At 48.1% G+C, this 57671-nt stretch carries 47 protein-coding genes (2 of these 47 cut by a window edge); 32 read left to right on the top strand and 15 right to left on the bottom strand.

Translation table 11 applies throughout. From position 1 onward, the window contains the following. Together leuA and GVI43_RS03230 are read right to left on the bottom strand one after the other, a co-directional pair. Positions 1-719, bottom strand: partial view of a 2-isopropylmalate synthase gene (leuA, locus tag GVI43_RS03235; RefSeq protein ID WP_159565311.1) — the 5' end (the start) only. Its footprint begins 832 nt before the window's first position; only the first 719 of its 1551 coding nucleotides appear in the window; the start codon lies at positions 717-719; its stop codon lies beyond the left edge, outside the window. Between the two features lie 629 nt (positions 720-1348). After that, positions 1349-5134 carry an alpha-L-fucosidase gene (locus tag GVI43_RS03230; protein WP_159565310.1) on the bottom strand — a complete coding sequence of 1262 codons (3786 nt, stop codon included), beginning with the start codon at positions 5132-5134 and terminating at the stop codon, positions 1349-1351. A gap of 572 nt (positions 5135-5706) precedes the next feature. Between GVI43_RS03230 and cybC the strand changes: the two genes are divergently transcribed. The 22 genes from cybC (at position 5707) to lpxC (ending at position 30903) form a co-directional block, all read left to right on the top strand. Further along, positions 5707-6093, top strand: a complete 387-nt coding sequence (cybC, locus tag GVI43_RS03225) for a cytochrome b562 (protein ID WP_159565309.1) — start codon at positions 5707-5709, stop codon at positions 6091-6093. Beyond that, positions 6094-6600, top strand: a complete 507-nt coding sequence (locus GVI43_RS03220) for a cytochrome b/b6 domain-containing protein (RefSeq protein ID WP_159565308.1) — start codon at positions 6094-6096, stop codon at positions 6598-6600. Positions 6601-6728: 128 nt separating this feature from the next. Next, complete coding sequence (locus GVI43_RS03215; RefSeq protein ID WP_159565307.1) at positions 6729-8528, top strand: AMP-dependent synthetase/ligase; 1800 nt, start codon at positions 6729-6731, stop codon at positions 8526-8528. A gap of 489 nt (positions 8529-9017) precedes the next feature. Next, entirely contained in the window at positions 9018-10736 is a 1719-nt protein-coding gene (gene ilvI, locus GVI43_RS03210) for an acetolactate synthase 3 large subunit (RefSeq protein ID WP_159565306.1), read from the top strand. Positions 10737-10738: 2 nt separating this feature from the next. Beyond that, entirely contained in the window at positions 10739-11230 is a 492-nt protein-coding gene (gene ilvN, locus GVI43_RS03205) for an acetolactate synthase small subunit (RefSeq protein ID WP_170324309.1), read from the top strand. A gap of 226 nt (positions 11231-11456) precedes the next feature. Beyond that, complete coding sequence (gene cra, locus GVI43_RS03200; protein WP_159565305.1) at positions 11457-12461, top strand: catabolite repressor/activator; 1005 nt, start codon at positions 11457-11459, stop codon at positions 12459-12461. A 541-nt stretch (positions 12462-13002) separates the two neighbouring features. Further along, positions 13003-13461, top strand: a complete 459-nt coding sequence (gene mraZ, locus GVI43_RS03195; protein WP_159565304.1) for a division/cell wall cluster transcriptional repressor MraZ — start codon at positions 13003-13005, stop codon at positions 13459-13461. 3 nt (positions 13462-13464) lie between these two features. Continuing rightward, positions 13465-14406 (top strand): 16S rRNA (cytosine(1402)-N(4))-methyltransferase RsmH, encoded by a 942-nt coding sequence (gene rsmH / locus GVI43_RS03190; RefSeq protein ID WP_159565303.1) that lies wholly within the window; start codon positions 13465-13467, stop codon positions 14404-14406. Then, positions 14403-14723, top strand: coding sequence for a cell division protein FtsL (gene ftsL, locus GVI43_RS03185; protein ID WP_159565302.1), 321 nt, complete (start codon positions 14403-14405; stop codon positions 14721-14723). The genes rsmH and ftsL overlap by 4 nt, the downstream gene beginning before the upstream one ends. An 80-nt stretch (positions 14724-14803) precedes the next feature. Continuing rightward, entirely contained in the window at positions 14804-16573 is a 1770-nt protein-coding gene (gene ftsI, locus GVI43_RS03180) for a peptidoglycan glycosyltransferase FtsI (protein ID WP_159565301.1), read from the top strand. After that, positions 16560-18059 (top strand): UDP-N-acetylmuramoyl-L-alanyl-D-glutamate--2,6-diaminopimelate ligase, encoded by a 1500-nt coding sequence (murE, locus tag GVI43_RS03175; RefSeq protein ID WP_159565300.1) that lies wholly within the window; start codon positions 16560-16562, stop codon positions 18057-18059. The genes ftsI and murE overlap by 14 nt, the downstream gene beginning before the upstream one ends. Continuing rightward, a complete protein-coding gene (murF, locus tag GVI43_RS03170) occupies positions 18056-19432 on the top strand; it encodes a UDP-N-acetylmuramoyl-tripeptide--D-alanyl-D-alanine ligase (RefSeq protein ID WP_159565299.1) in 1377 nt (458 codons plus the stop codon). Before murE ends, murF begins: the two co-directional genes overlap by 4 nt. Next, on the top strand, positions 19426-20508 hold the full coding sequence (gene mraY, locus GVI43_RS03165) for a phospho-N-acetylmuramoyl-pentapeptide-transferase (RefSeq protein ID WP_159565298.1): 1083 nt from the start codon (positions 19426-19428) through the stop codon (positions 20506-20508). The genes murF and mraY overlap by 7 nt, the downstream gene beginning before the upstream one ends. Positions 20509-20510: 2 nt before the next feature. Further along, positions 20511-21827 (top strand): UDP-N-acetylmuramoyl-L-alanine--D-glutamate ligase, encoded by a 1317-nt coding sequence (gene murD, locus GVI43_RS03160; protein ID WP_159565297.1) that lies wholly within the window; start codon positions 20511-20513, stop codon positions 21825-21827. Next, on the top strand, positions 21827-23038 hold the full coding sequence (ftsW, locus tag GVI43_RS03155) for a cell division protein FtsW (RefSeq protein ID WP_159565296.1): 1212 nt from the start codon (positions 21827-21829) through the stop codon (positions 23036-23038). The genes murD and ftsW overlap by 1 nt, the downstream gene beginning before the upstream one ends. Further along, positions 23035-24093 carry an undecaprenyldiphospho-muramoylpentapeptide beta-N-acetylglucosaminyltransferase gene (murG, locus tag GVI43_RS03150; protein WP_159565295.1) on the top strand — a complete coding sequence of 353 codons (1059 nt, stop codon included), beginning with the start codon at positions 23035-23037 and terminating at the stop codon, positions 24091-24093. The genes ftsW and murG overlap by 4 nt, the downstream gene beginning before the upstream one ends. Before the next feature lie 104 nt (positions 24094-24197). Further along, complete coding sequence (murC, locus tag GVI43_RS03145) at positions 24198-25643, top strand: UDP-N-acetylmuramate--L-alanine ligase (RefSeq protein WP_246201485.1); 1446 nt, start codon at positions 24198-24200, stop codon at positions 25641-25643. Further along, positions 25636-26547, top strand: coding sequence for a D-alanine--D-alanine ligase (locus tag GVI43_RS03140; protein ID WP_159565293.1), 912 nt, complete (start codon positions 25636-25638; stop codon positions 26545-26547). The genes murC and GVI43_RS03140 overlap by 8 nt, the downstream gene beginning before the upstream one ends. Position 26548: 1 nt before the next feature. Continuing rightward, entirely contained in the window at positions 26549-27394 is an 846-nt protein-coding gene (gene ftsQ, locus GVI43_RS03135) for a cell division protein FtsQ (RefSeq protein ID WP_159565292.1), read from the top strand. A 2-nt stretch (positions 27395-27396) separates the two neighbouring features. Next, positions 27397-28653, top strand: a complete 1257-nt coding sequence (ftsA, locus tag GVI43_RS03130; protein ID WP_159565291.1) for a cell division protein FtsA — start codon at positions 27397-27399, stop codon at positions 28651-28653. A 69-nt stretch (positions 28654-28722) separates the two neighbouring features. Further along, positions 28723-29880 carry a cell division protein FtsZ gene (gene ftsZ, locus GVI43_RS03125; protein WP_159565290.1) on the top strand — a complete coding sequence of 386 codons (1158 nt, stop codon included), beginning with the start codon at positions 28723-28725 and terminating at the stop codon, positions 29878-29880. A gap of 105 nt (positions 29881-29985) precedes the next feature. Further along, positions 29986-30903 carry a UDP-3-O-acyl-N-acetylglucosamine deacetylase gene (gene lpxC, locus GVI43_RS03120; RefSeq protein ID WP_159565461.1) on the top strand — a complete coding sequence of 306 codons (918 nt, stop codon included), beginning with the start codon at positions 29986-29988 and terminating at the stop codon, positions 30901-30903. A 12-nt stretch (positions 30904-30915) separates the two neighbouring features. On the opposite strand, the gene GVI43_RS03115 is transcribed toward lpxC, so the two are convergent. Continuing rightward, the gene (locus tag GVI43_RS03115; RefSeq protein ID WP_159565289.1) at positions 30916-31437 is read right to left on the bottom strand and encodes a DUF721 domain-containing protein; all 522 of its coding nucleotides are present in this window, start codon (positions 31435-31437) and stop codon (positions 30916-30918) included. A gap of 32 nt (positions 31438-31469) precedes the next feature. Here GVI43_RS03115 and secM point away from each other — a divergent pair, with 32 nt between their 5' ends. The 3 genes from secM to mutT all read left to right on the top strand — a co-directional run bounded on the left by secM (position 31470) and on the right by mutT (position 35350). Continuing rightward, entirely contained in the window at positions 31470-31994 is a 525-nt protein-coding gene (gene secM, locus GVI43_RS03110; RefSeq protein WP_425482116.1) for a secA translation cis-regulator SecM, read from the top strand. Positions 31995-32105: 111 nt separating this feature from the next. Further along, entirely contained in the window at positions 32106-34823 is a 2718-nt protein-coding gene (gene secA, locus GVI43_RS03105) for a preprotein translocase subunit SecA (RefSeq protein WP_159565287.1), read from the top strand. Between the two features lie 116 nt (positions 34824-34939). Beyond that, positions 34940-35350 (top strand): 8-oxo-dGTP diphosphatase MutT, encoded by a 411-nt coding sequence (mutT, locus tag GVI43_RS03100; RefSeq protein WP_159565460.1) that lies wholly within the window; start codon positions 34940-34942, stop codon positions 35348-35350. Positions 35351-35387: 37 nt separating this feature from the next. Here the strand turns inward: mutT and yacG are convergent, their stop codons facing one another. From yacG to GVI43_RS03080, 4 genes are all read right to left on the bottom strand, one after another. Beyond that, entirely contained in the window at positions 35388-35588 is a 201-nt protein-coding gene (gene yacG / locus GVI43_RS03095; protein WP_159565286.1) for a DNA gyrase inhibitor YacG, read from the bottom strand. Positions 35589-35658: 70 nt separating this feature from the next. After that, the gene (gene zapD, locus GVI43_RS03090) at positions 35659-36411 is read right to left on the bottom strand and encodes a cell division protein ZapD (RefSeq protein ID WP_159565285.1); all 753 of its coding nucleotides are present in this window, start codon (positions 36409-36411) and stop codon (positions 35659-35661) included. After that, entirely contained in the window at positions 36408-37031 is a 624-nt protein-coding gene (gene coaE, locus GVI43_RS03085; protein WP_159565284.1) for a dephospho-CoA kinase, read from the bottom strand. Before coaE ends, zapD begins: the two co-directional genes overlap by 4 nt. 20 nt (positions 37032-37051) lie before the next feature. After that, positions 37052-37897: a prepilin peptidase gene (locus GVI43_RS03080; RefSeq protein ID WP_159565283.1), complete on the bottom strand. Its 846-nt coding sequence runs from the start codon at positions 37895-37897 to the stop codon at positions 37052-37054. 178 nt (positions 37898-38075) lie between these two features. Here GVI43_RS03080 and GVI43_RS03075 point away from each other — a divergent pair, with 178 nt between their 5' ends. Then, the gene (locus tag GVI43_RS03075) at positions 38076-39119 is read left to right on the top strand and encodes a GMP reductase (protein WP_159565282.1); all 1044 of its coding nucleotides are present in this window, start codon (positions 38076-38078) and stop codon (positions 39117-39119) included. Between the two features lie 62 nt (positions 39120-39181). Here GVI43_RS03075 and yjfF read toward each other — a convergent pair whose 3' ends face one another. From yjfF to ppdD, 7 genes are all read right to left on the bottom strand, one after another. After that, positions 39182-40201 carry a galactofuranose ABC transporter, permease protein YjfF gene (gene yjfF, locus GVI43_RS03070; RefSeq protein ID WP_159565281.1) on the bottom strand — a complete coding sequence of 340 codons (1020 nt, stop codon included), beginning with the start codon at positions 40199-40201 and terminating at the stop codon, positions 39182-39184. 4 nt (positions 40202-40205) lie between these two features. Continuing rightward, complete coding sequence (gene ytfT / locus GVI43_RS03065; RefSeq protein ID WP_159565280.1) at positions 40206-41216, bottom strand: galactofuranose ABC transporter, ATP-binding protein YtfT; 1011 nt, start codon at positions 41214-41216, stop codon at positions 40206-40208. A 12-nt stretch (positions 41217-41228) separates the two neighbouring features. Beyond that, entirely contained in the window at positions 41229-42737 is a 1509-nt protein-coding gene (locus tag GVI43_RS03060; RefSeq protein ID WP_159565279.1) for a sugar ABC transporter ATP-binding protein, read from the bottom strand. A gap of 121 nt (positions 42738-42858) precedes the next feature. Then, positions 42859-43815 (bottom strand): galactofuranose ABC transporter, galactofuranose-binding protein YtfQ, encoded by a 957-nt coding sequence (ytfQ, locus tag GVI43_RS03055; protein WP_159565278.1) that lies wholly within the window; start codon positions 43813-43815, stop codon positions 42859-42861. A gap of 212 nt (positions 43816-44027) precedes the next feature. Beyond that, positions 44028-45215: a protein transport protein HofC gene (gene hofC / locus GVI43_RS03050; protein ID WP_159565277.1), complete on the bottom strand. Its 1188-nt coding sequence runs from the start codon at positions 45213-45215 to the stop codon at positions 44028-44030. Further along, positions 45212-46684 carry a type II secretion system protein GspE gene (gene gspE / locus GVI43_RS03045; protein WP_159565276.1) on the bottom strand — a complete coding sequence of 491 codons (1473 nt, stop codon included), beginning with the start codon at positions 46682-46684 and terminating at the stop codon, positions 45212-45214. Before gspE ends, hofC begins: the two co-directional genes overlap by 4 nt. After that, a complete protein-coding gene (gene ppdD, locus GVI43_RS03040; RefSeq protein ID WP_159565275.1) occupies positions 46681-47130 on the bottom strand; it encodes a prepilin peptidase-dependent pilin in 450 nt (149 codons plus the stop codon). Before ppdD ends, gspE begins: the two co-directional genes overlap by 4 nt. A gap of 252 nt (positions 47131-47382) precedes the next feature. On the opposite strand from ppdD, the gene ampD reads away from it, so the two are divergent. Next, a complete protein-coding gene (gene ampD, locus GVI43_RS03035; protein WP_159565274.1) occupies positions 47383-47925 on the top strand; it encodes a 1,6-anhydro-N-acetylmuramyl-L-alanine amidase AmpD in 543 nt (180 codons plus the stop codon). Positions 47926-48003: 78 nt separating this feature from the next. On the opposite strand, the gene GVI43_RS03030 is transcribed toward ampD, so the two are convergent. Next, a complete protein-coding gene (locus GVI43_RS03030; protein ID WP_159565273.1) occupies positions 48004-49347 on the bottom strand; it encodes an amino acid permease in 1344 nt (447 codons plus the stop codon). Between the two features lie 652 nt (positions 49348-49999). Between GVI43_RS03030 and pdhR the strand changes: the two genes are divergently transcribed. The 5 genes from pdhR to chiP all read left to right on the top strand — a co-directional run. After that, complete coding sequence (gene pdhR, locus GVI43_RS03025; protein WP_159565272.1) at positions 50000-50764, top strand: pyruvate dehydrogenase complex transcriptional repressor PdhR; 765 nt, start codon at positions 50000-50002, stop codon at positions 50762-50764. A 134-nt stretch (positions 50765-50898) separates the two neighbouring features. Beyond that, a complete protein-coding gene (gene aceE / locus GVI43_RS03020) occupies positions 50899-53565 on the top strand; it encodes a pyruvate dehydrogenase (acetyl-transferring), homodimeric type (RefSeq protein ID WP_159565271.1) in 2667 nt (888 codons plus the stop codon). 14 nt (positions 53566-53579) lie between these two features. Beyond that, positions 53580-55202 (top strand): pyruvate dehydrogenase complex dihydrolipoyllysine-residue acetyltransferase, encoded by a 1623-nt coding sequence (aceF, locus tag GVI43_RS03015; protein WP_159565270.1) that lies wholly within the window; start codon positions 53580-53582, stop codon positions 55200-55202. A 190-nt stretch (positions 55203-55392) separates the two neighbouring features. Next, positions 55393-56817, top strand: coding sequence for a dihydrolipoyl dehydrogenase (gene lpdA / locus GVI43_RS03010; RefSeq protein ID WP_159565269.1), 1425 nt, complete (start codon positions 55393-55395; stop codon positions 56815-56817). A 510-nt stretch (positions 56818-57327) separates the two neighbouring features. After that, a protein-coding gene (chiP, locus tag GVI43_RS03005) for a chitoporin ChiP (protein ID WP_159565459.1) crosses the window boundary here: on the top strand, positions 57328-57671 show its start. 1045 nt of this gene lie beyond the right edge of the window; 344 of the gene's 1389 nt are visible here — the first part of the coding sequence; it begins with the start codon at positions 57328-57330; its stop codon lies beyond the right edge, outside the window.

Raw genomic sequence — 57671 nt, 5'->3', positions numbered from 1 at the left:
GAACAGTTACCGGCGCGCTCACCCAAACCGTTAATCGTTCCTTCAACCTGACGGGCTCCGGCCTGAACGGCGGTAATTGAGTTGGCAACCGACATGCCTAAGTCATCGTGGCAGTGAACCGATACAATGGCCTTATCGATGTTAGGTACGCGCTGGTATAAGGTTTCGATGATATTGCCAAACTGGCGCGGTACCGTGTAGCCGACGGTATCAGGAATATTAATGGTGGTTGCACCGGCGTTAATGGCCGATTCAACAATACGGCATAAGTTATCGATGGGGGTACGGCCAGCATCTTCACAGGAGAATTCGACGTCGTCAGTGTAGTTGCGGGCTCTTTTTACCGAGCGAATGGCCATTTCCATCACGTCTTCAAATGAGCGCTTTAGCTTCGATTCGATATGTAAGGTGGAAGTGGCTAAGAATACGTGAATACGGAAGGCCTCAGCGACGCGTAATGCTTCTGCGGCAACGTCGATATCTTTATCAACGCAGCGAGCCAGTGCGCAAACTCGGCTATTTTTAATCTGGCGGGCGATGGTTTGTACCGAATCGAAATCGCCCGGAGAGGAGACCGGAAAGCCAACTTCCATTACGTCTACGCCCATGCGCTCTAACGCTAAAGCAATCTGCAATTTTTCTTTAACGCTCAGGCTGGCTTGCAATGCCTGTTCGCCATCACGCAGGGTGGTATCAAAGATTATGACTTGCTGGCTCATGCTGTGTTCCTTGATTAATGAAGTTCTGGCCTGCCCGCGGAGCGAAAAAAAAACCCGCGCAGGTAGCGCGGGTTTCTTGTGTTTTGACTGAATCAGGTCAGTTCGTTTTCCACAAGCCAGCCGCGCAACGGGATGCGAGGAGGAGGAGGCTGAGGAGACGAATTGATAAAATCATGCGATCCAGTTCTCTAATAAATTATTTTCACAATGGTATAAATTGATACTGGATTCCCGAGAGCTTGTCAACGATTGTTTTAAAATGCGCCTAAAAACTTATCGTTGTTCTGCGCAATGTTTTAGTAAGATGATGCCCAACGGCCTATAAGCCCAACTATCGGAGTAGCCAAATGCCAACGATAAAAACCTTCATCAAATTTGCGTTTATTGCTGCGGGCGTAGTGATACTGATTGCCTATCTGCTCGGTGGAATTGATGGGGTGAAGGGTTTGATGGGGGGATGAATACGGAAAGGCCCTATCATTCATTGCGCATATTTTCGCGGCTTGTTCTATAGCGGTAACGTTAACACCCTGTTGGATATGACTTGAAAAATATTATCGTATCGCCTGCCGGATATTACCCCAACAAACCCCCGGAAAACTATTTGGGGGTTTGTTGCACTCAATGATTTATTTCTTTGGTAAATCAAAAATAGCTGCTAATCCCTTCTTAATTACGGGGTGCTGCATATAAATATTCCAGATTAAGCCACTGCGATAGTTTTCTATCATTAACAGCGTAATCCCTTTAATCAAACCTGAGATTGATGAGCTGTACCACGGCATAGGCATGGATAAGTTATAAGACTCCAGGAACCCATAGCCTGTCCATAGCCGTGGATGATCTTGATACCAGTGTTGCATAGCAGAGAAGACAACGTTTGGATCGGGCATGAATGGCAATGAACCAATAGGGCCGCTTGGCGTAATAGTACCATCAGTACGATGCATATTATTGACACTGCTCCCGTTGGCATTTAAATTTCCCGAAGGCGGTGAACCATAAACACCATATCCAGACGGTGCATCTGACGCGGTTAAACCCCAGTCATTGTTTCCCATTGATGGAAAAATATCGCTGTTATCGATGCAGAACTGTAGATTAGATAGGCTGGCATTCACTGAGTTTTGCCACCAGTCATCTCCCTTACGATCGATAACTTTTCGAAAATCAATCCATGCAGGAGAGAATTGATAGGTAAACAACTCTCCTCCCCACACGTATATCAATTCACCACAATTACCATAGCGCCCGTGTTTACGTTCTAATGAATAGAACATATCTGCTCCGTTGGCCGGTTCCAGCGTGGTCGAACCGGCAGCCATGGGATACATGCAAAATTGCTCTGCATAACCGCCCCAGGTTGCAGAGCTCATAACCCCCGTATTGTCCCACGCCATAGTAAAATGACCATTGGGCGCAATGGCGCTATACCAATCAACGCGATCGAAAATTTGTTGGGCCAATATTGCGCTTTTACCACCGAAATATTGCCCGGCAGTTAAAATGCCATTCAGCGCCAACATCGTATCCACAGTGGAATATTCCGTCGTATTTGTCGGATCGGTAGGATTATCCATATTAATAAAATGCTGAAAGAAACCGTTATGTGTCAGCAAATTATTTTTCAGAGTATAGAGCGATTTTTCACACCGCTCCTGAGCGGCGCTCTGGCTAATCCAGCCTCGTTCTACCGCAATAACCAGGCCGCTTAATGCAAAGCCAGAATGTGCAATACTGCTTGTTCGACTTCCCATGCTGCTTGATATTAATCCATACCCCAGAGCGCCTTCCGTGGTATTAGCCTCGCGCCAGAAGTATTCAAAACTTAGGCGGGCTTCTGCTTCTAAAAGATCGTCATGACCCAGTTTTATCAAAGGCAGACGCACCGTTTGCCAAACGTTTAGCTCGTAAATACTTGGCCCCTGTGTGCCGTGTAATTGCGATATTACCAGACGTAGCGCTGTACTTTGAGTGCGCCGAGGTAAAGTGATAGTCAGGCTGGTATCAGTACCCTGATAAATATCCACCCAGGTGACTTCATCTGATGCGAGGATTTGTAAAGTAAAACGACTAATTCGTCCCGCGTTGGTAGCGGTGTCGATATATTCGGCAATACTCACGGTATCGAACGTTTCTGGTTTGATAAAATTTAACGTAAAGAGGATTGGTAGCACGGGATTATCATTTGCCGCCCAACGCGTTGAAAGAGAACCGTCTATTGCCATACTTGGCTGATATTGTGCTTTGTTATACCAGACATTATTGGCCTGTGCGGAGCTCCCTCGAGCAATATTAACGGGCAGGGTAATCGGTTCATATAAATCAGCGGTATTGTACAGTGAAAACGAATATAAACTGGGGTTCATATGCTCGTTCACGCTATTAATAACTAAACGTACTTTTGTTGCTGTCACTACCTGAGACAGATAATTAATATAATCGGTCGAAGGTGATGCACCGGATATGATGGTTTTCCACTTGCCGGAAACATTTGCTTCAATGATAAAATCGTTAATTCTTGCCTCATGCTGTGAGAATGCAACGCGGTTAAATGATTTTTCTTTATCAAACGCCACTTCAAACGTAATGGGGAAACTAGCCCCTTGATCGGTGGCCCAGCGCGTGTTCCTGTTTCCATCCACCGCACATTGTGGTCCATTATTGACGGTATTCCTGTACCAGGTGTTGCTGGCTGTAGCGTGACTAAACAGTGCCAGATCGGGATATATTTTAGGTTCGGGATAGCCATTCAGCTCCATGACCAGAACTACGCCTAGTGAGTCTGTTGATTGTTCTGGAAGATCAACGCAAACCAAGCCGTCTACAATTTGCCAGGTAACATCATCGTTGGGCCTGTCGAGCCAATACGCTCGATTAATCGTATTTACCGGTCGATCAATACGTACTTTTTTGTCTTCCGGCCACTCGGTCAGCGTAATATAGACTGTACCCGGTAACTTCATTGTACAGTAAGCGCCAGATTGGGCGCTGACATCCAATGTCCCGGCCCGCGTGCCATAGACTGCGGTTCCCCATTTATTCAGCCACATTCCTATTTTACTTAACCTATCAATACAGGGCTGAGGAATTAGACCATCCCCCGTCGGGCCGGTATTGAGTAAATAATTTCCCCCTTTGCTGGCGCAATCTAACAGGTGCTGAAGTAACTCAAGCGTGGATTTCCAGTTTAAGTCAGAACGGTTATAACCCCAGCTGTTATTCATCGTCATACAGCTTTCCCAAGGGCCAGATAGTGTGCCGGGAGGAATACTCTGTTCAGGCGTGGTGTAATCGGCAACGTTAGGATTACCGCTTAACCGGTTATTGATAATGATTTCAGGCGAGAGTTGACGGAGATACCGGTTAATATTATTGGCAACATCATCATTAAGAAAATGTGCCCAACCGCCATCGAACCAAATTAACACTGGATCGAAAATCTCAATTAATTCTTTGAGGTGCTCTTTTAATTCGGATATATACCATTCAGCATTGAGAGGTGCCGGGTTGGGATTCCGGGGATCGGCTGCTGCTGCATCTTCTACGGCCACTTCGTGCACATTCCCCCAGTCGAGTAGCGAATAGTAGGTCGCAAATTTTATTCCACGCCTGCGGCACGCGGCAGCAAGGTCAGTCAGAACAGGATGATGAATATTCGCGGTATTCTCAACATCATAAGGGGCGAAATCGTCCACATTGGTTTCAAACATCGCAAAACCATCATGATGCTTGGTCGTTATGGTTAGATAACGCTGTCCGGCATTATAAATTGTATCGGCCCACGCTTCAGGATCGTATTGCGTGGGATTAAAAGGGATGCAGGCTTCCTGTATATACTGTTCTTTGGGGATGTTATCAGTATCCATAATCCATTCCCCCTTCCCTAATACGGAGTAGGCCCCCCAGTGCATCATATGGCCAAAGCGGCTTTCATTAAACCACTGCATTCGACGTATTGCTGCTTCATCCGTTTCTTGCTGGAAGCTTTGGCAAAAACAAAACCAATTGAGTGCCCCAGAAAAACCATTAGGGAAACAAAAGTAGATATCCTGTTCCCTGTCATAATCGCTGGCTATTTGGCCACTCGTACTATCAGTAAAAATGCCCGGCTTAGAGGTTGTTTTGCTGGTGAACGTCCAGAGTATTTCTCCATCAGGATGACCAAGCCGTATTTGTATTCTTTGATTAGATTTTTGGGTGGAAGAAAATATCATATTGGAGGTAAATTCTCCCGGAGGGATGCTGGTTTTAAAATGTAACCAACTATTGGGTGCAACAGTGGTAACAGAAAGCCCCGGTCGAGTGCGAGGTGAACCGTCGTAGTTTGTCACGCTGTAGTTGTCTACTGAATCAATAGAGAAACCACCGGAGCAATCTAGGTATTGGTGGAAATAGAAGATACGGTTAGTCATATCAATCACCTTTTGTTGGAAAAATAAAGATCAACCCGTTAACCAAATAATGAGCATCCTGATATAAAAATATCGGACGTATTCGGTCATTATTTATGGACCAACTTTTGGAGTCTGGTTGAGTCATTATGAAAGCGTGGTTGAGCGAAAATGTGACTAAGATATCGGTCTGATTGTTTCTCATATTTACTGATCTGGCCGTTGATTTTATTTAATAGGATTTAAATCCGAACGATTGGTATTCGGGCAGAAATGGAAGGTATACGGATTAATCTTTGCGCTTCAGGTTGCTATTATTCAACCAAATATCGGGATTTCTGGGTTTATTTGCGCAAATCAGTCGGTCAATAAACCAAAGCCAAGCATTACCTTTCCTATTACAGCTTTGTTTTTATTCCTACTACACTTACTAAGGGTTAACTTCATTATATCCGCCATACTTCAAGCCGCAGGTGCGTTGGCCACGTTTGATTACCCGAATCGCTTAGCTTATTAAGCTTATAGGGGGTAGCTCACCGGCTGTCGTCCTACCACTTGAATTATTTTGGGTATTAGGAACATTAGGAGCAGATATGAATAAATGGCTCATTGCTTTGATTGGTATGGCCGCAATGGCCACTAGCGTTATCGGTCGGGCTAATGCGGTAGAAGATCAGATGAAGCTGATTTCCCGTAATTACTCTACGGTGTTGAAAACGGATTCTCCGGAAGAATTCAAGCAAGGGTTGATGGCAATGAAGCAGGCGGCAACGCTGGCAGAGCAAGGGGTTCCGGACAAGCTGAAAGGGCAGGACAAAGACAGCGCCAGTATGAAAGATTTTCGTCACGGGCTAACGACGCTGATTGGTGAAATTGATGACGCTAAAGCATTAGCCGATGCGGGTCAGTTTGAGCGGGCAAAGCAGGCTGCCGAGCAGTTTAAGCAGACCCGCGATGAATACCATAAAAAGTATAAATAGATGATCCAACGTTGGGATCCCATTGTCAGGGTGACGCACTGGTGCGTTGCCCTTGGCTTTTTGATTAACCGGCTGCATATTTCCGAGCCCGGCAGTATTGTACATCGGACGATAGGCCTGACAGTGGCGGCAATGGTGGTTATTCGCTTGGTTTGGGGGATGAGCGGTGCAAAAGGCCCATCTCGGCTGTCGGCGCTGATCCCAACTAAACGCGCCATTTGCTTACATATTGAAGAAGTTCGTACCCGTACCCCGCATAAAGCATTGGGCCATAATCCGGTTGGTGCCATGGGCATCTGGCTATTCTGGTGTTGCCTTCCTCTGGTGGCTTTTACCGGCTGGGCACAGAGGTTTTCATTGATGGACAGCTATCCGGTAGATCAATGGCACTATTGGTTGGTCAATTTCGTGACGCTGTTAGTCTGTTTGCATATTCTCGCCGTTGTTGGGCTTTCCTTGTGGTTAAAGCATAATTTGATTCGGGCCATGCTGCCCGGTAAAAAATAAGACGTTTGTTTCTTTAAGTTTGCCACCTCTCCCGCATATCCAATGAATTTCCGTTGACCTATCGATGATAAACGGTAGACTGCGCGCAAAATAGTGGACAGCTGTAAGCTGAATTGAGAAGTCATTCTATGAGTCAAACGTTAGCGCAATTTCATCCGGTAGGGCGCGTACAAGATAGAATTCAACAACACCCGGATAAAATTGTTTTCAAGGAATGGCACAATCATCAAGTACAGCAGCTTAGCTGGCAGCAGGTGGGCGAAAGGATTGCCCTGACGGCTAAAGCCCTGCTCAGCACCGGCGTCGACGTTCAGGATCGCGTTGCTATCTTTGCAACCAATAGCATGAATTGGGCGATTACCGATCTGTCTATTTTACATTTACGCGCCATCGCTGTACCTATCTATGCCACCAATACCCCGGCTCAGTCCGCCTTTGTGATTAACGACGCTCAGGTGCGCACGCTGTTCGTTGGCGATCGGGCCCAAATGGACGCTGCTTTAACTATCAAAGCGCTGTGTCCTGATCTTGAGCGGATTATTGTCTTCGAGCGCGGCGTTGATTTACACGGTTGCGATATTGCCATTCATCTCGATGACTTTTGTCAATTAGCCGACCACCGTTACGATCGGCTGCTTCAGGCCCGGATTAACGAGCGGGAAATGAGCGATCTCTTTACGCTGATTTATACTTCGGGCACCACCGGCGAGCCGAAAGGGGTGATGCTGGATTACGCTAATCTGGCAACTCAGTTTCATTTACACGATGAGCGCCTGGCGGTAAATAGCGACGATGTGTCGCTCAGCTTCTTACCGCTGTCGCACGTATTTGAACGGGCATGGAGCCTGTACGTGATGCACGCCGGTGCGCAGAATGTCTATTTACGCGATACCGCGGCGGTGCGTGAAGCGATGTTTGACGTTAAACCGACCGTCATGTGCGCCGTTCCTCGTTTCTATGAAAAAGTATTTTCGGCTATTCATGACAAAGTGGCTCTGGCTCCGTGGCATCGACGGGCGCTTTTTCGCTCAGCGGTGTGGTGCGGCGAGCGTAAGTTCTGGGCCGAGCAACAGGGCAAAAAGCTTGGGCCCGTGATGTCAATGTGTTATCGCTTGGCCGATAAGTTGGTACTGCATAGGCTGCGTGGCGTGTTGGGCGGCAAGATCCGTTTTTTACCGGCCGCTGGCGCTAAGCTGGATGACAACATTATTCTGTTTTTCCGCTCCGTCGGGCTGAATATTACCTACGGTTACGGTATGACTGAGACCTGTGCCACCGTCTCTTGTTGGGAAGCGCGCAACTTTCGATTTGGCTCAATCGGTCGGCCGTTACCGGGAATTGAGGTACGAATCGGTGACGATAATGAAATTCAGGTACGCGGCCCAATCGTGATGCGCGGCTATTATAATCGCCCGCAGGATACCGCCATGGCTTTTACTCACGATGGCTGGCTGAAAACCGGGGATGCCGGTGCCTTGGATGAGTCGGGTCATCTGTTTATTACCGAACGCATTAAAGATTTGATGAAAACCTCGTGCGGAAAATATATTGCGCCGCAGGCGATTGAAGGGGCGTTAGGGCAGGATCGATTTATTGACCAGATTGCCGTGGTTGCCGATGCCCGAAAATTTGTTTCCGCGCTGATTGTGCCGTGCTTTGTCAGCCTTGAAGAGTATGCCCATTCTATTAATCTGAAGTATCACGATCGCATAGAGCTACTGCGCCACAGCCAGATTGTGGAAATGTTTGAGCACCGGCTGGTGGAATTGCAAAAGGAGCTGTCGCGCTTTGAGCAGGTAAAACGTTTTACCCTGCTGCCCGATGCTTTTTCAATGGAACAGGGGGAACTGACTCCTACGTTGAAGCTGCGGCGTAAAGTGATTCTAAACCGCTACCAAACCGAAATTGAGTTGATGTATTTGGAATAATTATTTTTTACCGGCGTCAGTCCTTGGGCAAAATGGCCTGTTGCAACGCAATTACAACGCAATGAAATAATAAGCTTTAGCCCATTTCTTGCTTATTTTAATAAGGTATACCTAGGTGTACCTTTTTATTTACCTGATTTTTTCACCATAAAACAGTATATAACCAAATTATTTGCTGTTTGAGTGAAGGTTTATTTCAATAAATAATAGCTTAACGGATTGAAAAACTTTCTTTCCCATAAGCTAAAAATTGCCTTTGCCACGGTTTAAAAGCGACGGTATGGTAATAAGTCACCTGTTGTTTATCGCTTATTCTAGCGTTCGCCCTTTTTGAACAGATGAATTTGGTTGATATCAGAAACGGGTTGTACAGAACTTGCAGGCAAAATAGCGTTATCAAATCAATCATGGGTAAGACCCTATAAATAGCCGCTTGGCAATAGCCCGCGCGCACGAGAGATAATAACAAGATAAGTCTGGAGGAGACCCATGGAGACGTTGTCAGGAGCTGAAATTGTTGTTCGATCGTTGATCGATCAAGGCGTTAAACAGGTATTCGGTTATCCGGGAGGAGCCGTACTCGATATTTATGATGCCCTGCACACCGTAGGCGGCATTGACCACGTATTGGTGCGCCATGAGCAAGCGGCCGTACATATGGCCGACGGCTTTGCCCGCGCTACCGGTGAAGTTGGCGTGGTGTTAGTGACTTCCGGCCCCGGCGCGACCAACGCGATTACGGGTATCGCCACCGCGTATATGGACTCTATTCCGTTAGTGGTGCTATCAGGTCAGGTTCCTACTTCTTTGATCGGCAATGACGCCTTTCAGGAATGTGACATGATCGGTATTTCCCGCCCGATCGTTAAGCACAGCTTTTTGGTTAAGCATGCGGAAGATATTCCCATGGTGCTGAAAAAGGCATTCTACGTTGCCAGCACTGGCCGCCCCGGCCCAGTAGTCGTTGATTTACCGAAAGATATTTTGAATCCGGCCGTTAAGATCCCATATTCATACCCCGATCAAGTCTCAATGCGCTCTTATAATCCAACCATGCAGGGCCACCGCGGGCAGATTAAACGTGCGCTTCAGGTGCTATTAGAGGCTAAAAAGCCGGTGGTTTACGTCGGCGGTGGCGCTATCACCTCGGGTTGCGACGTTGAGTTGAAAACGCTGGTTGAGAAATTAGACTTGCCGGTTGCTAGCTCGCTGATGGGGCTAGGCGCTTTCCCGTCTACTAACGATCGCTTTGTGGGTATGCTGGGCATGCACGGTACCTATGAAGCCAATATGACCATGCATAACGCAGACTTGATTTTTGCCGTTGGCGTGCGTTTTGACGACCGGACTACCAACAATTTAGCTAAGTACTGCCCTCAGGCCACGGTGTTACATATTGATATCGACCCAACGTCTATCTCGAAAACGGTTAATGCTGATATTCCGATTGTGGGCGATGCTAAGCAGGTTCTAAGCCAGATGCTTGAGCTGTTAAAGCAAAAAGAGGTCGACCATGCGCCAGAATCGTTAAACGGTTGGTGGGAAAACATCCGGGAGTGGCGTACTAAAGATTCTTTGGCTTTCGACCGCAGCGGCGATCGAATCAAACCGCAGGCGGTTATTGAAACGCTATACCGTTTGACCAACGGTGAGGCTTACATTGCTTCTGACGTGGGTCAGCATCAGATGTTTGCTGCACTTTATTATCCATTCGATAAACCTCGCCGTTGGATCAATTCCGGCGGCCTTGGCACTATGGGCTTCGGTTTTCCGGCGGCTTTAGGCGTGAAGCTAGCGTTGCCGAAAGAAACGGTGGTTTGCGTTACCGGTGATGGCAGTATTCAAATGAATATTCAGGAGCTGTCTACCGCACTTCAGTATGACTTACCTATCGTTATTCTGAATTTAAATAACAAATTCTTAGGTATGGTCAAACAGTGGCAGGATCTGATTTATGCAGGCCGTCATTCTCATTCCTATATGGATTCATTACCTGACTTCGTCAAACTGGCAGAGGCTTACGGGCACGTTGGCATTGCTATTAGCAAGCCTGAAGAGCTTGAAAGTAAGCTGGCTGAAGCGTTAGCCGTGAAAACCAAGCTGGTGTTTGTTGACGTTGCGGTTGACGAAAGAGAACACGTTTATCCGATGCAAATTCGTGGCGGCGGAATGGACGAAATGTGGTTAAGCAGAACGGAGAGGAGCTGATCATGCGTCGTATATTATCAGTATTACTGGAAAATGAATCAGGCGCTCTGTCGCGCGTTATCGGCCTGTTTTCTCAGCGTGGGTATAACATTGAGAGTTTAACCGTTGCTCCGACTGACGATCCTACGCTATCGCGTATGACCATTCAGACCATGGGAGACGCCAAGGTTCTGGAGCAGATTGAAAAGCAGCTGCACAAGCTGGTTGACGTGCTTAGAGTGACCGAACTGACGGAAAGCGATCGGGTGGAGCGCGAAATTATGCTGGTTAAGCTACGGGCTACCGGTGACGGCAGAGAAGAAGTTAAGCGCTGCGCGGATATTTTCCGCGGCCAGATCGTTGACGTTACCGCATCGCTGTACACCGTGCAGATGGTCGGTACCAGTGGCAAGCTCGACGCTTTCTTATCGGCTATTCGTGAGGCCGGTGAAATTGTTGAAGTGGCGCGATCCGGTATTGTTGGGGTTGCCCGCGGTGAGCGGATTATGCGGTGATTAGCCAATACTTCCCTCTGAATACATTTTAACCTGCAATATAGGTTATTGTTCGAAAAGCTCTGCGTGCGTAGAGCTTTTTATTTTGTATTACACTTACTGAATGGATTAAGCAGTTGCTGAACCTTTTAATCTAGGGTTAGATCTACATTATTAAAAGCCATTCATAATAATATGGTTATTGTGCCACCAATGATGGGGGCGAAATAATAATTAAGGGGTTAACGTGAAACTGGATGAAATTGCGCGTCTCGCTGGTGTTTCACGCACAACGGCTAGCTATGTGATTAACGGCAAAGCTAAGCAATACCGCGTGAGTGATAAAACGGTAGAGAAGGTCATGGTGGTAGTCCGGGAACATAATTACCAACCCAATGCAGTTGCTGCAGGGCTACGGGCAGGGCGCACTCGTTCTATTGGTCTCGTGATTCCCGATCTGGAAAATACCAGCTATACCCGAATTGCTAATTATCTCGAACGTCAGGCTCGTCAGCGCGGCTATCAGCTGCTGATTGCCTGTTCTGAAGACCAGCCAGATAACGAAATGCGCTGCGTTGAACATCTGCTTCAGCGCAAAGTTGATGCGTTGATTGTTTCTACGGCCCTGCCGCCCGAACACCCTTTCTATCAGCGTTGGGCTAACAGCACATTTCCGATTATTGCTCTGGACCGGGCTTTAGATCGCGAACACTTTATCAGCGTTGTCGGTGCTGACTATGAAGATTCTGAAATGCTGGCGGCGGAACTACGTACCTTTAAGGCTGAAACCGTTGCTTACATTGGGGCGTTGCCCGAGCTGTCGGTTAGCCAGCTCCGCGAACAAGGGTTCCGACAGGCGTGGAAGGATGATAAGCGCACGGTAAATTATTTATATGCTAATAGCTATGAGCGGGCTTCTGCCGCTGAGCTATTCGATAACTGGCTGAAGTCTAACCCGATCCCTGAAGCTATCTATGCCACGTCGTTCTCATTATTACAGGGCGTGATGGACGTTATTTTACAGCGGGAAGGACACTTGCCTTCTGGCTTGGCCATTGCAACCTTTGGTGATAATGAACTGTTAGATTTTCTGGAATGTCCGGTTCTTGCCGTGGCCCAGCGCCATCGTGAAGTGGCTGAGCGGGTTTTGGAATTAGTTCTGGCCAGCATTGATGAACCTCAAAAACCAAAACCTGGCCTGACGCGAATTCGACGCAACTTATTCCGTCGGGGCTGTTTGAGCCGAGCGTAATGGGGCATGAGTGTAGAAATAGATAACTGCTGTTGATGCGATGTTGTGGCATCTGAAATAATTTAATTATAGGAGTTTGCAAAAACTCCTTTTTTTATACCTAAAATAGAATGACTTATAGTCTATTATTTTGCTTATTCATTTCGTGCCGCAATTAATCACTAATAGTGGCGACCTATTCGATACTAAAATGATGTCCGTAGTAAAAAAATGACCGAGTTTCCATTGATGCAGCGGCTGCCTGCGGGGATAATTTTCTGTGTTTACAGCCGTTTTATTTAGTGGAAGGTCGGCTTTTTTCATCAAAATTACTATTTTTTATATTAAGCTGAAAATATTCATTATTATTCATCGTATTAGCAATATTTATATATTGTTAATAAGCGCCTATTTATGCTTTTTTTTCTGAATAACCTCTCTATATTGATGAAAAGTCATGGTGCTTTGGCTTGACAAGCTTTTAATACCCTTCGTAAACTCTGTTCAAGTGGGAATTTGTGGAGTAAAGTGGTGAAACTTGTCGCTAAGGAGTGACCTGCCCATGTTTCGTGGAGCAACAACGGTAAATCTAGATGGTAAGGGGCGATTAGCTATCCCCACTCGCTATCGGGATTCTTTGCTGGATGAATGTGAAGGCCAATTGGTATGCACCATTGACCTCCATCAGCCGTGCCTGTTGCTTTATCCTTTACCCGAATGGGAAATGATTGAACAAAAATTATCCCGGTTATCTAGCATGAATCCGGCTGAACGTCGGGTACAACGCCTGTTGTTAGGCCATGCTAGTGAATGCCAGATGGATAGCGCAGGGCGTTTACTGATCGCAAATACGTTACGTCAGCATGCGTCTTTGGTAAAAGAGGTGATGCTTGTCGGCCAGCTCAATAAGTTTGAGCTATGGGATGAACAGACATGGTATCAAAAAGTTAAGGAAGATATAGACGCTGAAAAGTCCGCTCCGGACACGCTGTCTGAGCGGTTACAGGATTTGTCGCTATAAGTTATGTCTACTAATTATCAGCACACAACAGTCCTTCTGGATGAAGCCGTTAACGGTTTGAATATTCAACAGGACGGTATTTATATCGACGGTACCTTTGGCCGTGGTGGTCACTCACGTCTTATCCTCTCCCTCCTTGGTCCCAACGGCAAACTGTTTGCTATCGACAGAGACCCTCAGGCTATCGCTGCTGCGGCAGAAATTACCGACCCACGCTTCTCTATCATTCATGGTCCGTTTTCTGACATCGCTGAATATATGCGCGATCGGGAACTGGGCGGCAAAATCAACGGTGTTTTACTCGATCTTGGCGTTTCTTCACCGCAGTTAGACGACGCAGAGCGCGGTTTCTCTTTTATGCGCGACGGTCCCTTGGATATGCGAATGGACCCGACTCGCGGCCTATCCGCATCTGAATGGCTAATGAAGGCCGATGCTGAAGATATTGCCTGGGTACTAAAAACCTTTGGCGAAGAGCGTTTTGCTAAGCGCATCGCACAGGCGATCGTTGAACGCAACCGCCAGCAGCCGTTAACCCGCACCAGAGAGCTAGCGGAACTGATCGCCACGGCTAGTCCGTTTCGCGATAAGCATAAGCATCCGGCGACCCGCAGTTTTCAGGCAATTCGTATTTATATTAACAGTGAGCTGGAAGAGATTGAGCGCGCATTAGACGGCACTCTGGACATTCTGGCCACTGAAGGGCGTTTGTCGGTCATCAGCTTCCATTCGCTGGAAGACCGGATCGTTAAACGCTTTATCCGCCAGCACAGTAAAGGCCCGCAAGTGCCGGCAGGGCTTCCTTTAACGGAAGAGCAGTTAAAACAGCACGGTGGACGTAAGTTAAAAGCGCTGGGGAAAATGATGCCGTCTGAGCAAGAGGTGTCAGGCAACGCCAGAGCCAGAAGTTCAGTATTACGTTTTGCAGAAAGGACTGCAGAATGATCCCGAATGAGCGCCATAGCTTAGTTTCAACCATTGGTGACGATTTACTTCGTTTTGCCAAACTGCCAATGCTGTTGACGGTGCTAATTTTGGTGTCAGCCATTGCCGTGGTGCTGTCTAGCCATCGGACTCGATTACTGACTGCCGAGCGTGAACAACTCATTCTGGAAAGAGAAGCATTAGAGATTGAGTGGCGTAACCTAATTCTGGAAGAAAATGCGCTGGCCGATCACAGTCGGGTTGAGCGACTGGCCAGCGAAAAATTACAGATGCAGCACGTTACGCCGGATCAGGAACAGATCGTGGTCCAAAAATAGTTAACTAAAATAATCAAGTAGCGGTAACGCACCAACGGTGCGTATCAACTGAACAGAAATACGGTGGCACATAAGCACAAATGAAAGCTGCACGAGCGAATAAGGTTAAAGTTAAACGTCCCGAAAATCAGGCCGGCTATATTAGCTGGCGTTTTAGTTTGCTCTGTATCGTTATTGTTTTGGCAATGTGCGGTCTGATGGCCCGAGCCGCGTGGTTACAGGTTATTGAACCTGACAAATTAGTGAAAGAAGGCGATTCCCGTTCATTACGCGTTCAGGAAGTTCCAACTGCGCGAGGCATGATTTCAGACCGATTTGGTCGGCCACTGGCGGTTAGCGTACCGGTTAATGCTATCTGGGCCGATCCGAAAGAGCTCAACGATCGCGGTGGCATCACTCAAGATGTGCGCTGGAAAGCGCTGGCCGATATTCTGGGAACGCCACTGGATAAGCTAGCAGAAAAAATTAACGTTAACCCGAAAGGGCGGTTTGTTTACATCGCCCGGCAGGTTGATGCTGAAACCGCCGACTATATTCGTAAGCTAAAGCTTCCGGGCATCAACTTAAAGCGTGAATCTCGCCGTTTTTATCCTGCAGGTCCGGTGACTGCCCACGTTGTCGGGTTTACTAACATTGATGATAACGGGCTGGAAGGCATCGAAAAAAGCTTTGAAGATAAGCTGGTCGGTAAATCGGGTGAACGTATTGTACGAAAAGACCGATTTGGCCGGGTTATTGAAGATATCTCTTCCATTGACAGCCAGGCGGCGCATAACCTGAATCTGAGTATTGATGAGCGTTTACAGGCGTTGGTTTATCGCGAGTTGAATAATGCGGTGAATGCCAATAAGGCTGAGTCAGGTACGGCGGTGTTGGTTGATGTCAGCACCGGTGAAATTCTGGCTATGGCCAATAGCCCTTCCTACAACCCGAACAACCGTGTTGGAACGCCGGAAGACTTTTTCCGTAACCGCGCGATCACCGATATGTTTGAACCGGGATCAACCGTTAAGCCAATGGTGGTTATGACGGCATTGGATCGCGGCATCATCAAAGAAAATACGGTATTGAATACCCGCCCCTACCTCGTAAATGGTCATGAGATTAAAGACGTTGCGCTTTATCCTGAGCTGACAATTACCGGAGTGCTGCAGAAATCGAGCAACGTTGGCGTTTCTAAGCTGGCGTTAGCGATGCCTTCTGATGCGTTGGTAGATACTTACTCACGTTTTGGACTGGGAAAACCGACCAATTTAGGGTTGATCGGCGAAAGCAACGGTTTGATGGTTCAAAGAAAACAGTGGGCTCAAATAGAAAGGGCGACCTTCTCTTTCGGCTACGGGTTAATGGTAACTCCGTTACAGTTAGCGCGTGCCTATGCGACGATTGGCAGCTTTGGCATTTATCGTCCGCTGTCTATCACCAAAATAGACCCTCCGGTTCAGGGAACGAGAGTTTTTCCTGAAAGTACCGTACGTACCGTTGTTCATATGATGGAGTCGGTGGCGTTACCCGGCGGCGGCGGTACTAAAGCGGCGATTAAAGGCTATCGGATTGCCATTAAAACCGGTACGGCAAAGAAAGTGGGTCCTAACGGTGGCTATGTTAATAAGTACATTGCCTATACTGCCGGCGTTGCGCCAGCCAGTAACCCTCGTTATGCCTTAGTGGTTGTCATTAACAACCCAAGCGGCGGCCAGTATTACGGCGGCGCAATTTCAGCACCGGTGTTTGGTGCGATCATGGGTGGCGTACTACGCACCATGAACATTCAGCCGGATGCTTTACCGGTCGCTGAAGAAAACAAATTAGTCATTAATCAAAAAGGAGCCTCCGGTGACCGATCCTAACTTACGCGATCTGCTTGCTCCGTGGAATATTCAGGTTCCCGAGCTCAAATTGAAAGAGATGACGCTCGACAGTCGCGTAGCCGCTGCCGGAGATCTGTTTATTGCCATTAAAGGCCACCAGACGGATGGCCGTCGTTATATTTCTCAGGCCATTGCGCAGGGTGTTGCTGCGGTAATCGCGGAAGCTGAAGGCGAAGCGGCTAACGGCAGCGTTGTGATGTCTCACGGCGTGCCGATTATTTATATTGATCAATTGAATATTCACCTGTCAGCCATTGCCGGGCGCTTCTATGGCCAACCGTCAGAGCAAATGCGCTTAGTTGGCGTGACCGGAACCAACGGTAAAACGACAACCACTCAGCTACTTGCCCAGTGGGCCCAGCTGTTGGGCGAACGCAGTGCGGTGATGGGAACCGTAGGTAATGGTCTGTTAAATCAAATTGTTCCCGTTGAGAACACCACCGGTTCAGCGGTTGATGTACAGCATGAATTGCATGATTTAGCCAACAAAGGCGCGACCTTCACCGCCATGGAAGTTTCTTCTCACGGTCTGGTTCAGGATCGCGTTGCCGCGCTCTCTTTTACTGCCGCAGTATTTACTAACCTTAGCCGGGATCATCTTGATTATCATGGCAATATGGAAGAGTACGAAGCGGCAAAATGGCGTTTGTTTACTCGTCACCAGGTTGGCGAAGCGATTATTAACGTTGACGACGAGGTTGGATTACGCCGTATTGGTCAAATGCCGTCGGCCATCGCGTTTAGCATGGAAGGGAAGCTGCCGCAGGGCCGGGCCGGGTGCTGGCTGAATGCCGTTCAGGTTGACTATCATGACGGCGGCGCAACCATCAGGTTCGATTCAAGCTGGGGCGGCGGCGTAATAGAAAGCCGTCTGCTGGGCGCGTTTAACGTGAGTAATTTGCTCGCCGCATTAACCACCATGCTGGCGTTAGGCTTTGATTTAGTTGAACTGGTTGAATCCTCCTCTCAGCTACAGCCAGTGTGTGGCCGAATGGAAGTCTTTACTGCTCCGGGGCGCCCGACTGTAGTGGTTGACTATGCCCATACGCCGGACGCTTTAGAAAAAGCGCTGGAAGCGGCAAGATTACACTGCAAGGGGCAACTGTGGTGCGTATTTGGCTGCGGTGGCGATCGAGACCGAGGTAAGCGCCCGCTAATGGGCGGAATTGCTGAACAACTGGCCGATCGCGTTATTGTGACTGATGATAACCCTCGTAGCGAAGACCCTCAGGCGATCGTGGCCGATATCTTAACCGGATTTATTGATGCGTCACGGGCTCACCCTATTCATGGCCGTGCTGAAGCGGTGACCAATGTGGTTATGCAGGCTGGTGCCGATGATGTGGTGCTGATTGCGGGCAAAGGTCATGAAGACTACCAATTGATTGGTCAACGCCGTTTGGACTATTCAGACAGAACGACGGTCGCTAACTTATTAGGTTTGGCACCGGGAGTATTAGCATGATCCCGATTACTCTGACTCAGCTTACCGCCGCCGTAAATGGTAAATTAATCGCTTCAACGGCAGATATTACCGCTCTTCAGGTAACCGACGTTACCACTGATACCCGAAAAATTACCGCCGGTTGTCTGTTCGTTGCGTTGAAGGGCGAACGCTTTGATGCCCACGATTTTGCTGCTGAGGCGGTTAATCTTGGTGCCAGCATTTTGTTAGTGAGTAAGCACCTGCCTTTAGACGTTTCACAGATTGTTGTTGCCGATACCCGTATTGCGTTGGGTTTGATTGGCGCATGGGTGAGACAACAGGTTTCGGCGCGCGTTGTTGCTCTAACCGGCTCCTCAGGTAAGACGAGCGTGAAAGAGATGACGGCAACAATTTTGCAGCAATGCGGTGAAGTGCTGTATACCGCAGGCAATCTGAATAATGATATTGGCGTGCCTTTAACGCTATTACGCCTGACTCGCTCTCATCAGTTTGCGGTGGTGGAGCTGGGTGCTAATCACGTTGGTGAAATTGCCTATACCACTGAGCTGACCCAGCCAGAAACGGTGTTGGTTAATAATTTAGCGTCGGCCCATCTGGAAGGCTTTGGTTCGCTAGCCGGCGTGGCAAAAGCCAAGGGTGAGATTTTTCAAGGGCTACCGGCTCACGGTGTGGCAATCGTTAATGCAGACAGCAATGATTTGGCCGGGTGGCAGTCGGTGCTTGCCGACAAGCAACTATGGCGGTTCTCAGCAGAACATAACCCACAGCTTGAGTTCTATGCTTCTGACGTGTCAGTCGCGCAGCATGTCACCCGTTTTACGCTACATTCTCCCGCTGGGAAAATGGCCGTTGAGCTGCCGTTGCCCGGTAAACATAATATTTCGAACGCACTGGCTGCTGCCGCTCTGGCGATGTCCGTAGGCGCAACGCTGGAAAACGTACGAGTTGGGCTGTCTCAGCTGAAAGCCGTTGCCGGTCGTTTATATCCGGTCCAGCTAAGCGACAATAAGCTGCTGCTGGATGATACCTATAATGCCAACGTTGGCTCAATGATTGCTGCGGCTCAGGTTTTAGCCTCGATGCCGGGCTATCGGGTCATGGCCGTTGGTGATATGGCTGAGTTAGGGTCTGATGCTGAAGACTGCCACCGTCAGGTCGGTGATGCCGCCCGTCAGGCTGGCATTGATAAAGTTCTAAGCGTTGGTTGTTTGAGTGAAGTAATCAGTACTGCAAGTGGAAACGGTGAACATTTTAGTCATAAAGCGGAGCTGATCAAGCGCCTGAGTGAATTGCTATCTGAACATGCGGTAATAACAATTTTAATTAAAGGTTCACGTAGTGCCGCAATGGAGCAGGTAGTACGCGGGGTACAGGAGATGACACAATGTTAACATGGCTGGCGGAACACCTAGTCTCATTTTATTCTGGCTTTAACGTCTTTTCATATTTGACGTTTCGCGCCGTTCTTAGCCTGTTGACTGCATTAGTTCTTTCATTATGGATGGGGCCTCGTCTGATCGCTTATTTACAGCGTTTACAGATCGGGCAGGTTGTACGTAATGATGGTCCTGAATCTCACTTTAGCAAACGCGGAACGCCGACCATGGGCGGCCTGATGATTCTTGCTTCTATTACCATTACGGTATTGCTATGGGCCAATCTGGAAAACCCTTATATCTGGTGTTCTCTGTTTGTTTTAATTGGCTATGGCATCGTTGGCTTTATTGATGACTATCGTAAAGTCGTACGTAAAGATACTAAGGGCTTGATTGCCCGCTGGAAGTACTTCTGGCAGTCGGTGATTGCACTGGCGGTTGCTTTCACTATGTATGCGGTAGGTAAAGATACCCCGGCAACTCAGTTAGTGGTTCCGTTCTTTAAAGACGTGATGCCTCAACTTGGCATCCTTTATATTCTGCTGACTTACTTTGTTATTGTTGGCACCAGTAACGCGGTTAACCTCACCGATGGTCTGGATGGTTTAGCCATTATGCCTACGGTATTTGTTGCTGCCGGTTTTGCTCTGGTTGCATGGGCGACGGGTAACGTTAACTTCGCCACTTATCTGCATATTCCCTACATTCGTCATGCGGGTGAATTAGTGATTTTCTGTACGGCTATCGTCGGTGCGGGCCTCGGTTTCCTTTGGTTTAACACCTATCCGGCTCAGGTATTTATGGGCGATGTCGGCTCTTTAGCGCTGGGCGGTACTCTAGGCGTGATTGCCGTCCTGCTGCGTCAGGAGTTCTTATTGGTGATTATGGGCGGTGTGTTTGTGGTTGAAACGCTGTCGGTCATTCTACAGGTAGGTTCGTTTAAGCTTCGGGGCCAGCGCATTTTCCGCATGGCGCCGATTCACCATCACTATGAACTCAAAGGCTGGCCGGAGCCGCGCGTTATCGTGCGCTTCTGGATTATTTCATTAATGCTCGTATTGATTGGCTTAGCCACGCTGAAGGTGCGTTAATTATGATCGACTATCAGGATAAACAGGTTGTTATCATTGGATTAGGTTCCACGGGGTTATCCTGTGTCGATTACTTTATTGCCCGAAATGCGATGCCGAGGGTTATTGATACCCGCGTGTCGCCGCCCGGTTTAGATAGCTTACCCGATGGCGTAGAACATCATACCGGTAGCCTGAATAGCGACTGGATTATGTCTGCCGACCTGTTGGTTATCAGCCCCGGCGTTGCCTTGGCTACGCCGCTGCTGCAAAAAGCGGCCGATGCCGGTATTGAGATCGTTGGCGATATTGAACTTTTTTGTCGCGAAGCTCGGGCACCCATCGTGGCGATTACCGGTTCTAACGGCAAGAGTACGGTGACTACGCTGGTTGGCGAGATGGCTAAAGCCGCTGGCTGGAATGTGGCCGTTGGGGGCAATTTGGGTCAGCCCTCTCTGACGTTGCTCGATCCTGAATGCCAGCTGTACGTCATGGAACTATCTAGCTTCCAGCTTGAGACTACTTCTAGCTTAAAGGCGGCAGCTGCCACAATTCTTAACGTTAGCGAAGATCATATGGATCGCTATCCTTTGGGAATGAACCAGTACCGTGACGCCAAGCTACGCATTTATGAAAACGCTAAAGTTTGTGTTGTTAATGCGGATGATGCGCAGACCATGCCGTTATCGGGTGCCGACGGCCGCTGTATTAGCTTTGGTATTGACGTCGGTGACTATCACCTTAGCCACCAGCCGGGTGAAACCTGGCTGCGGGTTCGGGGTGAGAAAGTCCTGAATTCGGCTGAAATTAAAGTCGTCGGTCAACATAACTATTTAAACGGCTTAGCCGCGTTGGCTTTGGCCGATGCCGTAGCGCTTCCTAGAGCTTCCAGCCTGAAAGCCTTGACTGAATTTACCGGTTTAGAGCACCGGTTTCAGCTGGTTTGGGAAAATAACGGGGTTCGTTGGATCAATGATTCTAAAGCAACCAACGTAGGCAGTACTGAAGCGGCTTTAAACGGTCTTCAGGTTGAGGGCGTTTTACATTTGCTGTTGGGCGGTGACGGTAAGGCTGCCGATTTCTCTCCGCTATCCGCCTATTTGCAAGGGGATAAAATACGCCTCTACTGTTTTGGCCGGGATAAACAAGCGCTGTTTGATTTACGTCCAGACGTAGCCGAAATGATGGAAACCATGGCTCAGGCGATGGAACAGATTTCCCAACGCATTCAGCCCGGAGATATGGTTTTGCTCTCTCCGGCCTGCGCCAGTTTAGATCAGTTTAAAAATTACGAGCAGCGCGGTGATGATTTTGCCCGACTCGCTCAGGAACTTGGTTAATGAACGTTTTAACTTTAAAACCCTTCCAGTCCCTTAGCCAGTGGATTGTAGGGAACCGCACGGGTACCGAAGCTGACTGTGATGTGATGTACGACCGTACGTTGCTATGGCTCTCTCTGGGGCTGGCGCTGGTTGGTTTTATTATGGTGACATCGGCGTCAATGCCGGTTGCACAGCGTTATACTAGCGACCCGTTTTTCTTTGCTAAGCGCGATGCTATTTATATGGCTTTAGCCTTTGGAGCCTCGTTAGTCACCCTGCGTTTCTCAATGGAAATGTGGCAGCGCTATAGCCCGGTGATTCTGATTGCTGCGATTATTATGCTGTTGGTTGTTTTGGTTCCGGGGCTGGGCAGCTCCGTTAACGGTGCATCCCGTTGGATATCGTTGGGTCCTATCAATATTCAGCCAGCAGAAGCGTCTAAACTGGCGCTGTTTTTGTATCTGGCCAGCTATTTGGTGCGTAAAGTTGATGAAGTTCGCCATAACTTCTGGGGTTTCTGTAAGCCGATGGGCGTTATGGTTATTTTAGCGGTATTGTTGCTGGCTCAGCCTGACTTAGGCAGCGTGGTGGTACTGTTTGTGACCACGCTAGGCGTGCTGTTTTTAGCCGGTGCCAAACTGTGGCAATTTTTAGCGATTATCGGTTCCGGTATCGTTGCGGTGGTATTGCTGATTCTTACTGAAGAATATCGCTTACGCCGGGTGGTGTCGTTTTTGGACCCTTGGGCCGATCCGTTTGGTGCGGGCTATCAGTTGACTCAGTCTTTAATGGCCTTTGGCCGCGGTGAGTTTTTCGGTCAGGGTTTGGGTAACTCGGTTCAGAAGCTTGAATACCTCCCTGAAGCCCATACTGACTTTATTTTTGCCATTATCGGTGAAGAATTAGGCTATTTGGGTGTGGTTTTAGTGCTCTTAATGGTATTCTTCGTCGCTTTTAGAGCAATGCAGGTTGGTCGCCGTGCTTTAGAAGCGGGCCAACGGTTCTCTGGGTTTTTGGCCTGTGAGATTGGAATCTGGTTTAGTTTCCAAACCTTAGTTAACGTTGGCGCTGCGGCGGGTATTCTGCCAACCAAAGGATTAACCTTGCCGTTGATCAGCTACGGTGGTTCGAGTTTGCTGATTATGTCGACGGCAATTGTGTTGTTACTACGTATTGATTATGAAACACGGTTGGCTAACTGCCAGGCGCATGGACGAGGTACCCGATGAAGCAAAAGCGTTTAATGGTGATGGCGGGTGGAACCGGTGGGCACGTTTTCCCGGGGTTAGCCGTTGCCCATGACCTGATGGCGCAAGGCTGGGAAGTTCGCTGGCTGGGAACTTCCGATCGGATGGAAGCCGATTTAGTACCGAAACACGGTATTGAAATCGATTTTATTACTATTTCAGGCCTGCGTGGCAAAGGCATTAAAACGTTGCTGGGCGCTCCGTTCCGCATTTTTCGTGCAGTGCGTCAGGCAAAAGCGATTATGCGTAACTATAAGCCGGATGTGGTACTGGGCATGGGCGGTTACGTTTCAGGTCCGGGCGGTTTAGCCGCGTGGTTATGCGGTATTCCGGTGGTATTGCACGAGCAAAACGGCATTGCGGGGCTGACTAACCGTTGGTTGTCTAAAATTGCCAAGCGCGTGCTTCAGGCATTTCCCGGCGCATTCCCTCACGCCGACGTGGTGGGCAATCCGGTGCGTACCGACGTTTTAGCCTTACCGTTGCCAGAAGTTCGTTTAGCTGAGCGTACCGGGCCAATCCGGGTTTTAGTGATCGGTGGCAGTCAGGGTGCAAGAATTTTAAATCAGACAGTGCCTCAGGCCGTAGAGCGGTTAGGGGACAAAGTCGCCGTCTGGCATCAGGTCGGTAAAGGTGCGTTAGAAAGCGTACAGCAGGACTATCAGCAGCGCGGCTTAACCGGCCATAATATTACCGAATTTATTGACGATATGGCTTCAGCTTACGCATGGGCCGATATCGTGGTTTGCCGTTCTGGTGCGCTGACGGTCAGTGAAATTGCAGCGGCGGGTTTACCGGCTATTTTTGTTCCTTTTATGCACAAAGATCGTCAGCAGTACTGGAATGCGCTTCCGCTGGAAAAAGCCGGAGCAGCCAAGATTATTGAACAACCTGATTTTAACGTTGAGACGTTGACTCGGGAGTTAGAAAAATTGAACCGTTCCGGTTTATTAGCCATGGCAATAGAAGCCAGAGCTATTGCGATTCCCGATGCGACTGAAAGAGTGTCAGCCGTCGTGAAAAGCGTCGCATTATAACCGGTCGCAATGTTGCAGGCCGTTAGTGGCCCTATATGAAGAAGAGTAAATAGAAAACCGTGAATAAGCATGTAAATACGCTGCAGTTAGCCAAACTCCGCACCATGGTGCCGGAGATGCGCAAGGTTCGCCACATTCACTTTGTCGGTATCGGCGGAGCGGGTATGGGGGGAATTGCGGAAGTACTCGCTAACGAAGGATATCAAATCAGTGGCTCCGATCTGGCACCGAATGCTGTCACGCAACAGTTAAGCGACCTCGGGGCTGAAATTTATTTCAACCATCGCCCCGAAAACGTTCAGGGTGCCAGCGTAGTTGTGGTTTCAACGGCAATTCCTGAGGATAACGCTGAAGTGGTTGCCGCCCGCGAAGCGCGTATTCCCGTGATTCGCCGGGCCGAAATGTTAGCCGAGCTAATGCGTTTTCGTCACGGTATTGCGATTGCCGGTACTCACGGTAAAACGACCACTACCGCTTTGGTCACCGGAATATACGCCGAGGCCGGGTTAGATCCAACGTTTGTTAACGGTGGATTAGTTAAAGCTGCCGGAACGCATGCGGCTTTGGGTTGCAGTCGCTATTTGATTGCCGAAGCCGATGAGAGCGACGCGTCATTCCTGCACTTACAGCCGATGGTGGCCATTGTTACTAACATCGAACCTGACCATATGGAAACCTATCAGGGCGATTTTGAGAACCTGAAGCAGACGTTTATTAACTTCCTGCATAACCTGCCGTTTTACGGTCGTGCGGTGATGTGTATTGACGATCCGGTGGTGAGAGAGTTAATCCCACGGGTTGGTCGCCAAATAATTACTTACGGTTTCAGCGATGACGCTGACGTACGCATTAAAGATTATGAACAGAATCGCGCTCAGGGGCACTTTACCCTATGCCGTCAGGGCAAAGCCGATCTGCTGGTTATGCTCAATGCGCCGGGTCGACATAATGCTCTAAATGCCGCTGCGGCAGTTGCTACAGCAACCGAAGAGGGTATTGATGATGAGTCGATCGTTCAGGCATTGGCTAAATTTCAGGGAACCGGTCGCCGTTTTGACTTCTTAGGTAACTTTGAGTGGGAAGAGGGCGGCGATATTATGCTGGTTGATGATTATGGTCATCACCCTAGTGAAGTCGACGTGACGATTAAAGCGGCAAGAGCCGGATGGAAAGAACGCCGGTTGGTGATGATTTTCCAGCCTCACCGCTATTCCCGGACCCGTGACTTATATGATGACTTTGCTCATATACTGTCTCAGGTCGATGTACTGTTTATGCTCGATGTCTATTCGGCCGGCGAGCCACTCATTCCGGGAGCCGACAGTCGTTCACTTTGCCGTACTATTCGTGGCAGAGGAAAAATAGATCCGATTTTTGTTCCTGACGTCGAGCTATTGCCTGAGATGTTACAGCAGGTACTTAAAGGCGGCGATCTGGTTCTGACTCAGGGTGCCGGTAATATTGGCCGGGTTGCCCGCCGTCTGGCCGACCTGCAGTTAGGCGCAACAACTAAACAAATAATAAATTCAAATGAGGGAAATCATGGCTGATAAAGTAGCGGTACTCCTTGGCGGTACATCGGCAGAGCGTGACGTATCACTTAACTCTGGTGCGGCTGTTTTAGCGGGTTTACGTGAAGCCGGTATTGATGCCTATCCCATCGATCCGAAGAGCTATGCTATTACCCAGTTGAAAGCTGACGGATACAATAAAGTATTCATCGCCCTGCACGGTCGTGGCGGTGAAGACGGTACGCTTCAGGGTGTACTTGAATTCCTTGATTTACCTTATACCGGCAGTGGCGTAATGGCTTCGGCATTAACCATGGATAAGCTAAGAACTAAACTATTGTGGCAGGGCTCTGGCTTACCGGTATCGCCTTATGTGGCCTTAAGCAAAGATCGGTTAGCTCAGGTTGACGCTGCGGATATTATCCAACGCTTAGGGCTGCCTTTGATTGTTAAGCCAAGCAACGAAGGCTCCAGCGTTGGTATGAGTAAAGTGAATAGCGCTGAAGAGCTGTTACCGGCGCTACAGGAAGCTTTTAAGCATGATACCAGCGTGCTGGTTGAAAAATGGTTGAGCGGCCCAGAGTTTACCGTAGCGATCTTGGGCGACGAAGTTTTACCGTCAATCCGTATTCAGCCTGCTGGCGTGTTTTATGATTATCAGGCCAAATATTTATCGGATGAAACTGAATATTTCTGTCCAAGCGGCCTGAGTGATGAGCAAGAAACGCAGATCAGAACGCTAGCGTTAGCCGCATATAAAGCCGTTGGCTGTCAGGGCTGGGGTCGCGTAGACGTCATGATGGACAGCGATAACCAGCTGTATCTGCTGGAAGTGAATACCGCTCCGGGTATGACCACGCATAGCTTAGTTCCGATGGCGGCTCGTCATTCCGGATTAAGCTTTTCGCAGTTGGTCGTAAAGATTCTGGCATTGGCTGATTAATATGTCCCAAGCGGCAAGACGAAACGTTCGTGAAGAAAATGAGAGAAGAAGCTCTGGTCGTAATAATGCTACGCAGCTGGTTGGCATCATTTTTCTGGTGATGGTGCTTGGTACCATCGTCTGGGGATGCTGGGCGGTTGTTAACTGGATGAACGATGCGCAACGATTACCGCTTTCCCGCTTGGTGGTAACCGGAGAACGACACATTACGACCAATGATGATATTCGTCAGGCCGTCTTGTCATCGGGCCCGCCGGGGACCTTTATGACGCAGGATGTAGACGTTTTACAGCAGCAGATTCTTCATTTGACATGGATTAAGCAGGCCAGCGTACGTAAACAGTGGCCAAATGAGTTGAAGATCCACATTGTTGAGTATGTGCCCTATGTGCGCTGGAACGACTTACAGTTGATGGATAAAGATGGAAACGCCTTTAGCGTTCCGGCCGAAAGAGTCAGCGATAAAACGCTTCCTCTGCTTTATGGCCCTGAAGGGGGCGAAAAAGAGGTGCTGGAAGGATTTAACTCCATGAGCCAAGCGTTGGCGGCGGCGAAGTTAAAATTGAAGACCGTTACCATGAGTGAAAGGCGAGCGTGGCAATTAGTGTTAGATAATGACGTTCGTATTGAGTTAGGGCGAGAGAATAGAGTGAAACGGTTGGACCGATTTATTTCACTCTACCCGGTGTTACAACAGCAGGTTCCGGCAGATAAACGTATTCATTCTATTGATATGCGTTATGACACCGGTGCAGCAGTGAGTTGGGCTCCCGCATTTATTGAACCAGAAGGGCATGGTCAGGCCGCGTTGCCCGATCAGGCTAAACCACAAAGTCAGGCAAATTAATAATGATCAAGTCAACAGACAGAAAGCTGGTAGTTGGACTCGAAATTGGTACGGCAAAAGTTGCCGCGCTGGTTGGTGAAGTATTGCCTGACGGTATGGTGAATATTATTGGCGTTGGTAGCTGCCCTTCCCGCGGTATGGATAAGGGGGGCGTTAACGATTTAGAGTCAGTGGTTAAATCAGTCCAGCGCGCTATCGATCAGGCTGAACTGATGGCCGATTGTCAAATTGCATCCGTTTATTTGGCGCTTTCTGGTAAGCATATCAGCTGCCAGAATGAAATTGGTATGGTGCCGATTTCAGAAGAAGAAGTGACGCTAGAAGACGTTGAAAGCGTTGTACATACGGCGAAATCCGTAAGGGTCCGTGACGAACACCGGATTTTGCACGTTATTCCTCAGGAATACGCTATTGACTATCAGGAAGGTATCAAGAATCCGGTTGGGCTGTCGGGCGTTCGGATGCAGGCAAAAGTTCATTTAATTACGTGTCATAACGATATGGCTAAAAATATTGTTAAAGCGGTTGAACGCTGCGGTTTAAAGGTTGATCAGCTAATTTTTGCTGGTCTGGCCGCGAGTTATGCTGTTTTAACCGAGGATGAACGTGAGCTAGGCGTGTGTGTAATCGATATTGGTGGCGGTACAATGGATATTGCTATTTATACCGGAGGCGCACTGCGTCATACTAAGGTAATTCCTTACGCTGGCAATGTTGTAACCAGCGATATCGCATACGCTTTCGGTACACCTCCGACAGATGCAGAAGCGATAAAAGTGAGACACGGTTGTGCGCTGGGTTCAATTGTCAGTAAAGATGAAAATGTTGAGGTACCTAGCGTAGGTGGCAGACCACCGCGTAGTTTACAGCGACAAACGTTAGCTGACGTTATTGAGCCACGATATACCGAATTATTAAATTTAGTAAATGACGAGATTTTACAAGTTCAGGAACAGTTACGTCAGCAGGGTGTGAAACACCATTTAGCTGCCGGGGTGGTTTTAACCGGTGGGGCGGCTCAAATCGATGGTCTGGCTGAATGTGCTGAACGGGTATTCCACACGCAGGTACGTATAGGCCGGCCTTTGAATATTACTGGACTAACGGATTATGCGCAGGAGCCTTACTACTCAACGGCAGTAGGTCTGTTGCACTACGGTAAAGAGTCCCACCTCCGGGGGGAGTCTGAAGTAGAAAAAAGAACATCTGTGCGTAGCTGGGTTAAACGATTGAGCGGCTGGTTACGTAAAGAATTTTAATACAGTGGTGCAATTATCCAATTTTAAGCGATAATTCATTGCGTAAGAGTTAAAACGGAGAGAGAGATTATGTTTGAACCTATGGAGCTAACCAACGATGCGGTGATTAAAGTCATCGGCGTCGGTGGTGGTGGCGGTAACGCCGTCGAACACATGGTGCGCGAGCACATTGAAGGCGTAGAATTCTTCGCTATCAATACTGATGCTCAAGCGTTGCGTAAAACCGCTGTTGGCCAAACTATTCAGATTGGTAGTGGCGTAACTAAAGGTTTGGGTGCGGGTGCAAACCCAGAAGTTGGTCGTAACTCTGCGGAAGAAGACCGTGAAGCGCTGCGTGCTGCGCTTGAGGGTGCTGACATGGTATTTATCGCTGCAGGTATGGGCGGTGGTACTGGTACCGGTGCTGCGCCGGTTGTTGCCGAAGTGGCTAAAGAGTTAGGCATTCTGACCGTTGCTGTTGTGACTAAGCCGTTTAACTTTGAAGGCAAGAAGCGAATGACGTTTGCAGAGCAAGGCATTGCTGAGCTTTCTAAACACGTCGATTCACTCATTACTATTCCAAACGATAAGCTTCTGAAGGTTCTGGGCCGCGGTATCTCTTTACTGGATGCTTTCGGTGCGGCTAATGACGTATTAAAAGGTGCAGTCCAAGGTATTGCTGAACTGATTACTCGTCCTGGCCTAATGAACGTTGACTTTGCTGACGTACGTACCGTGATGTCCGAAATGGGTTATGCCATGATGGGATCGGGTATTGCCCGCGGTGAAGATCGTGCAGAAGAAGCTGCTGAAATGGCAATTTCTAGCCCATTATTGGAAGATATTGACCTTTCTGGCGCTCGCGGTGTCTTAGTTAATATTACCGCCGGTTTTGATTTACGCTTAGACGAATTCGAAACCGTAGGTAACACCATTCGCGCATTTGCGTCTGATAATGCTACCGTTGTTATCGGTACATCATTAGATCCTGAAATGAGTGATGAGCTGCGTGTTACCGTTGTTGCTACCGGTATTGGTATGGATAAGCGTCCGGAAATTACGCTAGTTTCTAAATCTCCGGCGGCTCAGCCTGTCGACCACCGTTACGCGCAACACGGTTTAGCCCCTCTGCAACAGCAAGAAGCTAAACCAGCGGCAGCGAAAGTGGTGAACGATCAAGGTTCACCGGTAAACAAAGAACCCGATTATTTAGATATTCCGGCGTTCCTGCGTAAGCAGGCTGATTAAGCCGAATAGACTGAATGATTTTGATTCTCCGCTCTTTATGCTAAACTCCCGCGGAGACCGTAGTGTATGCTATGGCAAGATGGTTCAATATTGCGAGATAATACGATGATTAAACAGCGGACACTGAAACGCATCATTCAAGCAACCGGCGTTGGTTTACATACCGGACGCAAGGTGAGCTTGACTTTGCGCCCTGCTGCGGCGAATACGGGTGTCATCTATCGTCGTACTGACTTGAATCCACCGGTTGATTTTCCGGCAGATGCAAAATCCGTGCGTGATACTATGCTTTGTACCTGTTTGGTAAACGAAGATGACGTACGTATTTCTACCGTGGAACACCTTAATGCTGCATTAGCAGGATTAGGCATCGACAACATTATTATTGAAGTTGACGCACCTGAAATCCCGATTATGGATGGTAGTGCGGCGCCTTTCGTCTACTTACTCTTAGACGGCGGAATTGAAGAGCTAAACGTATCGAAGAAATTCTTACGTATCACTCAGCCAGTCCGCGTTGAAGACGGTGACAAATGGGCTGAACTGACCCCGTATAACGGTTTTAGCTTAGATTTTACTATCGATTTCAATCATCCGGCGATTGATTCCGGCTCACAGCGCTATTGCATGGATTTCTCTGCAGATGCGTTTGTTCGCCAGATTAGTCGTGCTCGTACTTTCGGGTTTATGCGTGATATCGAGTATTTACAGTCCAAAGGACTGTGTCTGGGCGGAAGCTTTGACTGTGCTATCGTAGTAGACGATTATCGTGTACTTAACGAAGACGGTTTACGTTTTCAGGACGAGTTCGTTCGACACAAAATGTTGGATGCAATTGGTGACCTGTTTATGTGTGGCCATAACATTGTTGGCGCGTTTACTGCGTTCAAATCTGGTCATGCGTTAAATAATAAGTTATTACAGGCCGTATTAGCTAAGCAGGAAGCTTGGGAATACGTGACCTATGAAGATGAAGCTGAAATGCCGCTGGCATTCAAAACTTCAAGAACCGTACTGGCTTAGTCTTAACTAGGTCTACGATTTTTTATTACGACTCGCTGTGCTGGTAACTCTCTCTCCGGCCAGTGCAGCCAGTCGTTCTAGTTTTTCTTTCAATTTCCCTGGGCTTCTTGCCGCTAAATCCCTTAATTGTTCTGCACTCTGTTCACTAAGCTTGCGCATAGGCGTATCATCTTTGCTATCCTTTGGCGTATAGCTTCTGACCAAATCGGCAGCAGTTTGATTATTTATCGTTAACTTAGGATTAATCTTTATGTCGATTGAGGCTAAAGATGGTAATATTTCAGTTCTAAGCGTGGTTAACAGCATGGGTTGCTCATAGCGTAATCGGACCAACCAACTGGCGTTAGCTACCTCAAGGACTAAAACGCCTTGGCGGAAATTAGCAACCCGGCAGTAATTATGTAGCTGCTTAGGTAACAGGGCTTTAACTGCCTTATTAAGTTTTAACAGTGCTATGGCGCGTTGCTGTACGTTTTTAAGTAAGTCAGCATCATCGAATAGCGTATCGAGTAATACAGGGCGACTATCGCGCATAAGTCACATTCCGGCAGATGAAAAATTAGTTGATAATGGGCATTTTAAATCGTTGGCGACAATTTGGTAGGCGTTATTTTTGGCCGCACCTCTTACTAGGGGTTGTTGCGGCAAGTATCAGTGCGCCCGCACATCTTAACGGTTTACCTCAGCAAGTCTCACTATCAACGGCAGTGTTGAATGTTAACAACATTAACTCAGCGGTTCCGGGCGTTGGTCAACTGGTATTACTCAGCCAAATTAATAACCGCCCGCTGCAAAACCTGAATCCATGGCAACAGTTTGCCATTCGCAATTATCTTACCCGCTTAGCAGTGACTTTTCCTCAGGATGAGCCAACGCCAGACACCATAAAAAATAATAACGAAGACGGAAAGATTCTGGTTAGTCATCTTGCGCTATTAGATTCATTATCGATACTCTTTTCTTCAAATATAGCCATACCGGCGACATTATCGTTGTTGGTACCTATTGATTCTATCTTTATTCAGCCTACCGTGGGGCTTTGGTTAGCCAAAGTTCAGGGTATTCGCGCTGGCCCCTCTCTAAACGTTTGATGCTCCCGCTGCCGTAAAATAGTTTGTCTATGCGGTTGCCGGATAGTTTTTCTTTATTTTTTATTTGAATTTCCTCTGCCGGTAGGCACTACTAAAGAGATATTTAGACGTATGTTAACTAAATTAATGACAAAAATTTTCGGTAGCCGTAATGACCGAACTCTGCGCCGTATGCGTAAACATGTAGAAGCAATTAATCTTCTTGAGCCTGAATTTGAAGCGCTGTCTGATGACGAACTAAGAGCGAAAACAATCGAGTTTCGCGCACGTCTTGATAAGTCCGAGTCGCTAGAGTCGATTATTCCTGAAGCCTTTGCCGTGGTTCGCGAGGCGAGTAAGCGTGTGTTTGGTATGCGTCACTTCGACGTACAGATGATCGGCGGTATGGTGTTGAACGATCGCTGTATTGCAGAAATGCGTACCGGCGAAGGTAAAACCCTCACTGCGACGTTACCGGCTTACCTGAATGCGATTTCCGGTCGCGGCGTGCACGTTGTTACTGTGAATGACTATCTGGCCCGACGCGATGCGGAAAACAACCGCCCGCTGTTTGAGTTCTTAGGTTTATCCGTTGGCATCAACTTACCCGGCATGCCGTCTCCGGCTAAGCGTGAAGCCTATGCTGCCGATATCACCTACGGTACCAATAACGAATTTGGCTTTGACTACCTGCGCGACAATATGGCGTTTAGTCCTGAAGAACGCGTTCAGCGCAAACTGCATTACGCACTGGTGGATGAGGTTGACTCAATTTTAATCGACGAAGCCCGTACTCCGTTGATCATTTCCGGTCCGGCAGAAGACAGCTCTGAGCTGTACAAACAGGTAAATAAAATTATTCCTAATTTCCTGCGTCAGGAAAAAGAAGACTCCGATACCTTTGAAGGTGAAGGCCACTACTCTGTGGATGAGAAATCCCGTCAGGTTAATATCACTGAGCGCGGTTTAGTGCTGGTTGAAGAACTGCTGATGGAAGCGGGAATGATGACCGAGGGTGAATCGCTGTATTCTCCGGTCAATATTGCGCTGATGCATCACGTTACCGCCGCGCTGCGTGCCCATGCACTATTTACCCGCGACGTTGACTATATCGTTAAAGGCGGTGAAGTTATCATCGTAGATGAACACACTGGTCGTACGATGGAAGGCCGTCGTTGGTCTGACGGTCTTCATCAGGCCGTAGAAGCAAAAGAGGGCGTGGACATTCAGAACGAGAACCAGACGCTGGCTTCTATTACCTTCCAAAACTACTTCCGCCTGTACGAAAAACTGGCCGGCATGACCGGTACGGCCGATACCGAAGCGTTCGAATTCCGCCAAATTTATAAGCTCGACACTATCGTTGTTCCTACTAACCGCCCAATGATCCGTAAAGACATGCCTGACTTAGTCTATATGACTGAGAAAGAGAAAATCGACGCCATCATTGAAGATATCAAAGAGCGTAGCGCTAACGGTCAGCCGATTCTGGTGGGTACTATTTCGATTGAAAAATCGGAAGTGGTTTCCCGTGAACTGGTTAAAGCCGGTATTGAGCATAAAGTTCTGAACGCTAAGTTCCATGAAAAAGAAGCCGAAATCGTTGCCAATGCGGGTCAGGAAAGTGCGGTAACTATCGCCACTAACATGGCTGGTCGTGGTACTGATATAGTATTAGGTGGCAGCTGGCAGAGTGAGCTTGCCGAGATTGAAAACCCGACCGAAGAGCAAATTGCCGAAGTGAAAGCAGCATGGCAAATTCGCCACGACCGCGTTCTGGCTGCCGGTGGTTTACATATTATCGGCACAGAGCGCCATGAATCTCGTCGTATCGATAACCAGCTTCGTGGTCGTTCAGGCCGTCAGGGTGATGCCGGTTCTTCACGCTTCTATTTATCAATGGAAGATGCCCTGATGCGTATCTTCGCCTCAGACCGCGTAGCCGGAATGATGCGTAAACTGGGTATGAAGCCGGGCGAAGCTATTGAGCATCCGTGGGTCACCAAAGCCATTGCTAACGCGCAGCGTAAAGTAGAAAGCCGTAACTTCGATATTCGTAAGCAATTACTGGAATTTGATGACGTAGCAAACGACCAGCGCCGTGCGATTTATTCTCAGCGTAATGAGCTACTGGACGGCGGAGACGTTAGCGAAACTATCGATAGCATCCGTGGCGACGTATTTTCTACCGTTATCGATAGCTATATTCCACCTCAGTCCTTGGAAGAGATGTGGGATGTACCTGAATTAGAGAATCGTCTGAGAAATGACTTCGATCTCGACCTTCCGATTGCACAATGGTTAGACAAAGAGCCTGAGCTGCATGAAGAGCCTTTGCGCGAGCGTATTCTTGAACAAGCTCTTAAAGCTTACAAGCTGAAAGAAGAGGTTGTTGGCGAAGAAATGATGCGTAACTTTGAGAAAGGCGTGATGTTACAGACGCTCGACACATTGTGGAAAGAGCATCTGGCCGCAATGGACTACTTACGTCAAGGCATTCATTTACGTGGCTATGCTCAGAAAGATCCTAAGCAGGAGTACAAGCGTGAATCTTTCTCAATGTTTGCTAACATGCTGGAAGCTTTAAAATACGAAGTCATCAGCGTGCTGAGCAAGGTTCAGGTACGTATGCCTGAAGAGCTTGAAGCCGTGGAGCAACAGCATCGTGAAGAAGCCGAGCGCTTAGCGAGCCAACAGCAACTGAGCCATCAAGATGCTGAAAATATGCTGGAAGATGAATCCGTTGCCGGCGGCACCGTAGTGCGCGGTGAGCGTAAAATTGGTCGTAACGACCCTTGCCCTTGTGGTTCAGGTAAGAAATACAAACAGTGCCACGGTCAGCTACAATAAGCTCAGCCGGGTTTGAATGAGTGAATAAGGGCGCCTGATGGCGCTCTTATTTTATCAGCCTGATCCATCCTTAATAGCCGTCAATTTTTTCGACATAAGTGAGCAGCGGTATGGGTATTAAACGTATAGAGATTGCTGTTGGTATTATTATTCACGCGGAACGGGGCATCTTTGTTACTCAACGCATGAAAGGCAGCCATTTGGCTGACTTCTGGGAGTTTCCCGGCGGTAAGGTAGAAACTAGTCTGGGCGAGAGCCCCGAGCAGGCGCTGTATCGTGAGCTTTATGAAGAAGCTGGCATTGAGGCTTCCCGGTCAGAGCTGCTAACCACCTTAGAGTATGACTATCCGGATCGAAACCTTAAGCTCCACTTCTTTGTGGTTGACGACTGGCAGGGGGAACCCGAAGGGTGTGAGGGGCAGGTATCACGCTGGGTTACGGTTTCTCAACTGAACGAAGACCATTTCCCTGAAGCTAACCGGCCAGTGATTGCTCAGCTAAGGCTCAGGGCTGAACAGGGAAAATAGTCGTGCAGTACTTGCTGTGGTTACCAAGGCCAGAATATTATTTCTGGTCTTCTTCGCTCCAGTCTTCGAGGTCTGAAAGATCGCCGGAGCTTGGGATGCGTTTTTCTTCATCGGCCCATTCGCCTAAGTCAATGAGCTGACAGCGCTTACAGCAGAAAGGTCGGTAAGGGCTCTGTTCCCCCCAGATAACTACTTTACTACAGGTAGGACAATTCACTTCGATCGCACAGGTACTCATTACTATCTCCAAAAATATTCACTGCTAATTAAAGCGAATGCTGCCGATCTGTCAGCGTATTAGCCTGATATCAACAGCAGGCAATTTCAAAGGTAAACTTGTCGGGCGTTTCGCCCAGCTCGCTGTCAAACGGCATAAATCTGATGGCAAAACGGGTTTTATGGCCGGAAACCTGAGGGTATAGCTGATAGCTTGAATCTACCCGAATGCGTAACATTGCGCTGTCTTCCGCGTTGTCTTGGTAAAAACCGTTGGTACTAACCTGTTTCTGATAGGCTCCCGACTGGCGAATTAAATTCAGGCAGGTATTTAGCGCGTTATTCAACGGGAGCATGGTTTCAATCCACTCTGAAACCTGCTCATCGCGCTCCCGTTTAGCGTTGTGTAGCCACATATGCAAAACGGGTAAATCGAAGCTACAGCAGCCGCCCGGTATGCTTAAGCGTTGACGGACCATGCTGATTATCCGGTCTTCTTTTAGCGATTGACCAAGGCGAGGCGCGGCTAATAGCGCTGATGATTGATCTTTCAGGCTATGGCGCAGCGCATTCAGGCGTTCAATGTCAACGCCGGGAACATCGGTCCATACTAATAATTTTTGCTGTTGGCGTTCTAATTCTTTTATTAGCTCAGTACGGACATCGCCGCGCTCGATAATATCTAATAGCTCACTGACCGTGCGAAAGAACCCCAATGTGTTAGTCAGATTGGTTAAGGAGCGATTGTGCTGTAGTTGCTGAAGTAGAAATTCAAGGCGTAGCCAGGTTCTGGCCTTTTCATTAAGCGGATGTTCAAAAAGTATGTTCTGGGATAAATCACTCATATAGACGAATCCTGCTTGTTGAATTCATGGGCTAAGGTTAAATACTTTTGATGCAAATGCTCTATTTGATTAATCAGTTCTGCGCTGGATCCATCGTTATTGATAACATCATCGGCCTGTAATAACCGAGCCTGGCGTGAAGACTGTGCGGCAATTATTTGTTCTGCCTGATGTTGACTGGATCCATCACGAGCCATTGTTCTCTGCAATTGCGTTTCTGTACTGACATCTACCACTAATATTCGATTTGCCCGGGAGCAAAGATTGTTTTCCACTAAAAGTGGGACAGCCCAAAGTATATAAGGTGCCTTGATGGCCGCCATTTTTCGCCGGGTTTCTTGCTGAATCAGAGGGTGCAATAAGTTATTTAACCACTGTTTTTCGTCCGGGTGACTGAATATGTGCGCTCTGAGCCTTTTTCGATCGAGTTTACCATCAGGCTGGATCATGGATACACCAAAATGCTGAGCTATTGCCTGCAACGCCACGGTTCCGGGTTCAACCACTTCTCGGGCGATAATATCTGCATCTATGACGGGAACGCCCAGCCGGGAGAATTCATCGGAAACGGTTGATTTTCCGCTGCCAATTCCCCCAGTCAGTGCCACGATATAGCTCATACAAATACCTATGATAGTCATCAGGGATCAATAATAAAGGGATCCTCAAGAAGTGCAAGCCACCCTGCAATTGCAAGGAAAGGACCAAAGGCCATATGTGAATTGTTCTGCTTGCCTATACGCCGGTTAAACCACCAAAAAAGCAGCCCGCCCATACTGGCAAGAAGCATCACTGCGGGCAGTGATGCTGGGCCTAACCACGCGCCTAAACCCGCCATTAATTTTATATCGCCGTGGCCTAACCCATGAATACCCTTTATCAATCTGAAAGCGTGTGCCGGCAGCCATAAAAGTAGAAAACCAACCATAATGCCAGCAACGGATTCTGATAGGGTTAATGGCATTAGCCCAAAATATCCGCTGATTAAGCCGCTCCAAAGCAACGGGTAGGTTAATGAGTCCGGTAACAGTTGATGCTGTATGTCTATGAGTGCGGCCGCGATCAAAACAGCGGTTAGACTGAATATTATTAACGCGGCGACGGGCTCTCTCGGAGAAGCAATAATCATCATAAAGATAAAGCTAGTGAGAAGCTCGGTATAGGCATATAGAGGCGACGTTGCTCTGTGACAATGCGGGCATTTTCCCTGTGACCATAACAATGAAAATAGCGAAAGTCTTGATAACGGTCGTTTACAGCCGCGACAGCAGGGTGGAGAGAGTAAACGTGGAGCTAAAGGCGTGGGGTAATCAAGGGAAACGCAATGAATGGCCTGAAAGTGGCTATCTTGAATAACATATTGGTAACAGGAGCGCCGCCAGCGGTCAATAATTAGTAACGGCAGATTGAATGAGACAATATTTATCAGGCTGCCGATAAATAAGCCAAACAGGCCAGACAGCAAGGCAATGAGTGGGGCATCCATGGTATACCTTATATCTGCTCTATCGCAGATAAATTCATACGAGTATATCTGAAATTTTCTGCAAATCTCAGGCTTGTTCGGTAATTATTCATGTGTATGATAACGTCACTGGAAATGGCCCACATTCAGCTTGTTGCTAATTTGCGATACGTCGCCAAAAACCAGGAAACCTACCACTATGCGTATTGAAGAAGATTTGAAGTTAGGCTTCAAAGATGTTTTGATTCGTCCGAAGCGTTCCACGCTTAAAAGTCGTTCTGAGGTTGAACTTGAACGCACCTACACCTTTAAACATTCAGGCCATCAATGGTCGGGAATTCCTATTATTGCCGCCAATATGGATACCGTGGGTACGTTTACCATGGCAGAGGCGCTTGCTTCTTTCGACCTGCTGACGGCCGTGCATAAGCATTATACCGTTGAGCAATGGCGCGAGTTTGTTGCCCGCGTACCTGAGTCAGTTTTGCGTCACGTGATGGTCTCGACCGGTACTTCTGAAGCCGATTTCGCCAAACTCAAGCAAATCCTTGAGCTGTCACCTTTACTGAAATTTATTTGTATTGATGTAGCAAACGGTTACTCAGAGCAATTTGTCAGATTTTTACAAAAAGCGCGTGAAGCTAATCAGGATAAAGTCATTTGTGCCGGTAACGTAGTAACGGGAGAAATGGTTGAAGAGTTGATTTTATCCGGTGCGGATATCATTAAAGTCGGTATTGGTCCGGGCTCCGTTTGTACTACCCGAGTCAAAACCGGCGTGGGCTACCCTCAGCTTTCAGCCGTTATTGAATGTGCTGATGCGGCCCACGGTCTGGGTGGCCAAATTGTCAGTGACGGTGGCTGTAGCGTACCGGGAGACGTTGCTAAAGCTTTTGGCGGCGGTGCAGACTTCGTTATGCTCGGTGGAATGTTAGCCGCGCATCAAGAGTGCGAAGGAAACGTTATTGAAGAAAACGGCCAGCAGTATATGCAGTTTTATGGCATGAGTTCAGAATCGGCAATGAACCGTCACGTTGGCGGCGTTGCGCAGTATCGGGCGGCTGAAGGTAAAACCGTTAAGCTGACGTTCCGCGGCCCGGTTGAGCACACCGTTCTAGATATTCTTGGCGGCTTACGTTCAGCCTGTACCTATGTGGGCGCTGAACGCCTGAAAGAGCTGACTAAGAGAACCACCTTTATTCGGGTGGCTGAGCAGGAAAATCGCGTGTTTAATCAATCGTAATATTGATTGTTGGGATGGGATTCGGAAGTGCGCCTTATGGCGCACTTTGCGTTTATATACGGCTACGTTGGGTTCGGAGTTACGATGTCGCTTATGTCAGGGGCGATCCTACGGGCGGTGGCTATTTGGCGGTTAGCCCAAAACACGGTTAGCAGGCGCTGTAGGCCGATAAATCCGAATAACAAAATGCCGATGACGATCTTTGTCCACCACGAGCTTAGGGTTCCGTCGAAGTTAATGTAGGTTTGAATCAGCCCCTGAATCAGCACGCCAAACAGCGTACCAAATACGGTACCCACGCCGCCGCTTAGCAGGGTTCCACCGATGACGACGGCGGCAATGGCATCTAGCTCAACGCCGATCCCCGCGAGGGCATAACCGGCAGAGGTATAAAATGAAAATACGATGCCGGCGAGCGTTGCCAGACCGGTTGATAGCATGTAAATACCGATGGTGGTTTTGCGAGTGGATATGCCCATCAGTTCGGTAGAGGTTGCGCTACCGCCGAGAGCATAAACGTTATTACCAAAGCGAGTTCTGTGCGCAAGAACAATACCAAATAGGACCACCACCAACATGATGACCGCCAGCAGGCTAAATCGCCCACCGCCGGGTATCTTCCAGGCGATACCGGATAAGTTGGCGTAAAGAGGGTGGTCGATAGGAATGGATTGCTCAGAAACTAAGAAACTGACGCCGCGCAGAAAAAACATGCCAGCCAGCGTGATAATAAAGGCCGGGATTTTTAACGAATCAATCAGCCAGCCCATAAATGCGCCAAATGAACAGCCCATTACCATGATGATAGGAAATGCCAGCATTGGGTCAATGGCCCAGTCGCCGATCATTTTCGCTAGAAAAACGCCGGTGAAGGCAATTACCGAACCTACCGACAGGTCGATTCCGCCCGAAAGAATGACAAACGTCATGCCCACCGCGACAATGCACAAGAAGGCGTTATCCGTCAGAATGTTGCAAATAACTCGGGTGGAGGCAAACCCCGGAAATCGGGCAAAGCAGAAGAGATAGCCAAGGATAAAAACGGCAATGGTGATCGTCAAAGGTAAATGGCGCTTAAACATGACCCTATCTCCTTCTCAATAAGCGCATAAACGCAGGGGACTGAAGGACAAGAACCAGCAGCACCACCAGCGCTTTTACCACCAGATTCCACTGTGGCTGATAGCCAGAGAGCAAAATTCCGGTATTCATTCCCTGAATGATTAAGGCACCGGTCAATGACAGCAATAGATTAAATCGCCCTCCCATAAGCGATGCCCCTCCAATTACTACCGCAAGAATCGCGTCCATTTCTAACCATAATCCGGCATTATTTGCGTCTGCACCGCGAATATCTGCGGCCACAATAATTCCGGCAATCGCTGCACATATGCCGCTAATCACGTAGGTCGACATCACCACCATATTGGTATTTACGCCCGCATTCTTGGCGGCTCTAAGATTAATTCCCGCTGATTCAATAAATAGCCCCAAAGCCGTTTTGCGGGTCAGCACCCAAAGGAGAAGAAATACGCAAACAATAATGGAGATCGGGGTGGGTAAATAGAGCATTGTGCCGCTGCCTACCCAAGCCAGTGTAGGATCGTTAAAGGTAACTATCTGGCCCTCGGTTATGAGCTGAGCGATACCCCGGCCTGCAACCATCAGCATCAGGGTGGCAACAATCGGTTGTATTTTGAGGATAGCCACCAGAAATCCGTTCCACAGCCCGCACAGCGCACCGGCTCCGATTGCTCCCGCCAGCACGATTGCCAGAGGAAAACCTGAGATGGTCATACTCGCGGCAGTGGCACCGGCAATAGCCATTACGGCACCCACTGATAGGTCGATTCCACCGGTCGCAATGACCAGCGTCATTCCTAACGCCAGTATCGCTACCGGCGCGCAACGGTTGAGAATATCAATCAGGCTACCAAACAGGCGACCATCCTGAATTTGAATGGAGAAGAAGTTGTTAGCCACCAATGCATTCACCAGCAAAATAACCGCCAGCGCGACCATTTGTGCGGAACCTGTGGGTAAATTAAAACCGGATTTTTTTAGCGGTTCAGCGGGCGGTGTAGGGTGTGACGTCATCTGATTTTCCCCTTAGGCCGCGATAGCGTTCATGATAGCCGGAATAGACAGCCGTTCTGCCGGAATTTCGGCTATCTGTTTACCGTCTCGAAGGATTATCACTCTGTCAGCATAGCCAATAAGTTCTTCTAGTTCGGAGGAGATAACTAACAGGGCTAGCCCATCAGCACAAAGCGTCTCTATTAGCCGGATAATTTCTGCGTGCGCGCCAACGTCAATGCCGCGAGTGGGTTCATCCAAAATAAGAAACTGAGGCTTAGTCACCAGCCAACGGGAAAGCAGTACTTTTTGCTGATTACCGCCGGATAGAAACTGGATAGGCTGCTCAGGGCTTGGGGTTTTGATGCCCAACTGGCGTATAAAACGTGCGGCAATGTCATCCTGCTCTTTGCGGGATATCGGGTGTAGCCAGCCGCGCTGAGTCTGAAGTGCGAGAATAATGTTCTCTCTGACGGAGGCGGCGGCAATAATTCCTTCGGTTTTTCTGTCTTCCGGGCAAAATCCGAAGCCTAGCGATGACGCCTGTCTGGCCGAACGGATTTTGACTTCTCTGCCTTTAACAAATGCCTGCCCGGAATCGGCGGGCTTAATGCCAAAAATTACCTCTGCGGTTTCGGTTCTGCCCGAACCCAGTAATCCGGCCAGCCCGACGACTTCTCCGGGGCGCACGTCGAGGTCAAACGGCCGGATAGTGCCTGTTTTACCATACTGTTTAAAGGAGGCTATGGGTTTGTCGCTGCGTAGCGTTCGCCCGGCGCGGCGTAGGGCATTATCTTCAAGCTCCCGCCCCAGCATCATTTTTACTAGCTCTATTTGCGGCAATTCGGCGGTGACCTTCGTTCCGACTAATTCTCCGTTACGTAAAACGGTAATACGGTCAGTGACGGCATAAACCTGATCGAGAAAATGGGTAATAAATATCAGGCTGACTCCGCGGGAGCGGAGATCCCGCATAATGCTGAATAGCAGTTCGACCTCGTTGGTATCCAGGCTCGCGGTTGGTTCATCGAGGATCAAGATCTTAGCCGATAGGTCAACGGCTCTGGCGATGGCAATAATTTGCTGCATAGCAACGGAGTAGTGACCGAGCGGTTGAGTCACGTCGAGTTCGAAGCCATAGCTGGTCATGATTTGTCGGGCGCGACGAACAATTTCTTTTCTATTCACCAGACCATATTTTGTTGGTTCGCGCCCGATAAATAAGTTATCCGCGACCGACATGTTTGGCAGCAAGTTGACTTCCTGATAAACCGTTCCGATACCAATCGATTGAGCATGGGCCGTACTGGTTGGGTTAATCTCTTTTCCTTCCAGAAAAATAGTTCCGCTGTCTTTCGGATAAACACCGGTCAGGGCTTTAATCAGCGTTGATTTTCCCGCACCGTTTTCACCCAACAGTGCCATGATTTCGCCGTAGCCTATTGTCAGAGACACATTGTGAAGCGCCCTTACTCCGGGGAATGACTTACTGACTCCCTGAATATCCAGCAATATCTTTTCCGGTCGATGTTGTTCTGCCATTTCTTCCCCTGTTTTTACTGGTACATCGCTGCCACTGTTGATGAGTTTTGACAGAAAGTGCGTGGGGTGGCGGCTATATTCGTTATACGAATATAGCCGCTAACGGTAGAGCAGTGGGCGTTTAATACCCCATACTTTTCTTCAGGTCGATTTGTTGTTGAGCGCTTTCCGGGCCAAAAGCTTTAGATTCTGTTTGGATAACCTTTGGTGGCATAGTGCCGTCTTTTTTATAGGCGATCAGTGCATCAAACGCCGGGCCTGCCATATTTGGCGTTAATTCAACGGTCAGGTTGGCTTCACCGGCCAGCATCGCTTTGAATATGTCCGGTACGGCATCAATAGAAATAATTTTGATATCGCTGCCGGGCTTCAGACCGGCTTCTTTAATGGCCTGAATGGCTCCGATAGCCATATCGTCATTATGGGCGTAAACCGCGCAGATATTCTTGCCGCGATCTTCGGCTTTAATAAAGCTTTCCATAACTTCTTTGCCTTTACTGCGGGTAAAGTCGCCGGACTGAGTACGGATGATCTTAATATCTGGAGTAGCGGCAATGGCATTTGAAAAACCTTTTTTACGGTCAAGGGCTACGCTAGCACCAACGGTGCCCTGTAATTCAACTACGTTACAAGGTTTGCCAGCCATTTGTTTAACCAGCCAGTCACCGGCCACTTTTCCTTCATAGACATTGTCGGCCGTAACGACGGACATATAGAGTGAGGTGTCTTTAGCCGTGATGTTTCTGTCTAGCAAAAAGACTGGGATTTTGGCGTCTTTAGCCTCTTCCAGAACGGGTTCCCAGCCGGTTTGTACCACCGGAGCTATAAATATGGCATCGACGCCTTGTGCAATAAAGGAGCGTACGGCTTTAATTTGGTTTTCTTGTTTTTGCTGCGCATCGGCAATTTTTAACGTGATGCCCCGTTGTTTCGCCTGCTCCTTTGCAACGGACGTTTCGGCTGCTCGCCAGCCTGATTCTGAACCAATCTGTGAGAATCCGACGGTTAATGATTCTGCATATGCCGCACCTGATATCAGGGTTGCGATAGTACTTACGATCAATAAGCGTTTTAGCATGTTACTTTTCCTCTAATTCAAATTTAGGGAGACGGTAAAGCAGCAAATAATTGCTAATACAATTTGGCAAAACTGGCAAAATAAAAGGAGAGCAACATCGCATATAGTTATAAATAGCAGGAAAATGAATATAAATAATGCAATGTGTGCATCCCTTTTTAATATTACCCTCCGAAACTAGCGGGCTATTTATGACCGCCTTTTTGAGTGAGCTACCCCATTACGTTACCTAGTTGAAATATTGGCAGGTAAATGGCAATGACCAGCCCACCAACGATAATGGCCATTAGGGCCATGAGCATCGGTTCAACCTTAGCCGATAGATTTTCGGCCTGATTCTCCGCGTCGGCCTCATAGATATCAGCTAATTTATCCAGCATGGTATCTAACATTCCGGACTCTTCTCCCGCCCGAATAAGCTGATTAGACAGGGGCGGAAATAAATATTGTTGTTGTAGAGCCTTAAATAGCGGTGTGCCTTGTTCAATTAACCTTAATATTTCGGTCAGAGAATTATAATAATGGATATTTCCCGATGTATTTGCCGCTGACTTGATTCCGGTGGTTAATGGAATACCCGCACTTTGAGTCATGGAAAGGGTGCGGAATATTCTGGCCAATATGTTGGTCTGAATTAATTTTCCACCGAGAGGAATATAGAGAATGGCCTTTTGTTCTTTTTCTTTCCAACGCTGCTGCGGGTGCAGCGTTTTAACATAATATCCATAAAGCCCGGCAGCTATGGCCAACAGGATAAGCCCATAGTCCTGAATGACCTCTGAGAGTGAAATAATAGATTGGGTAAAGTACGGCAGGGGAGCATCGAAGGATTGGTAGATCTCAGTAAATGCCGGTAGTACTAATATCAGCATTAATAATGACACCAGCAGGGCAACCGCCAGAACAAACAGCGGATAGCTCAATGCCTTACGCACTTTTTGCTGTAGCCGGAGCGTTTTTTCCTGCTGTTTGGCCAGCAAGAAGCAGCACCGATCGAGTTTACCGGTAAGCTCTCCCGTTGTTATCAGTTCACGAAACAGGGGAGGAAAGGCTTCAGGATATTCCGTTAGCGCCAGAGAAAATGATTTCCCCTGTGATATCTGTAGCTGTAGCGCTTTTAGTACATAGCGCCATGCGGCCTGCGGATGTTCGGACGCAATAAGATTCAGACAGTGGTTTAACGGTAATCCTGCCTGTAGCAGGGTTGCCAGCTGACGGGTAATAATCGATAGCGCTGACAGTTGCCACTGCCTGTGGGTTAGTTTGGTATCCGGTTTTATGCGTACGGGAATAACCCCCTGTGCCATCAGCAGCTGTCTGGCCTGTGACAGCGAGTGAGCCGGAATCTCTCCGCTACGGCCTTCGAAATCTTGCCAGATAAATAATCGTGCGTATTTCATAGCAAATCCGCCTCTGGCTCCTGATGGGCCGCCCCGATAGTTCGATAAAGCTCCTGAAGTGACGTTATTCCCTGTTCTACCAGCGTGATACCGGCTTCGAATAGGGGGACCATTCCCTGTTGGCAGGCCAATATATGCAGCTGAGTAGCCGTTGCTCCGTTAAATAGCGCCTGCCTGAGTTCATCAGTAACGCATAGCATTTCATAAATGCCGGTTCGCCCGTAATATCCGCTAAGGCAGTGCTCACAGCCCATTGCCTGAGAATCATGAAGCGTGATGTTTTTCCCTCCTCGATATACTTTCTGGTCATGGGGTTTTTTCTGCCGGCAGCGGGGGCACAGGCATCGGATTAGCCGCTGGGCGACGATCAGCTTTAGGCTAGACGCCAGTAAGTAGTCGGGAATACCCATTTGGCTTAAACGAACCAGCGTATCTGCCGCAGAGTTAGTATGTAAGGTAGCAAGCACTAAATGCCCTGTCTGGGCGGCTTCAATGGCTATGTCAGCCGTTTCCCGATCGCGGATTTCGCCAACCATTAATATATCCGGATCCTGACGTAAGAATGCGCGAAGCGCGGTGCTGAATGTGATACCCGCTTTAAGATTAATCTGGGTCTGATTCATTCCGCTAAGCGGGATCTCTATCGGATCTTCAACGCTACAAATATTGCGTGACGCATCGTTAAGCAGGCGAAGGCCCGCGTATAGCGTGGCCGTTTTTCCGCTGCCGGTCGGGCCTGTAACCAGAATCAGCCCCTGAGGCTGGTGAATCATGCTGGTATAGAGCGTCTGAAGTTTTGTAGGCATACCCATTGAGGCTATTTCCTGTGGTGCTTTACCTGACTCCATAACCCGTAATACCACTTTTTCTCCGGCAGAGACGGGAATGGTGGATATTCTTAGGGCGCGCTCTTCGCCGTCGAGATTAAAAGTTAATTGCCCGTCCTGAGGTAGCCTTCTTTCTGCAATATCTAAGCGGCCCATAATCTTTAGTCTGGCTGCTAGCTGTAGGGCCAGAGCCGCTGGCGGCATTGCCGTTTCCTGTAGGGTTCCGTCGATGCGCAGGCGGATTCGATAGTGACCGGCATAAGGTTCAAAATGGATATCAGACGCTCTGCGCTGAAATGCTTGCCGGATGACCTGATTGATGAATTGCACCACCGGTTCATCATCATGTCGCTCGTCTGCATATTCAGCGGCTTCATCGTTTGGTAATTGCAACTGGGCTACGGCTATTAATGCACCATCAGGACGAGAATGTTTTAACCGATGAATATATTGTTCAACTTTCATTGCCGGCCAGTAGTTGACTTTAATATGGCAGCCACAGGTGAAACTGAGCTCTGATATCACCTGATTCAGCGATTCACTTTCTACCGCGGCAATAACCAATTGATTATTTTCCATCGCCAGCGGAATCACCTGATAGCGCAGGCATTCAGTCAAAATTGCTTCGCTGATATCTTTCATGGGTTGCTCACGTCGTTAAAACGAAAAATGTCATGACAGGCTTGCTCAAGACTGGCCGTGTTTTTGGCACTCTTACAGCTTCTTTGCCAGATTAATCCTCCTGACGTGGGATCAAGCGTAGGGATCAGCGTTACGGTCAAATCTTGTAAAGCGCTTTGTCCGGTCAAGGTAATTGAGCCACCTGAGACCACGATTTTTTGTACGTAGCGGGTCGCTCTATCAGCAGGAATACCGTTGCTGTTGTTGTCGCACGGGGCGAGATTGCCGTTTTCTAATGAGCAAAGCTCAATGGCCGTTTTATATGGCACCATTGCCTGTAGCATATCGGTGAGTGCCGCTTTTTGAATATAGCCCTGATAGGCCGGTAGTCCAACGGCGGTGAGTATGGCGATGATGGCGATAACAATCATCAATTCAAAAAGGGTAAAACCGCCCTGATGTTGCATAAAGTTAACTCCTGATAAGTTGGCCGTGGGGTAAACGTTATCAGGAGTTTATTGACCGCCAGCGCTAATAGAACGGCCATGGTGCGTTTGTTAGAACTGCTTCTGAATAAATTTTGGCTTAGGATTGAGTTACATTTAGCGATGAGAGGTACTACGCATTTTTTTTGACGATAAATAAATGATTACGTCGATAATCATCGCCACTCTATAATCAACTTATTATTGCTGAATAATGGAATAGATTGAGGATATATGAAGTTAATTGACGGGTGGCTTACCGGCGTGAAGCGGGTAGCCTCTGCGCATTGTGATGAGCGCCCTGATGGGGAAGTTCCTTCATTATTAGTGATTCATAATATTAGCCTGCCGCCGGGCGAATTTGGTGGTCCTCATATAGATCGGTTGTTTACCGGTACTTTAGACCCCAATCAGCACCCTTATTTTGCCGATATCGCCCACCTGCGCGTGTCTGCCCACTGCCTGATTCGCCGTGACGGCGCGATTGTGCAATATGTTCCTTTTGATAAACGAGCATGGCATGCCGGCGTTTCGCTGTATCAAGGGCGGGAGCAGTGTAATGATTTCTCAATTGGTATTGAGATGGAGGGAACCGACGATCGGGATTTCACGCCAGAGCAATACCAGAGCCTGTCGGTAGTAACCCAACTGTTGATGGCCAGTTACCCGATTAACGCGGAAAGAATTACTGGCCATAGCGATATCGCGCCCGGGCGTAAAACCGATCCGGGGCCGCATTTTGACTGGAATTGCTATAAGGCGTTGATTTCGCGTTAGCCGAGACGATCGACGTTGGAAATAAAAAATCCCCGCGGTATTTACCCGCGGGGATTTTTTATTCTGCCCAAGAGGGCGTTACTTGATTAGACGACGATTAATCAGATAACCAACGCCTAGCGCAGCCAGCCAGACCGGAATCAGTAGCACTGAAATGCGAATTCCCGGGGTGATGAACATAATCACCAGAACGCCGGCTAAGAACAGCAGGCAAAGGTAGTTGCTAAACGGGTGAAACAGCGATTTAAACTTAGGAACGATGCCTTCTTTATCTTTAGCCGCACGGAATTTCAGGTGAGATAGGCTAATCATCGCCCAGTTAATCACTATGCTGGAGACTACCAGAGACATGAGAATACCAATCGCTTCTTTGGGGATCAGGTAGTTAATCAGAATACCAATGGCGGCAATGGTACTGGAAAGTAAGATCGCATTAACCGGTACGCCGCGGCTGTTGGTTGTTGCCAACCTTTTTGGTGCATTTTTTTGCAGTGCCAGACCATATAGCATGCGGCTATTGCTATAAACGCAGCTGTTATAAACCGATAGGGCTGCGGTCAGTACCACGATATTCAGCGCCGTAGCGACGATGTTACTGTTTAAATGATGGAAAATCATGACGAAGGGGCTTCCACCTTCGGCTACTTTAGTCCACGGATAGAGCGAAAGCAGTACCACCAGCGAGCCAATATAGAAAATCAGAATACGGTAGATAACCTGATTAATGGCTTTCGGAATGCTTTTTTGCGGATTGTCGGCTTCAGCCGCGGTAATACCAATCAGCTCAAGGCCGCCGAAGGAGAACATAATGATGGCGGTAGCCATAATCAGACCTTCGGTGCCGAAAGGCATAAACCCGCCTTCGAGTGACCATAGGTTGCTGATAGCGGCCTCCGGGCCGCCCAGTCCGAAAATTAATAGGCCCGCGCCAAAAATTATCATGCCGATAATGGCGGCCACTTTAATAATGGCAAACCAGAACTCCATCTCTCCGTAGACTTTAACGGTGGTGAGGTTAATCAGGTTTATCAGCACAAAGAATACTGCAGCAGAAACCCACGTAGGGATTTCAGGCCACCAGAACTGAACGTAAATACCGACGGCAGTGAGTTCGGCCATGCTGACTAGAACGAATAGCATCCAGTAGTTCCAGCCAGAGAGAAAACCGGCGAAAGGCCCCCAATATTTGTAGGAGAAGTGGCTGAATGTACCGGCGACAGGCTCTTCGGTAATCATTTCACCAAGCTGGCGCATGATTAGAAAAGCGATAATACCGCCGATGGCGTAGCCTAGTATTACGGAAGGGCCGGCCATACTAATGGTTTGAGCACTGCCTAAAAATAGACCGGTACCCACGGCACCGCCTAACGCAATTAATTGAATATGCCGGTTTTTCAGGCCGCGCCTGAGCTCATCACTCATTATTATTCGTTCCTCTCATACTGTTATTGGCTTTTTTTGTTATGTCTACCGGTTGTTCAGGTATTAGTCTGCTGTATCAGAATGTTTACAGGTGCGAGTAAAGATTTTTCTACCACTCTCTACCGCAGCGGCAAGAATAGTGGTAATCAAAAAAGTTTGCATTAATTTTCTTGTACTCAATGTCTCAGGATTAACTATTTTTTTATCCGACAATTTTGCTGCTGATAACAATTGTTTGGATGAATTTTGACCGAACAGCCGCGATTGTTTACTTTTTTATTAGGCTTTTTTACCGATAGCGATAGAAATATATTTTGATTCCTCAGAAAATACTTCAAATTAAAGCTAATTTCATTTTTGATATTTCACGCGAATTTCATGAATTAATATTCAATAATTGGTTTGCTGATCCGCTTCAGTTTCACTTTCTATTCGTTTCAAAAAGGTTAAATTTATTCTCGGATCTTCTTCATCAATTAACCCAATATAGTTAGTGTTTTCAAAGATAATCTAGACAAATCACAGCGATAGGCGCAGTTTTATGATTTCGATCAAAGGCCATATGGACATAAGGTGAATAATTTGTTACTTTATCGTCACATTTTTTATATTGGTATTACCAATTGACTTCAGGGCATTTTAGAGAAGTATTATGGTTTATAGCAAGGTTCGTCAACCCAAGTTATCGGACGTCATTGAGCAGCAGCTCGAAGCGCTGATCCTTGAAGGGACCCTCCGCCCAGGAGAGAAACTTCTCCCTGAACGTGAGCTTGCTAAACAGTTTGATGTATCTCGTCCTTCACTGCGGGAAGCTATTCAGCGTTTAGAAGGTAAAGGCCTTCTTCTGCGTCGTCAGGGTGGTGGTACTTTTGTTCAAACCAACCTCTGGCAGAGCCTGAGCGATCCGTTAAGTGAGCTGCTCGCCGACCATCCTGAATCACAATTCGATCTGTTAGAAACCCGCCATGCGCTGGAAGGTATCGCCGCTTATTACGCGGCGTTACGCGGAACCGACGAAGATTTTCAACGCATTCGCACCTACCATCAGCAGATTGAAACCGCGCAGGCTTGCGGCGATAAAGAAGTCCAAGCCGAAGCCGTAATGCAATATCAAGCGGCGGTAACGGAAGCTAGCCATAACGTTGTGCTGTTGCACTTATTACGCTGTATGGCTCCTCTGCTAGAACAAAACGTCCGGCAAAATTTCGAATTACTCTATTCACGCCGTGAAATGCTGGAGAGAGTGAGTGACCATAGAGCTAGTATTTTTGATGCCATAGTGGCGCGTGAACCAGAAAAAGCACGTGAAGCTTCGCATCGTCATTTAGCTTTTATCGAGGAAGTGCTGTTAGAGCTTGATCGAGAGCACAGCCGTCGCGAGAGATCGCTTCGTCTACTACAGCAACGCAAGGATTGAGAGCGCATTAGCTCGACCAAACACCGAGCCTGTCTTAATAACGTTTTAGCCGCTGAAAAATTGATAAACAGCCTAGAAACGTTATTGAGACAGGTTTCGAATAACTAACGTAAAGATAGAATAAGGAAACAACCATGTCGGAAATTGTAAATCAAGACGTGGATCCGATTGAAACCCGCGATTGGTTGCAGGCGATCGAATCGGTCATCCGTGAAGAAGGCGTTGAGCGTGCTCAATACTTGATCGATCAGGTTATGGCATCGGCCCGTCAGGCTGGCGTTAATTTGCCTTCAGGGGTGTCTAGCAGTGATTACATTAATACCATTGCACTGGCTGACGAACCGGCTTATCCGGGTAACCTTGATTTAGAGCGCCGTATTCGTTCTATTATCCGTTGGAATGCGGTAATGACCGTGCTGCGCGCGTCGAAAAAAGATCTGGACCTCGGTGGCCATATGGCCTCGTTCCAATCTTCTGCGACCTTCTATGAAGTGTGTTTTAACCACTTCTTCCGCGCGCGTAATGCCAAAGATGGCGGCGATTTGGTTTACTTCCAAGGCCATATTTCTCCGGGAATTTACGCGCGTGCGTTCCTTGAAGGCCGCCTGACCGACGAACAAATGAATAACTTCCGTCAGGAAGTTCACGGTAAAGGTCTTTCTTCTTATCCTCACCCTAAGCTAATGCCTGAATTCTGGCAGTTCCCGACCGTCTCTATGGGGCTGGGTCCTATCAGCGCAATTTATCAGGCGCGCTTCCTGAAATATCTGCATAACCGTGGTCTGAAAGATACGTCACAGCAAACCGTTTATGCCTTCTTGGGCGACGGTGAAATGGACGAGCCAGAATCTAAAGGTGCAATCACCATTGCAACCCGTGAGAAACTGGACAACCTGGTGTTCGTCATCAACTGTAACTTGCAGCGCTTAGACGGCCCGGTAACCGGTAACGGTAAAATCATTAATGAACTGGAAGGCATCTTTAGCGGCGCCGGTTGGGACGTTATCAAAGTGATGTGGGGCAACCGTTGGGACGAGCTGCTGCGCAAAGATACCACCGGTAAACTGATTCAGTTAATGAATGAAACCGTTGACGGTGACTACCAAACGTTTAAATCTAAAAATGGCGCTTATGTGCGTGAGCACTTCTTCGGTCGCTTCCCAGAAACCGCGGCGATGGTCAAAGATATGACCGACGACGAAATCTGGGCGCTGAACCGCGGTGGCCATGACCCAAGAAAAGTTTATGCGGCACTGAAAAAAGCGCAGGAAACTCAGGGTAAACCAACCGTCATTCTGGCTCATACCATTAAAGGCTATGGCATGGGTGAAACGGCGGAAGGTAAAAATATCGCTCATCAGGTTAAGAAAATGAACATGGAAGGCGTGCGCCAATTCCGCGATCGTTTCAATGTGCCGGTGGCCGATGCCGATATCGAAAAGCTGCCGTTAATCACGCTGGACAAAAATTCTGAAGAGTACAAATACCTGCATGAACGTCGTCAGGCGCTGGAAGGTTATGTACCGACCCGTCTGCCTAACTTCACCGAAGCTTTAACTATTCCACCGTTGGAAGAGTTTAAAGGCTTACTGGAAGAGCAAAACAAAGAGATCTCAACCACTATCGCTTTCGTTCGTGCGCTGAACGTGATGCTAAAAGATCCGTCAATCGGCCCTCGTTTAGTGCCAATTCTGGCCGATGAAGCCCGTACTTTTGGTATGGAAGGCCTGTTCCGTCAAATCGGTATTTATAGTCCTAAAGGCCAGCAGTACACGCCTCAGGATCGTGAGCAGGTTGCTTACTATAAAGAAGACGAGAAAGGCCAAATTCTACAGGAAGGTATCAACGAGCTGGGCGCTGCGGCTTCTTGGTTAGCGGCGGCGACCTCTTACAGCACCAATGACCTGCCAATGATTCCGTTCTATATTTACTACTCTATGTTCGGCTTCCAACGCATCGGCGATCTTTGCTGGGCGGCGGGTGACCAACAGGCGCGTGGATTCTTAGTCGGCGGAACGTCTGGCCGTACGACGCTGAACGGTGAAGGCCTACAGCACGAAGATGGCCACAGCCATATTCAGTCGCTGACTATTCCTAACTGTATCTCTTATGACCCAACTTACGCTTACGAAGTTGCCGTCATTATGCACGATGGTTTACAGCGTATGTATGGTAATCAGGAAAACGTTTACTACTACATCACCACAATGAACGAAAACTACCGCATGCCGGCAATGCCGAAGGGCGCTGAAGAAGGCATCCGTAAAGGTATTTATAAGCTAGAAAGCGTGAAAGGTAAGAAAGGAAAAGGCCACGTTCAGCTAATGGGCTCTGGTTCAATTCTTCCTCACGTTCGCGAAGCGGCTCAGATTCTGTCTAACGACTACGGCGTTTCTTCCGACGTATATAGCGTAACTTCATTCACCGAGCTGGCCCGCGACGGTCAAGACTGCGATCGCTGGAACATGCTGCATCCGTTAGAGAAACCGCGCGTACCGTACGTTGCTCAGGTGATGAACGACGCACCGGCGGTAGCTTCTACTGACTATATGAAGCTGTTTGCAGAACAAATTCGTCACTTTATTCCAGCCAGCGATTTCCGCGTATTGGGTACTGATGGTTTTGGTCGTTCAGACAGCCGCGAAAACCTGCGTCATCATTTTGAAGTTGATGCATCTTATGTTGTGGTTGCTGCTCTGGGTGAGTTGGCTAAACGCGGCGAAGTGAAAGCCAGCGTTGTGGCTGAGGCGATTACCAAATTTGGTATCGACGCTGACAAAGTTAACCCACGTCTGGCATAAGAGGTATAGATTAAATGACTATTGAAATCAAAGTGCCCGACATCGGTTCTGATGAAGTTGAAGTGACCGAACTGTTGGTGAAAGTGGGCGATAAAATTGAAGTTGATCAATCCCTGCTTACCGTAGAAGGCGACAAAGCTTCAATGGAAGTCCCTTCGCCACAGGCTGGCGTAGTAAAAGAAATTAAAGTACAGGTTGGCGCTAAGATCGCTACCGGTGCGCTTATCATGATCTTTGAAGGTGCCGATGCGGCACCTGCTGCGAAGGCTGAAGAAAAAGCCGAAGCGAAGCCTGCAGCTCAGGCTACAGCACCAGCTGAAGCTTCTGCAACGGCTACCACGTCGGTTAAAGAAGTTCAGGTTCCGGACATCGGCGGTGACGAAGTTGAAGTGACCGAAGTGATGGTGAAGGTGGGTGACAAAGTTGAAGCTGAGCAGTCGCTGATTACCGTTGAAGGCGATAAAGCTTCAATGGAAGTTCCGGCGCCTTTTGCCGGCACGGTTAAAGAGATTAAAACTATCGTCGGCAGCAAGGTTACTACCGGTACGCTGATTATGGTGTTCGACGTTGAAGCTGACGGTAAGGCTCCAGCTCCCGCTTCGGCACCAGCCCCGGCGGCGGATAGTGCTCCCGCTCCGGCAGCTAAGCCTGCGGCTCAGCCGGTTGCTGCTGCGTCGGCTCCGACAGATAGCAATGAATTTGCTGAAAACTCAGCTTACATTCATGCGACTCCGATTATTCGCCGTTTAGCCCGTGAGTTTGGCGTTAATTTGGATAAAGTGAAAGGAACCGGCCGTAAAGGCCGTATCCTGAAAGAAGACGTTCAGGCCTACGTTAAAGAGGCGATTAAGCGCGTTGAGTCAGGTGCTATTGCCAGCACCGGTGGTTCGTTACCGGGTCTGTTACCTTGGCCGAAAGTTGACTTCAGTAAGTTTGGTGACATTGAAGAAGTTGAACTGGGTCGTATCCAGAAGATTTCGGGTGCCAACCTGCATCGCAACTGGGTGATGATCCCTCACGTTACGCAGTTCGATGAAACGGATATTACTGACGTAGAAGCCTTCCGTAAGCAGCAAAACGCCGAAGCTGAGAAGAAGAAATCAGACCTGAAGATTACGCCGCTGGTGTTTATCATGAAGGCAGTAGCTAAAGCATTAGAAGAGCTACCGCGTTTCAACTGCTCACTGTCTGAAGACGGGCTGAAGCTGACGCTGAAGAAATACATTAATATCGGCGTAGCGGTTGATACACCAAACGGTTTAGTGGTTCCCGTGTTTCGTGACGTCAATAAGAAAGGCATTATTGAGCTGTCCCGCGAGCTGGCTGAAATCTCTAAAAAGGCGCGAGCCGGTAAGCTGACCGCTTCCGATATGCAGGGCGGGTGTTTCACTATTTCCAGCCTGGGCGGCATCGGTGGTACGGCATTTACGCCGATCGTTAACGCTCCAGAAGTGGCTATTCTAGGCGTATCAAAATCGTCTATGAAGCCAGTATGGAATGGGAAAGAGTTTGCTCCACGCCTGATGTTACCGCTGTCGCTTTCTTACGATCACCGGGTTATTGACGGTGCTGACGGTGCCCGTTTCATTAGCTTTATTAACGATGCGATGTCTGACATTCGTCGTTTAGTGATGTAATTTGAGGGCCGGCTTTGGCCCGGCCCTTTTAACTATTATAACTAGTTAACAATCGCGCGTGTTGGGAAGGCCAGTTTGCAGAATTGTTATGTTTCTGTAAACTGAAGCAGTTGCAAAAGTCCCGACAAAGCACGCTATGATGAAACTAAACCAGTGCCGGTCGGCCGGAAAAATAATTAAGAGGTCATAGATGAGTACTGATATTAAAACTCAGGTTGTGGTACTTGGGGCAGGCCCCGCAGGTTATTCTGCGGCTTTTCGCTGCGCAGACTTAGGTCTGGATACTATCATTGTTGAACGTTACTCTACGCTAGGCGGGGTTTGCTTAAACGTTGGCTGTATCCCTTCGAAAGCCCTGCTTCATGTTGCAAAAGTGATTGAAGAGGCTAAAGCATTAGCCGAACACGGTATTGTTTTTGGTGAGCCAAAAACTGATATCGATAAGGTCAGACTTTGGAAAGAAAAGGTGATCAACCAACTGACGGGCGGGCTGGCCGGTATGGCCAAAATGCGTAAAGTTCAGGTGGTGACCGGTCACGGTCAGTTCGTTGGTCCTAACACCATTGCCGTACAGGGTGAAAACGGCGTTACCAACATCAATTTTGACAATGCCATCATTGCTGCGGGTTCTCGTCCTATCCAATTACCGTTTATTCCCCATGATGACCCGCGCGTTTGGGACTCAACCGATGCGCTTGAGCTAAAAACTGTCCCTGAGCGTTTATTAGTGATGGGCGGCGGGATTATCGGTCTGGAGATGGGCACGGTTTATCACGCGTTGGGTTCACAGATTGACGTGGTTGAAATGTTTGATCAGGTTATTCCTGCCGCCGATAAAGACGTAGTTAAAGTGTTTACCAAGCGTATTAGTCAGCAGTTTAACCTGATGTTAGAAACCAAAGTTACCGCCGTTGAAGCTAAAGGCGATGGTATCTACGTCACGATGGAAGGCAAAAAAGCACCGGCCGAGCCACAGCGCTACGATGCGGTTTTGGTTGCGATTGGGCGTGTGCCAAACGGTAAGCTGTTGGATGCAGGTAAAGCCGGTATTGAAGTCGACGATCGCGGCTTTATTCGCGTAGATAAGCAGCTGCGTACCAACGTGCCTCACATTTTTGCTATCGGTGATATCGTTGGGCAACCCATGCTTGCCCACAAAGGCGTGCATGAAGGCCACGTCGCGGCGGAAGTTATCTCCGGCAAGAAGCACTACTTTGATCCGAAAGTTATCCCGTCAATTGCCTATACCGAGCCAGAAGTGGCATGGGTTGGTCTGACGGAGAAAGAGGCGAAAGAGAAAGGTATTAACTACGAAGTTTCTACTTTCCCATGGGCGGCCTCCGGTCGTGCGATCGCTTCAGACTGTGCTGACGGTATGACTAAACTGATTTTCGATAAGGATTCTCACCGTATTATCGGTGGTGCCATTGTGGGTGCTAACGGCGGTGAGCTATTGGGCGAAATTGGTCTGGCAATTGAGATGGGCTGTGATGCGGAAGATATAGCACTAACAATTCATGCTCACCCAACGTTACATGAATCAGTTGGCTTAGCCGCTGAGGTGTATGAAGGGACTATTACCGATTTACCCAATGCGAAAGCAAAGAAAAGATAGCTTAACGTTTTTCGTTTTCAATAAAAAAACCGCTTTGGCGGTTTTTTTATTGCGTAAATTTACTCGGCGGTATTGGGCGGGTATTAATACCACCGCTGGTTTTCTGAATGCGCCTAATGTCGTTCCATTCAATGAAATAGATATATCCGTATCATTATTTTTATCGCGAAATATGTGATCTCCGACATACTTAGTTTATTTCAATAAATATCAAACCTTTTCAGACTGTTGCTTCCCCACTGTTTAATACCGTTGCTGCTTATGATTAATATATTTTTTAATATCAAATAGTTGCTTAATTCTAATCTAGAAAGACAAATTCTCTATCTTTTTCACAATTTTGTGCTGTAACTCAAGATTCTTCAATTTCCCTCTATTTTTAATTGATAATTCGCGACGCGAAAAATATGATTAAACTTACTTAATCTTACAAATTTTGATAAGTGCTATTTCATAAAAAATATAGAAATTGGCAATTTTGGCGATGTTATCTATTGAGGAGTGGACATGATGAAAGAGAGTAGTGGATTAAAATCTAAATATTTAGCATATACGGTTGCAGGCGTGGTTTTAGGATCGGGCAATTTTTTTATTTCAGAAGCTTCAGCCGAAGGGTTCATTGATGATTCAACGTTAACCGGAGGGATTTACTACTGGCAACGCCAGCGGGATCGTAAAGATATTTCAACCGGCACCTACGAAACAAACCTGTCTCACGCGACTTGGAATGCTAACCTCGATTTTTCTTCCGGCTATGCGGCTGACTTTTTTGGTCTGGATATTGCTGCATTTACGGCGATTGAAATGGCTGAATCTCACGACAGCGGGCACCCGAACGAAATCGCATTCTCTTC

It is taken from the genome of Budvicia diplopodorum (assembly GCF_009800925.1).
Lineage (GTDB): Bacteria > Pseudomonadota > Gammaproteobacteria > Enterobacterales > Enterobacteriaceae > Budvicia > Budvicia diplopodorum.
The sequence above is the reverse complement of the archived record's forward strand: the minus strand, read 5'-3'. Positions and strand labels throughout refer to the sequence as shown.

Coding starts and splice junctions, on each gene's coding strand:
- ilvI (WP_159565306.1), top strand. CDS start 9,018: ATGGAGACGTTGTCAGGAGCTGAAATTGTTGTTCGATCGTTGATCGAT.
- ftsI (WP_159565301.1), top strand. CDS start 14,804: ATGAAAGCTGCACGAGCGAATAAGGTTAAAGTTAAACGTCCCGAAAAT.
- aceF (WP_159565270.1), top strand. CDS start 53,580: ATGACTATTGAAATCAAAGTGCCCGACATCGGTTCTGATGAAGTTGAA.
- aceE (WP_159565271.1), top strand. CDS start 50,899: ATGTCGGAAATTGTAAATCAAGACGTGGATCCGATTGAAACCCGCGAT.
- ampD (WP_159565274.1), top strand. CDS start 47,383: ATGAAGTTAATTGACGGGTGGCTTACCGGCGTGAAGCGGGTAGCCTCT.
- GVI43_RS03080 (WP_159565283.1), bottom strand. CDS start 37,897: ATGGATGCCCCACTCATTGCCTTGCTGTCTGGCCTGTTTGGCTTATTT.
- cybC (WP_159565309.1), top strand. CDS start 5,707: ATGAATAAATGGCTCATTGCTTTGATTGGTATGGCCGCAATGGCCACT.
- coaE (WP_159565284.1), bottom strand. CDS start 37,031: ATGAGCTATATCGTGGCACTGACTGGGGGAATTGGCAGCGGAAAATCA.
- GVI43_RS03140 (WP_159565293.1), top strand. CDS start 25,636: ATGGCTGATAAAGTAGCGGTACTCCTTGGCGGTACATCGGCAGAGCGT.
- ytfQ (WP_159565278.1), bottom strand. CDS start 43,815: ATGCTAAAACGCTTATTGATCGTAAGTACTATCGCAACCCTGATATCA.
- hofC (WP_159565277.1), bottom strand. CDS start 45,215: ATGAAATACGCACGATTATTTATCTGGCAAGATTTCGAAGGCCGTAGC.
- ytfT (WP_159565280.1), bottom strand. CDS start 41,216: ATGACGTCACACCCTACACCGCCCGCTGAACCGCTAAAAAAATCCGGT.
- lpxC (WP_159565461.1), top strand. CDS start 29,986: ATGATTAAACAGCGGACACTGAAACGCATCATTCAAGCAACCGGCGTT.
- ilvN (WP_170324309.1), top strand. CDS start 10,739: ATGCGTCGTATATTATCAGTATTACTGGAAAATGAATCAGGCGCTCTG.
- GVI43_RS03030 (WP_159565273.1), bottom strand. CDS start 49,347: ATGAGTGATGAGCTCAGGCGCGGCCTGAAAAACCGGCATATTCAATTA.
- murF (WP_159565299.1), top strand. CDS start 18,056: ATGATCCCGATTACTCTGACTCAGCTTACCGCCGCCGTAAATGGTAAA.
- mraZ (WP_159565304.1), top strand. CDS start 13,003: ATGTTTCGTGGAGCAACAACGGTAAATCTAGATGGTAAGGGGCGATTA.
- ppdD (WP_159565275.1), bottom strand. CDS start 47,130: ATGCAACATCAGGGCGGTTTTACCCTTTTTGAATTGATGATTGTTATC.
- lpdA (WP_159565269.1), top strand. CDS start 55,393: ATGAGTACTGATATTAAAACTCAGGTTGTGGTACTTGGGGCAGGCCCC.
- murC (WP_246201485.1), top strand. CDS start 24,198: ATGGTGCCGGAGATGCGCAAGGTTCGCCACATTCACTTTGTCGGTATC.
- ftsA (WP_159565291.1), top strand. CDS start 27,397: ATGATCAAGTCAACAGACAGAAAGCTGGTAGTTGGACTCGAAATTGGT.
- GVI43_RS03075 (WP_159565282.1), top strand. CDS start 38,076: ATGCGTATTGAAGAAGATTTGAAGTTAGGCTTCAAAGATGTTTTGATT.
- ftsW (WP_159565296.1), top strand. CDS start 21,827: ATGAACGTTTTAACTTTAAAACCCTTCCAGTCCCTTAGCCAGTGGATT.
- GVI43_RS03220 (WP_159565308.1), top strand. CDS start 6,094: ATGATCCAACGTTGGGATCCCATTGTCAGGGTGACGCACTGGTGCGTT.
- yjfF (WP_159565281.1), bottom strand. CDS start 40,201: ATGTTTAAGCGCCATTTACCTTTGACGATCACCATTGCCGTTTTTATC.
- pdhR (WP_159565272.1), top strand. CDS start 50,000: ATGGTTTATAGCAAGGTTCGTCAACCCAAGTTATCGGACGTCATTGAG.
- murD (WP_159565297.1), top strand. CDS start 20,511: ATGATCGACTATCAGGATAAACAGGTTGTTATCATTGGATTAGGTTCC.
- murG (WP_159565295.1), top strand. CDS start 23,035: ATGAAGCAAAAGCGTTTAATGGTGATGGCGGGTGGAACCGGTGGGCAC.
- GVI43_RS03115 (WP_159565289.1), bottom strand. CDS start 31,437: ATGCGCGATAGTCGCCCTGTATTACTCGATACGCTATTCGATGATGCT.
- secA (WP_159565287.1), top strand. CDS start 32,106: ATGTTAACTAAATTAATGACAAAAATTTTCGGTAGCCGTAATGACCGA.
- zapD (WP_159565285.1), bottom strand. CDS start 36,411: ATGAGTGATTTATCCCAGAACATACTTTTTGAACATCCGCTTAATGAA.
- ftsZ (WP_159565290.1), top strand. CDS start 28,723: ATGTTTGAACCTATGGAGCTAACCAACGATGCGGTGATTAAAGTCATC.
- ftsL (WP_159565302.1), top strand. CDS start 14,403: ATGATCCCGAATGAGCGCCATAGCTTAGTTTCAACCATTGGTGACGAT.
- gspE (WP_159565276.1), bottom strand. CDS start 46,684: ATGAAAGATATCAGCGAAGCAATTTTGACTGAATGCCTGCGCTATCAG.
- GVI43_RS03215 (WP_159565307.1), top strand. CDS start 6,729: ATGAGTCAAACGTTAGCGCAATTTCATCCGGTAGGGCGCGTACAAGAT.
- GVI43_RS03230 (WP_159565310.1), bottom strand. CDS start 5,134: ATGACTAACCGTATCTTCTATTTCCACCAATACCTAGATTGCTCCGGT.
- ftsQ (WP_159565292.1), top strand. CDS start 26,549: ATGTCCCAAGCGGCAAGACGAAACGTTCGTGAAGAAAATGAGAGAAGA.
- rsmH (WP_159565303.1), top strand. CDS start 13,465: ATGTCTACTAATTATCAGCACACAACAGTCCTTCTGGATGAAGCCGTT.
- mraY (WP_159565298.1), top strand. CDS start 19,426: ATGTTAACATGGCTGGCGGAACACCTAGTCTCATTTTATTCTGGCTTT.
- GVI43_RS03060 (WP_159565279.1), bottom strand. CDS start 42,737: ATGGCAGAACAACATCGACCGGAAAAGATATTGCTGGATATTCAGGGA.
- yacG (WP_159565286.1), bottom strand. CDS start 35,588: ATGAGTACCTGTGCGATCGAAGTGAATTGTCCTACCTGTAGTAAAGTA.